This window comes from Pseudomonas sp. RC2C2 (genome assembly GCF_018390435.1).
Classification (GTDB): domain Bacteria; phylum Pseudomonadota; class Gammaproteobacteria; order Pseudomonadales; family Pseudomonadaceae; genus Aquipseudomonas; species Aquipseudomonas donghuensis.
This window is the reverse complement of sequence record NZ_JAHBAX010000001.1, coordinates 1,303,098-1,359,804: the sequence shown is the minus strand read 5'-3', so window position 1 is coordinate 1,359,804 and position 56,707 is coordinate 1,303,098. Positions and strand designations below refer to the sequence as shown.

General features: G+C 64.0%; 49 protein-coding genes and 2 pseudogenes. 27 read left to right on the top strand and 24 right to left on the bottom strand.

Annotated features, from left to right (window positions below):
* The first annotated feature begins 21 nt into the window (after positions 1–21).
* Complete coding sequence (locus KHO53_RS06225) at positions 22–789, top strand: AraC family transcriptional regulator (RefSeq protein ID WP_159389155.1); 768 nt, start codon at positions 22–24, stop codon at positions 787–789.
* A gap of 20 nt (positions 790–809) precedes the next feature.
* Here KHO53_RS06225 and KHO53_RS06220 read toward each other — a convergent pair whose 3' ends face one another.
* Positions 810–1,589: a TatD family hydrolase gene (locus KHO53_RS06220; RefSeq protein ID WP_213570102.1), complete on the bottom strand. Its 780-nt coding sequence runs from the start codon at positions 1,587–1,589 to the stop codon at positions 810–812.
* A gap of 2 nt (positions 1,590–1,591) precedes the next feature.
* Complete coding sequence (gene cra, locus KHO53_RS06215) at positions 1,592–2,587, bottom strand: catabolite repressor/activator (protein WP_036996873.1); 996 nt, start codon at positions 2,585–2,587, stop codon at positions 1,592–1,594.
* 450 nt (positions 2,588–3,037) lie between these two features.
* Between cra and ptsP the strand changes: the two genes are divergently transcribed.
* The 3 genes from ptsP to KHO53_RS06200 are packed head-to-tail and all read left to right on the top strand — an operon-like array spanning position 3,038 to position 8,576.
* Positions 3,038–5,896 carry a phosphoenolpyruvate--protein phosphotransferase gene (gene ptsP, locus KHO53_RS06210; RefSeq protein WP_213570101.1) on the top strand — a complete coding sequence of 953 codons (2,859 nt, stop codon included), beginning with the start codon at positions 3,038–3,040 and terminating at the stop codon, positions 5,894–5,896.
* Positions 5,896–6,843 carry a 1-phosphofructokinase gene (gene pfkB, locus KHO53_RS06205; RefSeq protein WP_213570100.1) on the top strand — a complete coding sequence of 316 codons (948 nt, stop codon included), beginning with the start codon at positions 5,896–5,898 and terminating at the stop codon, positions 6,841–6,843. Before ptsP ends, pfkB begins: the two co-directional genes overlap by 1 nt.
* Entirely contained in the window at positions 6,840–8,576 is a 1,737-nt protein-coding gene (locus KHO53_RS06200; RefSeq protein ID WP_036996866.1) for a PTS fructose-like transporter subunit IIB, read from the top strand. The genes pfkB and KHO53_RS06200 overlap by 4 nt, the downstream gene beginning before the upstream one ends.
* Here KHO53_RS06200 and KHO53_RS06195 read toward each other — a convergent pair whose 3' ends face one another.
* Positions 8,577–8,807, bottom strand: a complete 231-nt coding sequence (locus tag KHO53_RS06195; RefSeq protein WP_010220643.1) for a DUF3820 family protein — start codon at positions 8,805–8,807, stop codon at positions 8,577–8,579.
* 204 nt (positions 8,808–9,011) lie between these two features.
* Here KHO53_RS06195 and KHO53_RS06190 point away from each other — a divergent pair, with 204 nt between their 5' ends.
* Entirely contained in the window at positions 9,012–9,488 is a 477-nt protein-coding gene (locus KHO53_RS06190; protein WP_010220644.1) for a PA2169 family four-helix-bundle protein, read from the top strand.
* Here KHO53_RS06190 and KHO53_RS06185 read toward each other — a convergent pair.
* From KHO53_RS06185 to KHO53_RS06175, 4 genes and pseudogenes are all read right to left on the bottom strand, one after another.
* Complete coding sequence (locus KHO53_RS06185; protein WP_213570615.1) at positions 9,485–10,978, bottom strand: sensor domain-containing diguanylate cyclase; 1,494 nt, start codon at positions 10,976–10,978, stop codon at positions 9,485–9,487. The two genes, KHO53_RS06190 and KHO53_RS06185, sit on opposite strands and share 4 nt — an antisense overlap.
* Before the next feature lie 264 nt (positions 10,979–11,242).
* A pseudogene (locus KHO53_RS25930) lies at positions 11,243–11,344 on the bottom strand (IS110 family transposase); the annotation flags it as partial.
* A gap of 87 nt (positions 11,345–11,431) precedes the next feature.
* Positions 11,432–12,763: an OprD family porin gene (locus KHO53_RS06180; RefSeq protein ID WP_036996865.1), complete on the bottom strand. Its 1,332-nt coding sequence runs from the start codon at positions 12,761–12,763 to the stop codon at positions 11,432–11,434.
* A gap of 206 nt (positions 12,764–12,969) precedes the next feature.
* Entirely contained in the window at positions 12,970–13,185 is a 216-nt protein-coding gene (locus tag KHO53_RS06175; RefSeq protein WP_010220647.1) for a hypothetical protein, read from the bottom strand.
* A 263-nt stretch (positions 13,186–13,448) separates the two neighbouring features.
* Here KHO53_RS06175 and KHO53_RS25925 point away from each other — a divergent pair.
* Both KHO53_RS25925 and KHO53_RS06170 read left to right on the top strand, forming a co-directional pair.
* A pseudogene (locus KHO53_RS25925) lies at positions 13,449–13,730 on the top strand (PAS domain-containing protein); the annotation flags it as partial.
* A 255-nt stretch (positions 13,731–13,985) separates the two neighbouring features.
* Positions 13,986–15,032 carry a methyl-accepting chemotaxis protein gene (locus KHO53_RS06170; protein WP_502937690.1) on the top strand — a complete coding sequence of 349 codons (1,047 nt, stop codon included), beginning with the start codon at positions 13,986–13,988 and terminating at the stop codon, positions 15,030–15,032.
* 6 nt (positions 15,033–15,038) lie between these two features.
* Here KHO53_RS06170 and KHO53_RS06165 read toward each other — a convergent pair whose 3' ends face one another.
* From KHO53_RS06165 to norR, 4 genes are all read right to left on the bottom strand, one after another.
* Complete coding sequence (locus KHO53_RS06165) at positions 15,039–15,773, bottom strand: YkgJ family cysteine cluster protein (protein WP_502937689.1); 735 nt, start codon at positions 15,771–15,773, stop codon at positions 15,039–15,041.
* A gap of 11 nt (positions 15,774–15,784) precedes the next feature.
* Positions 15,785–16,096, bottom strand: a complete 312-nt coding sequence (locus KHO53_RS06160) for a hypothetical protein (protein WP_010220650.1) — start codon at positions 16,094–16,096, stop codon at positions 15,785–15,787.
* An 81-nt stretch (positions 16,097–16,177) separates the two neighbouring features.
* Positions 16,178–17,077 (bottom strand): chemotaxis protein, encoded by a 900-nt coding sequence (locus tag KHO53_RS06155; protein ID WP_010220652.1) that lies wholly within the window; start codon positions 17,075–17,077, stop codon positions 16,178–16,180.
* Positions 17,078–17,157: 80 nt separating this feature from the next.
* Complete coding sequence (gene norR / locus KHO53_RS06150) at positions 17,158–18,711, bottom strand: nitric oxide reductase transcriptional regulator NorR (protein WP_213570097.1); 1,554 nt, start codon at positions 18,709–18,711, stop codon at positions 17,158–17,160.
* 153 nt (positions 18,712–18,864) lie between these two features.
* On the opposite strand from norR, the gene hmpA reads away from it, so the two are divergent.
* Both hmpA and KHO53_RS06140 read left to right on the top strand, forming a co-directional pair.
* A complete protein-coding gene (gene hmpA / locus KHO53_RS06145) occupies positions 18,865–20,046 on the top strand; it encodes an NO-inducible flavohemoprotein (protein ID WP_036996862.1) in 1,182 nt (393 codons plus the stop codon).
* A gap of 171 nt (positions 20,047–20,217) precedes the next feature.
* Positions 20,218–20,685: a phosphate-starvation-inducible protein PsiE gene (locus KHO53_RS06140; RefSeq protein WP_010220656.1), complete on the top strand. Its 468-nt coding sequence runs from the start codon at positions 20,218–20,220 to the stop codon at positions 20,683–20,685.
* 115 nt (positions 20,686–20,800) lie between these two features.
* On the opposite strand, the gene KHO53_RS06135 is transcribed toward KHO53_RS06140, so the two are convergent.
* From KHO53_RS06135 to KHO53_RS06120, 4 genes are all read right to left on the bottom strand, one after another.
* On the bottom strand, positions 20,801–21,205 hold the full coding sequence (locus KHO53_RS06135) for an HPF/RaiA family ribosome-associated protein (RefSeq protein ID WP_010220657.1): 405 nt from the start codon (positions 21,203–21,205) through the stop codon (positions 20,801–20,803).
* 178 nt (positions 21,206–21,383) lie between these two features.
* Positions 21,384–23,723 (bottom strand): TonB-dependent Fe(3+) dicitrate receptor FecA, encoded by a 2,340-nt coding sequence (fecA, locus tag KHO53_RS06130; protein WP_213570096.1) that lies wholly within the window; start codon positions 23,721–23,723, stop codon positions 21,384–21,386.
* A gap of 92 nt (positions 23,724–23,815) precedes the next feature.
* The gene (locus KHO53_RS06125; RefSeq protein ID WP_036996857.1) at positions 23,816–24,748 is read right to left on the bottom strand and encodes a DUF4880 domain-containing protein; all 933 of its coding nucleotides are present in this window, start codon (positions 24,746–24,748) and stop codon (positions 23,816–23,818) included.
* The gene (locus KHO53_RS06120; protein WP_010220662.1) at positions 24,745–25,239 is read right to left on the bottom strand and encodes a sigma-70 family RNA polymerase sigma factor; all 495 of its coding nucleotides are present in this window, start codon (positions 25,237–25,239) and stop codon (positions 24,745–24,747) included. The genes KHO53_RS06125 and KHO53_RS06120 overlap by 4 nt, the downstream gene beginning before the upstream one ends.
* A gap of 219 nt (positions 25,240–25,458) precedes the next feature.
* Here KHO53_RS06120 and KHO53_RS06115 point away from each other — a divergent pair, with 219 nt between their 5' ends.
* From KHO53_RS06115 to KHO53_RS06085, 7 genes are all read left to right on the top strand, one after another.
* The gene (locus KHO53_RS06115) at positions 25,459–27,426 is read left to right on the top strand and encodes a ligand-gated channel protein (protein WP_349628466.1); all 1,968 of its coding nucleotides are present in this window, start codon (positions 25,459–25,461) and stop codon (positions 27,424–27,426) included.
* Between the two features lie 75 nt (positions 27,427–27,501).
* Positions 27,502–27,807: a DUF3649 domain-containing protein gene (locus KHO53_RS06110; protein WP_100782513.1), complete on the top strand. Its 306-nt coding sequence runs from the start codon at positions 27,502–27,504 to the stop codon at positions 27,805–27,807.
* Positions 27,804–29,387 (top strand): PepSY-associated TM helix domain-containing protein, encoded by a 1,584-nt coding sequence (locus tag KHO53_RS06105; RefSeq protein WP_213570094.1) that lies wholly within the window; start codon positions 27,804–27,806, stop codon positions 29,385–29,387. Before KHO53_RS06110 ends, KHO53_RS06105 begins: the two co-directional genes overlap by 4 nt.
* Positions 29,387–29,713 carry a DUF3325 domain-containing protein gene (locus tag KHO53_RS06100; RefSeq protein ID WP_100782515.1) on the top strand — a complete coding sequence of 109 codons (327 nt, stop codon included), beginning with the start codon at positions 29,387–29,389 and terminating at the stop codon, positions 29,711–29,713. The genes KHO53_RS06105 and KHO53_RS06100 overlap by 1 nt, the downstream gene beginning before the upstream one ends.
* 1 nt (position 29,714) lies before the next feature.
* Positions 29,715–30,299, top strand: coding sequence for an RNA polymerase sigma factor (locus tag KHO53_RS06095; protein WP_010220669.1), 585 nt, complete (start codon positions 29,715–29,717; stop codon positions 30,297–30,299).
* Positions 30,296–31,270, top strand: coding sequence for a FecR family protein (locus KHO53_RS06090; protein ID WP_010220670.1), 975 nt, complete (start codon positions 30,296–30,298; stop codon positions 31,268–31,270). The genes KHO53_RS06095 and KHO53_RS06090 overlap by 4 nt, the downstream gene beginning before the upstream one ends.
* A gap of 104 nt (positions 31,271–31,374) precedes the next feature.
* A complete protein-coding gene (locus tag KHO53_RS06085) occupies positions 31,375–33,777 on the top strand; it encodes a TonB-dependent siderophore receptor (RefSeq protein WP_213570093.1) in 2,403 nt (800 codons plus the stop codon).
* Here KHO53_RS06085 and KHO53_RS06080 read toward each other — a convergent pair.
* The gene (locus KHO53_RS06080) at positions 33,774–34,649 is read right to left on the bottom strand and encodes an AraC family transcriptional regulator (protein WP_213570092.1); all 876 of its coding nucleotides are present in this window, start codon (positions 34,647–34,649) and stop codon (positions 33,774–33,776) included. The two genes, KHO53_RS06085 and KHO53_RS06080, sit on opposite strands and share 4 nt — an antisense overlap.
* Before the next feature lie 137 nt (positions 34,650–34,786).
* On the opposite strand from KHO53_RS06080, the gene KHO53_RS06075 reads away from it, so the two are divergent.
* Both KHO53_RS06075 and KHO53_RS06070 read left to right on the top strand, forming a co-directional pair.
* Positions 34,787–35,689, top strand: coding sequence for a DMT family transporter (locus KHO53_RS06075; RefSeq protein WP_036996843.1), 903 nt, complete (start codon positions 34,787–34,789; stop codon positions 35,687–35,689).
* Positions 35,690–35,852: 163 nt separating this feature from the next.
* Positions 35,853–36,233 (top strand): hypothetical protein, encoded by a 381-nt coding sequence (locus KHO53_RS06070; protein WP_010220674.1) that lies wholly within the window; start codon positions 35,853–35,855, stop codon positions 36,231–36,233.
* A gap of 13 nt (positions 36,234–36,246) precedes the next feature.
* Here KHO53_RS06070 and KHO53_RS06065 read toward each other — a convergent pair whose 3' ends face one another.
* Both KHO53_RS06065 and KHO53_RS06060 read right to left on the bottom strand, forming a co-directional pair.
* Positions 36,247–37,218, bottom strand: a complete 972-nt coding sequence (locus tag KHO53_RS06065; RefSeq protein ID WP_010220675.1) for a 2-hydroxyacid dehydrogenase — start codon at positions 37,216–37,218, stop codon at positions 36,247–36,249.
* Positions 37,219–37,291: 73 nt separating this feature from the next.
* Entirely contained in the window at positions 37,292–38,239 is a 948-nt protein-coding gene (locus tag KHO53_RS06060) for a LysR family transcriptional regulator (RefSeq protein ID WP_010220676.1), read from the bottom strand.
* Positions 38,240–38,425: 186 nt separating this feature from the next.
* Here KHO53_RS06060 and KHO53_RS06055 point away from each other — a divergent pair, with 186 nt between their 5' ends.
* Genes KHO53_RS06055 through KHO53_RS06040 form a run of 4 tightly spaced genes read left to right on the top strand, consistent with a single transcriptional unit; the run spans position 38,426 to position 43,203 of the window.
* Positions 38,426–39,952 carry an efflux transporter outer membrane subunit gene (locus KHO53_RS06055; protein ID WP_213570091.1) on the top strand — a complete coding sequence of 509 codons (1,527 nt, stop codon included), beginning with the start codon at positions 38,426–38,428 and terminating at the stop codon, positions 39,950–39,952.
* Positions 39,949–42,135: an FUSC family protein gene (locus KHO53_RS06050; protein ID WP_213570090.1), complete on the top strand. Its 2,187-nt coding sequence runs from the start codon at positions 39,949–39,951 to the stop codon at positions 42,133–42,135. The genes KHO53_RS06055 and KHO53_RS06050 overlap by 4 nt, the downstream gene beginning before the upstream one ends.
* Positions 42,125–42,325, top strand: coding sequence for a DUF1656 domain-containing protein (locus tag KHO53_RS06045; protein ID WP_010220679.1), 201 nt, complete (start codon positions 42,125–42,127; stop codon positions 42,323–42,325). The genes KHO53_RS06050 and KHO53_RS06045 overlap by 11 nt, the downstream gene beginning before the upstream one ends.
* A gap of 11 nt (positions 42,326–42,336) precedes the next feature.
* The gene (locus KHO53_RS06040; protein ID WP_010220680.1) at positions 42,337–43,203 is read left to right on the top strand and encodes an efflux RND transporter periplasmic adaptor subunit; all 867 of its coding nucleotides are present in this window, start codon (positions 42,337–42,339) and stop codon (positions 43,201–43,203) included.
* An 826-nt stretch (positions 43,204–44,029) separates the two neighbouring features.
* Here the strand turns inward: KHO53_RS06040 and KHO53_RS06035 are convergent.
* Both KHO53_RS06035 and KHO53_RS06030 read right to left on the bottom strand, forming a co-directional pair.
* A complete protein-coding gene (locus KHO53_RS06035; protein WP_010220681.1) occupies positions 44,030–44,806 on the bottom strand; it encodes an enoyl-CoA hydratase in 777 nt (258 codons plus the stop codon).
* 27 nt (positions 44,807–44,833) lie between these two features.
* On the bottom strand, positions 44,834–45,286 hold the full coding sequence (locus KHO53_RS06030) for a universal stress protein (RefSeq protein ID WP_010220682.1): 453 nt from the start codon (positions 45,284–45,286) through the stop codon (positions 44,834–44,836).
* 171 nt (positions 45,287–45,457) lie between these two features.
* On the opposite strand from KHO53_RS06030, the gene KHO53_RS06025 reads away from it, so the two are divergent.
* The 5 genes from KHO53_RS06025 to KHO53_RS06005 all read left to right on the top strand — a co-directional run bounded on the left by KHO53_RS06025 (position 45,458) and on the right by KHO53_RS06005 (position 51,594).
* Positions 45,458–46,363, top strand: coding sequence for a LysR family transcriptional regulator (locus KHO53_RS06025; protein ID WP_010220683.1), 906 nt, complete (start codon positions 45,458–45,460; stop codon positions 46,361–46,363).
* 208 nt (positions 46,364–46,571) lie between these two features.
* A complete protein-coding gene (locus tag KHO53_RS06020) occupies positions 46,572–48,131 on the top strand; it encodes an MFS transporter (protein WP_010220684.1) in 1,560 nt (519 codons plus the stop codon).
* A gap of 26 nt (positions 48,132–48,157) precedes the next feature.
* Positions 48,158–49,234, top strand: coding sequence for an HlyD family secretion protein (locus KHO53_RS06015; protein ID WP_026001173.1), 1,077 nt, complete (start codon positions 48,158–48,160; stop codon positions 49,232–49,234).
* Complete coding sequence (locus KHO53_RS06010; protein WP_036996834.1) at positions 49,231–50,697, top strand: efflux transporter outer membrane subunit; 1,467 nt, start codon at positions 49,231–49,233, stop codon at positions 50,695–50,697. Before KHO53_RS06015 ends, KHO53_RS06010 begins: the two co-directional genes overlap by 4 nt.
* A gap of 102 nt (positions 50,698–50,799) precedes the next feature.
* Positions 50,800–51,594, top strand: a complete 795-nt coding sequence (locus KHO53_RS06005; protein ID WP_010220688.1) for an SDR family NAD(P)-dependent oxidoreductase — start codon at positions 50,800–50,802, stop codon at positions 51,592–51,594.
* Positions 51,595–51,636: 42 nt separating this feature from the next.
* Here KHO53_RS06005 and KHO53_RS06000 read toward each other — a convergent pair whose 3' ends face one another.
* From KHO53_RS06000 to KHO53_RS05985, 4 genes are all read right to left on the bottom strand, one after another.
* The gene (locus KHO53_RS06000; RefSeq protein ID WP_100782525.1) at positions 51,637–53,328 is read right to left on the bottom strand and encodes an alpha-keto acid decarboxylase family protein; all 1,692 of its coding nucleotides are present in this window, start codon (positions 53,326–53,328) and stop codon (positions 51,637–51,639) included.
* Positions 53,329–53,376: 48 nt separating this feature from the next.
* Positions 53,377–54,690: a phenylacetate--CoA ligase PaaK gene (gene paaK, locus KHO53_RS05995; protein WP_010220690.1), complete on the bottom strand. Its 1,314-nt coding sequence runs from the start codon at positions 54,688–54,690 to the stop codon at positions 53,377–53,379.
* Between the two features lie 189 nt (positions 54,691–54,879).
* Entirely contained in the window at positions 54,880–56,022 is a 1,143-nt protein-coding gene (locus tag KHO53_RS05990; RefSeq protein WP_010220691.1) for an acyl-CoA dehydrogenase family protein, read from the bottom strand.
* Between the two features lie 72 nt (positions 56,023–56,094).
* Positions 56,095–56,508: an acyl-CoA thioesterase gene (locus KHO53_RS05985; RefSeq protein WP_010220692.1), complete on the bottom strand. Its 414-nt coding sequence runs from the start codon at positions 56,506–56,508 to the stop codon at positions 56,095–56,097.
* Positions 56,509–56,707 lie beyond the last annotated feature (199 nt).

Genomic DNA, 56,707 nt, shown 5'->3' with positions numbered 1-56,707 from the left:
GCAAGTCGTTAGATTCGGGCCATGATTGCTATCGACCCGTCTGAACACATTCCCCGCGATGCGGTGGTGACCGCCGTTGATTATGCCGATGGCCATCACTTCGCCCTGCATACCCATCAGCGCGGGCAGTTCGCCTATGCGGCCTGTGGGGTGATCACCGTGTTCACGCTCCAGGGCAACTGGGTGGTGCCGCCGCAACGGGCCATCTGGGTGCCGGCGCAGGTGCCCCATGAGATGGTCATGAGCGGGCCGGTGACCATGCTCAACACGTACATCAGCAATGAGGCCGCAGCTCGGCTTGGCCTGCCGGGGTTGTGTCAGGTGTTCGATGTGTCGGTGTTTTTGCGTCAGTTGCTGATCCAGGCGGCGCAGGTGCCGGCGCTGTATGCGCAAGAACAGCGCGACGGTCATTTGATGGCGTTGCTGCTGCACGAAATCGCCAGCATGGCGCCGTTGTCGCTGAATGCGCCGCTGCCGGATGATCCGCGCCTGGCCCAGGCGTGCCAGCGGCTGTTGCAACAACCGTCGCTTGAAGTGAGCATCGATGACATGGCCCGGCAGGTGGGCAGGAGCCGGCGCACGTTCACTAGGCTGTTTCGCCAGCAGACCGGTATCAGCTTTGTCGAATGGCGCCAGCAGGCGTGCCTGTTGGCGGCGGTGGTGCGCCTGGGCAATGGCGAGTCGGTTACCCGGGTGGCGATGGACCTGGGCTATAGCAGCCCGAGCGCGTTCACCAGTGTTTTTCGTAAAGCCTTGGGGGCGGCGCCGAGTCGGTATTTCAGCAAGTAAGGGTGAGGCGTGCGGCAGGGTTATTCCCAGCCAAACAACTCACAAGCATTGCCCGTACTCGCCTCAGCCAACCGCTCAACCTCGATCCCCATGATCGCGGCCAGCGCCTGGGCAATCTGCGGCAGATGCTCCGGGCTGTTGCGCACGCCCGGGAACATCACCGGCGCCATGTCCGGCGCGTCGGTCTCCAGCACCACGCTGTCCAGCGGCAACTGCGGCAGCATCTTGTGCAAGCGCAGCGCCTGCGGCCAGGTCGCGGCGCCACCGAGGCCGAGCTTGAAGCCGAGCTTGTGATACTCGCGCGCCTCTTCGACGCTGCCGGCAAAGGCATGGATGATGCCGCCACGCTTGAGCTTGTAGCGCTTGAGCGTGGCGATCACCACGGCATGGCTGCGGCGCACGTGCAGCAGGGCAGGCAGGTTGCAGTCGACGGCCAGTTGCAGCTGGGCTTCGAACAGCGCCTGTTGGCGCTCGCGGTCGAGTTCGGGCAGGTAGTAATCCAGGCCGAATTCGCCGACCGCGCACAGCTGGCGCTCACCCTGCAGGCGGGTCAGCCAGTCGCCCAGTGCGGTCAGGTGTTCGGGGCGGTGCTGGTCGAGGTAGACCGGGTGCAGGCCGAACGCCGCGTACAGCTGCGCGTCGCTGCGCACCAGGTCCCAGACCCGCTGCCAGTTGCTTTGATACACCCCCAGCACCACCATGCGCTCGACCCCGCCGGCCCGGGCATTGGCCAGCAGGGCCGGGCGGTCGGGGTCGAAATCTGGAAAGTCCAGATGGGTGTGGGTGTCGATCAGGCGCATGTTCAGGCCGTGAAGATTCGCTGTTTGAAGGTTCGACCGATGGCGTGCACGCCGGGTTCGTACTGTTTTTGTTCAACAGCGGCGAGGGCCAGCTTGAGCGCGGTTTCGGCGATCAGGCCGTGTTGCTGGGCCATGGCGTTGACCGGCAGCGGCAAGAAGTCCAGCAACTGGTTGTCGCCGAAGGTGCCCAACTGCAGGCTGCGCGAGTCGGCCGGGCGTGCTTGCAGCACGTCGAACACGCCTTGCAGCAGCACGTAGGAGGTGGTCACCAGGGCGTCGGGCAGGCGGCCGAGTTCTTCGATCAGTTGGTTCATCAGGCGCTGGCCGCACTCGCGGCTGAAGGCTTCGCCTTGCAGGCGGCTGATCTTGCCGCTGAAGCCTTCCAGGGCCTGATCGAAACCGCCGGCGCGGGCCTGGCTGACGCTCAGCTCCGGGCGGGCGCCGATCAGGGCGATGTGCGCGGGCTGGGTGGCCAGCAGGCTGCGGGTCAGTTGCTGGCTGGCGTTGCGGTCGTCGCTGACGATCGAGCAGAAGTGCGCCGGGTCGAGGCTGCGGTCAATGGCGATGATCGGCAGGCCCTTGGCTTGCAGTTCGCGGTAGCTGTCGTCTTCCGGCGGCAGGCAGCTGGCGACGAACAGGGCGTCGCAACGGCGGGCGCGGAACAGTTGCTGGAGCTGGCGCTCGCTCTCGGGCTGGTCGTCGCTGCTGGCGATCAGCAGTTGGTAGCCCTGGGCCCGGGCGCGTTGCTCCAGTTGCTTGGCGATGCGCGCGTAGCTGGGGTTTTCCAGGTCGGGGAGGATGAACCCCAGGGTGCGCGTGTGCCGGCTGCGCAAACCTGCGGCCTGGGGGTTGGGGGTGAAGCCATGGGCTTCGACCACCGCCCGCACCCGCTCGACAGTGCTGTTGCTGATGCGTTGCTGTTCGGCCTTGCCATTGATGACGTAACTGGCGGTGGTCACGGACACACCGGCCAGACGCGCGATATCGCTGAGTTTCACCGCATTTTCCTTGTTATTACCGAGACTGGCTGCAGAGCCTGACCGGGTATTGTCGCCGATCCTACGCGGGTGGCGCAGACGACCATTGTCGCAATTGTCCGACAATATGGGCAATGTTGTTCACATCGGTGTGAGCAACTGTCATTGGCAGGTAGCCAGCATATCAGGCGGTGCCTGGGTTGCGACCGCTTCGCGCTCGATCGCCGGCAAGGCCAGCTCCCACAGAGTTGGCGCAGTACCTGTGGGAGCGGTGCAGCTCCAGCAATACGACAAGCAGGGCTTCATTGATCGCACATTATCGAGTAACGTGCTCGTAAATTTAGATTAAACGTTTCAGCAGGCGATTTTCTGCCGATCCAAGCGCCTGGACGGGGTCATTGCAACTGGCCCTCAGCTGAACAATTCACAACAATACCTCAGCACCCACCTGGTGCTGCAAAGGAGAAGGTCATGCTCGAGCTCACCGTGGAGCAGATATCCATGGGCCAGTCGGCTGTGGATAAGTCGGCGGCACTGCACCTGTTGGCCGAGCGCCTGGTCAGTGATGGCCTGGTCGCCGACGGCTATCTGGCCGGGCTGCAGGCCCGTGAAGCGCAAGGCTCGACCTTCCTCGGCCAAGGTATTGCCATCCCCCATGGCACCCCCGAAACCCGCGAGCTGGTGCATGCCACCGGCGTGCGCCTGCTGCAGTTCCCCGAAGGGGTGGACTGGGGCGATGGCCAGATCGTCTACCTGGCCATCGGCATCGCCGCGCGCTCCGATGAACACCTGCGCCTGCTGCAACTGCTGACCCGCGCCCTGGGCGAGACCGACCTTGCCGAAGCCCTGCGCCGCGCCAGCTCCGCCGAAGCCTTGCTCAAGTTGCTGCAAGGCGCGCCGCAAGAGCTGGCCCTGGATGCGCAGATGATCGGCCTGGGCGTGCCCGCCGAAGATTTTGATGAGCTGGTGTGGCGCGCCGCGCGCTTGCTGACCCGTGCTGAGTGTGTCGGCTCAGGCTTTGCCGGGGTGTTGCAGCAGGTCGACCCGCTGCCGCTGGGCGAGGGCCTATGGTGGCTGCACAGCGAGCAGGCGGTGCGCCAGCCGGGCCTGGCTTTCGTTACCCCGCAACAAGCGCTGCGCCACAACGGCCAACCGGTGCATGGCCTGTTCTGCCTGGCCAGCCTCGGTGCTGCGCATCAGGCCTTGCTTGAGCGCCTGTGCACGCTGTTGATCGAAGGCCGCGGCCAGGAGCTGTGCCGCGCCACCAACAGCCGCACGGTGCTCGAAGTGCTGGGCGGCGAGTTGCCCGCCGACTGGCCGAGCGCGCGTATCGGCCTGGCCAACGCCCACGGCCTGCATGCGCGCCCGGCCAAGGAGCTGGCGCAACTGGCGAAAAATTTTGCAGGCGAGATTCGCCTGCGCCTGGTCGACAGCGGCCAGCCGGCGGTGTCGGCCAAGAGCCTGAGCAAGCTGCTCAGCCTCGGCGCACGGCGTGGGCAGATTCTGGAAATCATCGCTGAACCCAGCATTGCCAACGATGCCTTGCCTGCGCTGCTGGCCGCGATTGAAGCGGGCCTGGGCGAAGAGGTCGAGGCGCTGGCGCCGGTCGTCGAGGCGGTCATCGACGTGATGGCTGAGCCTGAACTTGTCGCGCCCGCAGCGGGCGCGCTGATCCAGGGCGTTGCTGCGGCACCGGGCATTGCCAGCGGCCCGGCGCATATCCAGGTGCTGCGCGAGTTCGACTACCCGCTGCGCGGTGAGTCGCTGCCGATTGAACGGCAACGCCTGCAGCAAGCGCTGGCCAATGTTAACCACGAAATCGAAGCGCTGACCCAGCGCAGCCCGGCCAAGGCCATCCGCGAGATTTTCATCACCCATCAGGAGATGCTCGCCGACCCGGACCTCACTGACGAAGTCGACCAGCGCCTGCGCCAGGGCGAAAGCGCGGCGGCGGCGTGGATGGCGGTGATCGATGCCGCCGCGCGCCAACAGGAAGCCTTGCATGATGCGCTGCTCGCCGAGCGCGCCGCCGACCTGCGCGATATCGGTCGGCGGGTATTGGCCCAACTGTGTGGCGAAGCCGACGTGCCGGCGCCGGAGCAGCCTTATGTGCTGGTGATGGAGGAGGTCGGCCCGTCGGATGTGGCGCGACTCGACCCGCAACGGGTGGCCGGGATTCTTACCGCCCGTGGCGGCGCCACCGCCCACAGCGCGATCGTCGCCCGCGCCCTGGGTATCCCTGCCGTCGTTGGCGCTGGCGATGCCGTGCTGCTGATTGCCCCGGGCACACCGCTGCTGCTCGATGGCCAACGCGGCCGCCTGGCGGTGGCACCCGCGGCTGAAGAGCTCGAACGTGCCCTGGCCGAACGCGACCGCCGCGAGCAACGCCTGCACGCAGCCAAGGCCCGGCGCCTGGAGCCGGCGATCACCCGCGACGGCCATGCCATTGAGGTGTTCGCCAATATCGGTGAAAGCGCCGGGATCGAAGCGGTGGTTGATCAAGGCGCCGAAGGCGTCGGCCTGCTGCGCACCGAACTGATTTTCATGGCCCACCAGCAAGCCCCCGACGAAGCCGTGCAAGAGGCCGAGTACCGCCGCGTGCTCGATGGCCTCGACGGTCGGCCGCTGGTGGTGCGCACCCTCGATGTCGGTGGCGACAAGCCGTTGCCCTACTGGCCGATCGCCAAGGAAGAAAACCCTTTCCTCGGCGTGCGCGGCATTCGCCTGACCCTGCAACGCCCGCACGTGATGGAAAGCCAGCTGCGCGCCTTGCTGCGCGCCGCCGGCGACCGGCCGCTGCGGATCATGTTCCCGATGGTCGGCCAGCTCGAAGAGTGGCGCCAGGCCCGGGCCATGGTCGAGCGCCTGCGCGAGGAAATCGCTGTCAGCGACCTGCAACTGGGGATCATGATCGAGGTGCCGTCGGCCGCCTTGCTGGCGCCGGTACTGGCCCAGGAAGTGGACTTCTTCAGCATCGGCACCAACGACCTGACCCAGTACACCCTGGCCATCGACCGCGGCCACCCGAGCCTCTCGGCGCAAGCGGACGGCCTGCACCCGGCGGTGCTGCAACTGATCGACATCACCGTGCGCGCCGCCCATGCCCATGGCAAGTGGGTCGGGGTGTGCGGCGAGCTGGCCGCCGACCCGCAGGCGGTGGCGCTGTTGCTCGGCCTTGGCGTCGATGAGCTGAGCGTTGCGGCGCGCAGCATTGCCGAGGTCAAAGCCGAAGTACGTGAACTGAATTTTGAACATGCCCAGCAGCTCGCGCGCCAAGCGTTGCTGCAGGGCAGTGCCGGCGCAGTGCGGGCACTGGTGGAGACCCGTTGATGGCCAAGATACTGACCCTGACCCTGAACCCGGCGCTGGACCTTACCGTCAGCCTCGACAGCCTGCATGCAGGTCAGGTCAACCGCAGCCAGGCGCAGCACAGCCACGCCGCTGGCAAGGGCCTGAACGTCGCCCAGGTGCTGGCCGACCTCGGCCATAGCGTGACCGTGGGCGGCTTTCTCGGCCGCGACAACCTGGCGCCGTTCGAGGCCCTGATCGCCCGCCGTGGCTTTGCCGATTGCTTCGTGCGGGTGGCAGGCGAGACCCGTTGCAACATTAAACTGGTCGAAGCCAGCGGCCAGGTCACCGATATCAACGGCCCCGGCCCGCAGGTCGATGAGCAAGCGCGCCTGGAACTGCTGACCCGCCTTGAGCAGATCGCCCCCGGCCACGCTGCGGTGGTGGTCGCAGGCAGCCTGCCGCGTGGCATCAGCCCGCAGTGGCTGCAGATGCTTCTGGCCCGGCTCAAGGCCATGGGCCTGAAAGTGGCCCTGGACAGCAGCGGCGAAGCCTTGCGTGCCGGGCTTGCCTGCGCACCGTGGCTGGTCAAGCCGAACACCGACGAGCTGGGCGAAGTGCTCGGCAGTGCTGTGCATGACTTTGCCCAGCAGCAACAAGCGGCGACCCGCCTGATCGGCCAGGGCGTCGAGCATGTGGTGGTGTCCCAGGGCGAGCAGGGGGTCAACTGGTTCCGCCAGGGCAGTGCCCTCGGCGCCGTGCCGCCCAAGGTCAAGGTAGCCAGTACCGTCGGTGCCGGTGACTCGCTGCTGGCGGGCATGGTCCATGGCCTGCTGAGCGCCGATAGCCCTGCGAAAACCCTGCGCCGGGCTACGGCGATTGCCGCCCAGGCGGTGACCCAGATCGGCTTCGGTATTAACGACCGGGCACAACTGGCGCAGCTGGAAAGCCAGGTGCAGCTGACAGAACAACAAGAGGGTTGCAGATGAACATTGCCATCGTCACCGCCTGCCCCAATGGCCAGGTCTCCAGTGTGCTCAGTGCGCGCCTGCTGGAAGCGGCAGCGCTGCGCCAGGGCTGGAGCACCAGCGTCGAAGTGCACGACCCGCAGCAAGCCGAGCGCCAGCTGTCTGACGCCGCGATTGCCGCTGCCGACTGGGTGCTGGTGATCAACACCGGCCCACTGGACCTTCGCCGTTTTGCCGGCAAGCGGCTGTACCAGAGCACCCCGGCGCAAGCGCTGGCGGATGTGGAAAACTTTTTGCGTGAAGCGGCCGACAAGGCTGTGGTCTATCAGCCCGAAGCCGAGCAGGTGGCAGCCCCTGTCGAGCGCAGCGCCAAAGTCGTCGCGGTCACCGCGTGCCCGACTGGCGTCGCCCATACCTTCATGGCCGCCGAAGCGTTGCAGCAGGCGGCGCAGCAGCTGGGCTACCAGCTCAGCGTCGAAACCCAGGGTTCGGTGGGGGCGCGCAATCCGTTGTCGGCAACGGCCATTGCCGAAGCCGATGTGGTGCTGCTGGCTGCCGACATCGAGGTGCCCACCGCGCGCTTTGCCGGCAAGCGCATTTATCGCTGCGGCACCGGCGTGGCTCTCAAGCAGGCCCAGGCCACGCTGAAAAAAGCCCTCGCTGAAGGCCGGGAAGAATCTGCCGCGCAAGGTGCCAGCGCCGCCCCGGCCCGCAGCGAGAAAACCGGGGTGTACAAGCACTTGCTCACCGGTGTGTCGTTCATGCTGCCGATGGTGGTGGCCGGTGGCTTGCTGATCGCGCTGTCGTTCGTCTTCGGTATCGAGGCCTACAAGGAGCCCGGCACCTTGCCGGCCGCATTGATGCAGATCGGCGGCGAGGCGGCCTTCAAACTGATGGTGCCGTTGCTGGCCGGTTACATTGCCTATTCGATTGCCGACCGTCCGGGGCTGGCGCCGGGGATGATTGGCGGCCTGTTGGCCAGCACCCTGGGGGCGGGTTTTATCGGCGGTATCGTCGCCGGATTCCTGGCCGGTTACAGCGCCAAGGCCATCAGCCGCTGGGCACGCTTGCCCAGCAGCCTTGAAGCACTCAAGCCGATCCTGATCATCCCGCTGCTGGCCAGCCTGTTCACTGGCCTGGTGATGATTTACGTGGTCGGCAAACCAGTGGCTGGCATGCTCGAAGGCCTGACCCATTTTCTCGACAGCATGGGCACCACCAACGCGATTCTGCTCGGGGTGTTGCTCGGCGGGATGATGTGCGTCGATTTGGGCGGGCCGATCAACAAGGCGGCCTATGCGTTTTCTGTCGGCCTGCTGGCCTCGCAGAGTTACGCGCCGATGGCCGCGACCATGGCCGCCGGTATGGTGCCGCCGATTGGCCTGGGCATCGCCAGCTTCATTGCCCGGCGCAAGTTCGCCCAGAGCGAGCGCGAAGCCGGCAAGGCGGCGCTGGTGCTGGGCTTGTGCTTTATCTCCGAGGGGGCGATTCCGTTTGCCGCCAAGGACCCGCTGCGGGTGATCCCGGCCAGTGTCGTCGGCGGCGCGCTGACCGGCGCCTTGTCGATGTATTTCGGCTGCAAGCTGATGGCGCCCCATGGCGGCCTGTTCGTCATGCTGATCCCCAATGCGATCAACCATGCCTTGCTGTATGTGCTGGCGATCGTCGCCGGTAGCCTGCTGACGGCGCTGGTGTATGCAGTGCTCAAGCGCGGCGAAGGGGTGGAGCTGGCGGTGCAGCCGGCCAAGGCCTGATCAGTTGCGCGGGCGCGGGTGCTTCTTGCGCAGGGGCACCAGCAGGTCGCTCAGGCCGTTATGATCGACCTCATGCATCAGGGCCAGCAGGCCGCCCAGCTCGCCCTTGGGAAAGCCCTGGCGGGCGAACCAGTTGAGGTAGTGTCCCGGCAGGTCGGCAATCAGCCGGCCCTGGTATTTGCCGTAGGGCATTTCACGGGTGACCAGCAGGACGAGGGCTTCCGGGTTCATGGCAAGGGTATTCTTGGGATGGATGGGCGCCAACATACATGCAATCTGCATGAAGGCCAAAGGACAGTTCATGCAGAACGCGTGAAAGTCATAAGTTCATTTAATTTCAAGCTATTGAAAATTAAAGATATTTTCTAAGCTCTCAGGCTGGCACGAACCCTGCTCCGATCTATTGCATCTTCCCTCATGCAAAGGAGCAATGTCATGACTACTCCCAACAAAGAAGTCGTCTCGGTTCTCAACGAACTGATCGAATTCAGCAAGGATGGCGAAAAGGGTTTCAAAACCTCTGCCGAGGATGTGAAGAATCCGGAGCTGAAAAGCTATTTCATCCAGCGTTCTGGTGAGTGCGGTAGCGCCGCTGTGGAACTGCAGCAGCAAGTGCGTATCCTCGGTGGCGACCCGGAAACCTCGACCAGCGTCAGCGGTGACCTGCACCGTGGCTGGGTCAACCTGAAGTCGATGCTCACCGGCAAGGATGAAGAAGCGGTGCTCAACGAAGTCGAGCGCGGCGAGGACCATGCTCTCAAAGCCTACAAGGACGCCCTGGAAACACTGGCCCGCCTCAACACCCTGCCAAGCAGCGAGGTCTATGCCCTGGTTGAACGTCAGTACCATGGCGTGCAGCGCAACCATGACCAGGTCAAGGCCCTGCGCAACCAGGCGCGCGCCAAGTCTTAAGCGGCTACTTCGACCCGGTTGCGACCGTTGCCCTTGGCACGGTAAAGCGCCTCATCGGCATCGCCCAGCAAGGTCGCAAGCTCTTGCTGGGCGCCTGGCGTGTGGCAACCGATGCCAATGCTGACGGTGACCGGTGCGGTGTCATCGGCAAATGGCGGCAGCGCCTCGACAGCGGCACGAATGCGCTCAGCCAGGAGCCGGGCACCGGGCAGTTCGGTCTCCGGCAACACCACCAGAAACTCCTCCCCACCGTAGCGTGCGGCCAGGTCGGCCGGGCGGCGGATGCTGCTGGCGATGGCGCTGGCCACCTGGCGCAAGGCGGCATCCCCACCCGGGTGCCCGTGGCGCTCGTTGAAGGCCTTGAAGTGATCGACGTCGATCATCAACACCGCCAGCGGCCGGGCATTGCGCAGGCTGCGCGCCCATTCCTGGCGCAGCACCTGGTCCAGGCGCCGGCGGTTGGCCAGGCCCGTCAGGCTGTCGGTGGCGGCGAGGGCGGCCAGGCCTTGTTCGGCGCTGTGCCGGCGACGCAGTTCGCGGCCCAGCAGCAAGGTCAGCCAGAGAATACCGATGCACAGCACGCCGGTGGCCACGCTGACCAGCACCGCTGTGCGCCGCCACGACTGGAACACCTCGTCGGCGGAGTGCGCAACGATAACGATCAGCGGCAGGTCGCCGACCCGGGCGAAGGTGAACAGGCGTTGTTTGCCGGTGCGCGTGGAGACCCCGGCAAAGGTGCCGCTGACATCCGCGCGCATGCGCTGAAAGTTCGGCCGGTCGCTGTAATTCTGGCCGATGCGCGGCTCGTCGGGCGTAGCCGGGTGACGCACCAACAGCACGCCGTTGGTGTTCATCAGGTTGATACTGCTGTCGCTGCCGATGTCCAGGCGCTGGAACAGCGTGCTGAAGTACGACAGGCGCAAGGCCCCGGCAGCGACCCCGAGAAATTCCCCGTGGGGCCCGGAGATACGCCGGCTGAAGCTGATGCACCAGTCCAGGTCGCCCAGCCGCGCTTTGAACGGCTGGCCAATCAGCAACCCCAGGTTGGGGTTGTCGCGGTGTTGCTGGAAGTCCTTGCTGTTGGCGAAATTGGCCTGGCGCGGGATGGCGCTGGTGGAGTCGGCGACCACATCACCCTTGGCGTCGAGCCAGAGGATATCGCCGCGCACCGGTGCGGTAACGGCTTGGTTGAACAGAATCTGTTGGCGCAGCTCGGTGGGCACCGCGAGCAGTTCCGGGCGCTGTATGGCCCAGATCAGGCTTTGCAGGGAGAGGTCATAGAGTTCGACATTGCGCACGATGTCGCTTTCGATCAGTTGCACGATATTGCTGGCCGAGCGCGCGGCGGCCTGTTCGGCGCTGCTGCGTTCGCGCATCAACAGGAAGGTGACGATGGCGACGATGGCGAGCACTGCAAGGCAACTGCCCAGATTGAGGATCAGCTCCGGATGAGACTTGTACAGGGCGGATCGCTGGGATCGGGTGGGCAACGTCATGGTCACTAATGCCGAAGACCGTCTAGAAAGTGCGGTGTTACTGCGCGGCGGCCGTATTCTAGGGGGGCAGGGATTGTCGGACAAGGATTTAATCGTGTCTTCTGACGAGTAGATGCAACTGTTTGCGGTGGGAGCAACTGTCGGTCATCTGGTTAACTGTGGGAGCCGGTCTTGCCGGCGATGGGGGGCGTAGCACCCCCGGCCCGGCTATGCCGGGCATCGCCAGCAAGGCTGGCTCCCACAGGGACTCAACCGCCTTCAAGCCGGCTGTTCTCGCCAGGGTGTTCCGCTTTTGAGCATGGCATTCAATCGCACGATCAATACCCGCATGCACGCAACCACCGCCACTTTCGCGCACTCGTAGCCGCCCGTGGCTTCAAGCAAAACCTCTAGGCACCTCGGATTAGCAACTTGTCATTCACCGCTCCCACTACCGGGTTGGGGCGATCAGAAAATGTTCAGCGGGTAGTCAACGATCACCCGGTACTCGTCGACATCGCTGTCGATATGCGAGTAGCCCTGGGTGCCACGGTGCGAGGCCCAGCGCAGCAGCACCGAGAGATCCTTGAGCTGGCCTTCCTGGAACACGTACTGCAGGTCGACGTCACGTTCCCAGTGCTGGGCGTTCTCGCCATCGGCGTTGTACCAGTGGCCGTAGCCGACGCTGTTGGGGTCGACCTTGCTCATGTCCAGCTCACCGCGCGAGTAGGACACAATCGAGGTCAGCCCCGGGATGCCGGCCCCGGCGAAGTCATAGGCGTACTTGAGCTTCCACGAACGCTCGTTGGGGCCGTTGAAGTCCGAGTAGATCTGCGAGTTGTCCAGGAAGATGCTGTCACCCTGGTTGATGTAGTCGAACGGGGTGTTGCCGTTGACCCGCTGGTACACCGCGGTAAGGCTGTTGTAGCCGACGTTGACGGTGAAGTGCAGGCTGTAGGTGTTGTTGTCGATGTGCCCGAGCAGCGCCTGGCCGGTGTCCTGGGTGTGATAGAAGTGCAGGCCCGGGTTGAGGCTGACCAGCTCGTTGAGCTGCCAGGTGTAGTCGACATCGAAGTAGTACTGGTTCCAGATGTCCTTGAGCTCGGCGGCATACAGGCTCGAGGTCAGGTTCGGCACGCCGCTCCAGGCCACGCCGGCCCAGTTCAGGTGACGGCTGTCGCGCTCGTCCTGCAGCTTGCCGTAGAAGGTGTCGATACGCCGGTGGCCGCTCTGGTTGTAGGGCTTGGTGAAGCTGGCTTGACCGGCTTCGAGCATCACCCCGTCAAAGCTGTTGTTGGTGATGCTGACGCCGCGGAAGGTCTGCGGCAGCATGCGCGACTCGCCACCGGCGATCACCGGGTTGGTGAGGAACAGGTCGCCGGCCTTGAGCACGGTGTCAAACGCCTTGAGCTTGAGCGCAGCACCGGCGGTGGAGAACGAATCATGGGCCTTGCCCGGTTCGCCATCACCCTTGGTGTTGATCGGCAGGATGCTGGAACCGGAGGTGCCGCCTCCGCCGTCGAGTTTCAGCCCGAGCATGGCGTGGGCATCGAGGCCGAAACCGACCGTGCCCGGGGTGTAGCCCGATTCGAACTTGCCGAGAAAACCCTGACCCCATTCGCGGTTGTCACGCACACCCGGCAGCAGCTGGTTGCGGTTCAGGTAGTAGTTGCGTGCGTGCACGTTGAGACTCGACCCTTCGATAAAACCTTCGGCCTTTTCCTCGTCGGCCTGGGCAGTGAAGGGCATCGTTGCAGCCAATGCAACGAACAGCGGGGTGAAGCGTAAAGCAGTGTTCACCGGTGTGGACTCCTTGGGGTGAATGTACGGCAGTTTTTATTGTACGAAAGACGTTCTTGTCATGAACAAACGAGCCAGCGCGCTGGCACTTTTCGACACACGAAAAAAAAGCCGCTGATCGGCAGCGGCTTTGAAAGACAACCGCACAGGCATTCAAGTCACCTGTGCAGCCATCGAGGGAGTCGAAGGGGTGAATCGGGGCCCGATCAGCTCTCGGACGCGTCATCCGCATCAGCCTTTGCAGCGGTCTGTTCCAGGCCCTGGGCCTGCTCGGACTGGTGCTTGGCGATGACCTCCTGAAGAACCGTGGCACGCTCGGCGTTACGGGCAACAAAAGCCTGGGATTCTTCAGCCATGGCCAGTGGCGACAGCAACAGGGAGGACAGGACGAATACGCTGGCAACACCCATACTGTTGGACATTTGCAACAACCTTCTTGCTTGGCAAGTGTGAAGTAGGTCTGAGTAAATTAGTCGGAAATGGCTGAAAGAAACAGTTACTTTTGGGATAAGCACTGTTGCGTCAAAGGTAATAGTCATTGAATTTGCGTTGGCTTCAATCGCGGGCTACCCCGTGACCGGTAGTGGCCAAGTGCCAATATCCTGCGCTGGATCAAGGTTGGGCAAAAAATTGCCACTAAAGTCGTACGCCCTGCCGATTCTCCCGACAATAACGAGTGCCTCCGATGAAGAGCAATTTGCCTGTGACCGGTCGCAATGTGGATTATCCCGGTGACGCCAATATCCTTTCCACCACTGACCTGACCAGCCAGATCACTTACGCCAATGACGACTTCATCAAGGTCAGTGGTTTTACCCGCGAAGAGCTGATAGGCAGCGCCCACCATATCGTCCGCCACCCGGACATGCCGCCCCAGGCCTTCGCACAAATGTGGCAGACACTGAAAAGTGGCCAGTCGTGGATGGGGCTGGTGAAGAACCGTTGCAAGAACGGTGATCACTATTGGGTCAGCGCGTTCGTCACGCCCATCTCCAGCAATGGCCAGGCCGTGGAGTATCAGTCGGTGCGGACCAAGCCCAGTGCCGAGCAGGTCGAGGCCGCCGAGCGCTGCTACGCGAGGATGTGCAGCGGTCCGCTGCGCTGGTGGCAGCGTTTGCCGGTGGTTGGTTTGGCCTGGCAACTGTGGGGCGGGGTGACCCTGGCGCTGGCGGCGGTGTTTGCTTTCAGCCGGCTGCTGTTGCCGGCCCTGCCATGGCAAGGTGTGCTGGAGTTGATCCTGGCCAGTGGCCTGGCGGCCTTGATGATCTTCATCGCCTTGCGCCCGCTCGAGCGCTTGCGCGTCCAGGCCCAGGCCATCGCCGACAACCCCTTGAGCCAGCAGCTGTACACCGGTCGGCGCGACGGCATTGGCCAGATCGACTTTGCCCTGCGCATGCTCAAGGGCCAGTTGGGCGCGGTGGTCGGCCGTATCGGCGACACCTCGCGGCGCCTGGCCGGGCATACCGGTAGCCTGGCTCAATCGCTGCAAAGCAGTCACAGCAACAGCCTGGAACAACAGAGCGAAGCCGATCAGGTGGCCATTGCGATCAACCAGATGGCCGCCAGCGTCGCCCAGGTCGCCAGCAGTGCCCAGCAAGCCTCCCAGGCCGCCGACCAGGCCGAGGGCGAAACCCAGGCCGGGCATCAACTGGTCGACCTCAACCGCAGCGCCATCCAGAACCTGGCCAATTCGCTGAGCTCGGCCACTGAAGTTATCCACAATCTGGAAAGCCACAGCAGCGAGATCACCGGGGTGCTGGAGGTGATTCGCGGCATCGCCGAGCAGACCAACCTGTTGGCCCTCAATGCCGCCATCGAAGCGGCCCGGGCCGGTGATCAGGGCCGCGGTTTTGCCGTGGTCGCCGACGAGGTACGCGGCCTGGCCCAGCGCACCGCGCAGTCGACCCACGAAATCCAGCGGATGATCAGCGCCTTGCAAAATGGCGCGCGTGAAGCGGTGCAGGTCATGCAGCAGAGCAGCGAACATGCCGGGCACAGTGTCGAGCAGGCCCAGCGCGCCGCCAGTGCCCTGGACGGCATCAGCCTGCGGGTCAACCAGATCAGCGAAATGAGCCTGCAGATCGCCGCGGCGGTAGAGCAGCAGAGCCAGGTCAGCGAGAACATCAACCGCAACATCATCAGCATCCGCCAGGCCAGTGAAGCCACGGTGCAGGTCGGCCAGCAGAGCCACCTGAGCGCCACCGACGTGGCCGGGCTGGCGCAGGACCTGCGCCGGCTGGCGGATGAATTCTGGCGGCGTTGTCAGTAGGGCGGTTCAGAACCCGATGAAGCTGTAGTAGGTGCCGGGTTCGCTGCGAGTCTTCGCACCGCACGCCTCAAGCTCGGCACTCAAGGCCGGATCGATCACATGCAGCGTCCATGCTGCCACGGGCTGATCGAGCGGCGGTTGCTCAAGGGCCTGGGCCAGCGCCGCGGTGTCGGGCAGGTAAGCGGTAAAGCCATTGCCCTTGAGCGCGCTGACATCAATGCCCAGCGCCTGGCAGATGGCGAGCTTGGCGCGGATATCGTCGCGATCGGCCTGGCGCGAACGCTCGATCAGTTCAGCCAGGCGCTTATCCACCAACTGATGGCCGTGAATCAGCGCCGGGCCGCTTTGCCAGGCTTCGCTCGGGCAGTCCTTGGCCTCGGGGCGCAGCGGGATGTGCGGATTGATTTCCATCGGGTAGATACGGCACACCAGCGGGCGGATCTCGTAGATGCCGCAGCGGTTGTCGTCGTCGAGGTTGCGGCAGCGGCCGGGGTTGAAGGCGGCAAAGGTGATGGTCACCCAGGCCTGGCTGCTGCCGCAGGGCACCGGCCAGGAGCGGCGCGTGGCGTGCTCGCGCTGTTCTGCCGGCAGGCCCAGGCCATTGGCCAGGAAGGCTTCGGCCAGGACGATGACCTGGCCGCCGGTACCCGCCCACTGTCGGGCCTCGCTCAGGGTCAGGGGGACATGATGGCCGGTGCAGCACTTGCCACAGCCGGTGCAGTCGAAACGGATATCGGTAATGGGCGCGCTGTTCACGGTTGGCCAGGCGTCCATTCGGTGACGAAGGCAGCCTTGCGCTTTTTATCGAACAGGCACAGTTCGGTGCCCTTGCGGTTGTTCATGTGCTTTTGCGGGTAGCGGCCTTCGAGCAGCAGGGCGCTGTAGCCCACACGGTCGTCGAACTCGGCGGCCTTGCCCAGGGCCTTGACCTGTTTGAGCTGGCTGGCGCCGATGCAGCTTTTCAGCACCTGCTGTTGATGATCGCTCCAGGCCTGGCTGCTGGATGCCTGGGCGCCAGCGCTGAACACAGCGCAGCCGAGCAGGGTGAAGAGGAGGGCTTTCATCGGCGGGATACTCGCAAAAACGTGCGCACAATTGTGCCTGAGCCTCAGGCACATTCAAGCGCAACGCTTCGCGGCTATGTATCAGCGTTCTTCGAAGGCCACGGTGCGGGCGGCGACGATCAGGCAGTCGGTCAGGTCTGGCGAGGAGAACTTGGTCAGTACCGCGTTGGCCCCGGCATCCTTGGCTTTATCGCTGTTCATGGCGCTGTCCAGCGAGGTGTGCAACAGCACGTAGAGGTGCTGGAAATCCGGGGTTTCGCGCAGGGTGCGGGTGAAGGCGTAGCCGTCCATCTCCGACATCTCGATGTCCGACACCACCACGTTGATCTCGCGCTCGGTGCCTTGCAGTTCGAGCAAGGTGTTGATCGCGTCCTTGGCGCTGCGCGCGGTGTGGCATTCGATACCGAGGTTGCGCAGGGTATGCACCGACTGCTGCAGGGCCACCTGGCTGTCATCGACCACCAGGATGTTGGTGGCGGCCAGCACTGCGGCGTCTTCAGCGCTGAGCTCGGAAGTCACCACCTCGTGCGTCGGCGGGGCGATGCCGTGGATGACCTTCTCGATATCCAGCACTTGCACCAGGGTGTTGTCGACCCGGGTCACGCCGGTGATGAACGACTTGCTCCCCGACCCATAGGGTGGCGGCTTGATGTCGGTGCTCAGGCAATGGACGATCTTGCTCACCGCCTGCACATGCAACCCCTGCTTGGAGCGGCTGATGTCGGTGACGATCAGGCAGCCGCCGTCCGGGTCTTCCAGCGGCCGTTCGCCGATGGCCCGGGACAGGTCGATGACCGACAGCGAGTTGCCCCGCAAGGTGGCCACGCCTTTGACGTGGGGGTGCGACTCCGGCAGCTTGGTCAGCGGCGGGCAGGGGATGATTTCACTGACCTTGAGCAGGTTGATCGCCATCAGCTTGCCGCTGCGCAGGGTAAACAGCAGCAGCGACAGCGAATCCGCGCGGGCATTTTGCGACGCCATAGGCACCTTCAGGGCAGAGTAATAGGGGGAGATGCCAGGTTATCGACCCGGCGGCCCGTGGCTTTAATCACTCGGTGAAATCAGCGTAGACCCAAGCGCCGTGCCAGGCGACTGAGATTGGCCCGATCCAGGCCAAGTTCGCGGGCAGTGCTGGCCCAGTTGTGCTGGTGGCGCTCCAGGCACGCCTGGATCAGCTGGCGCTGGTAGTCATCCAGGGCCTGGCGCAGATCGCCGCCGGGCAGCGGTGCCTCGGCCAATGCATTGGTGTCGATGGGGGCAGGGGCCGACTCAACCGGGCGCAGGTCCAGGTCGGCGGCATCCAGGGTGAGGATTTTCGGTCGCAGGCCATGCTGCCCCAGGGCCTTGAGCGCCGAACGGCCGATCAGGTGTTCCAGCTCGCGCACGTTGCCCGGCCAGTTGTAGGCAATCAGCGCGGCTTGGGCTTCGGGGCTCAGGCGCAGGCTGCCCAGGCCCATGCGCGAGCGGTTCTGCTCGAGAAAATAGCCACTGAGCAGCAGCACATCGCGCCCGCGTTCGCGCAGCGGTGGCACCAGCAGCGGGTATACGCTCAGGCGGTGGTAAAAGTCGGCGCGGTAGCGTCCGGCGCGCACTTCTTCGGCCAGGTCGCGGTTGCTGGCGGCGATCAGGCGCACATCGACGCGGTGCTCCTGGTCCGAGCCCAGGCGCTGTAGCTGGCCGCTCTGCAGCACGCGCAAGAGCTTGGCCTGCACGCTCAGCGACAATTCGCCGACTTCATCGAGAAACAACGTGCCGCCATTGGCCAGTTCAAACTTGCCGCGCCGCTCGCCCACCGCGCCGGTAAAGGCGCCACGGACATGGCCGAACAGCTCGCTCTCGACCAGGGTGTCGGGCAGCGCCGCGCAGTTGAGGCTGATCATCGGCTGCTGGGCGCGGCTTGAGGCTTGATGGATAGCCTGGGCCACCAACTCTTTGCCCACCCCGGTTTCGCCGGTGATCAATACCGTCAGGTCGCTACTGCCGACCAGGCGGATTTCTTCCAGCAGGCGTTTGAGCGCCTTGCTCTGGCCGATCAGTTCCTTGTGCTGCTGGCCGCTGGCTTGGCGGTAAACCTCGGCGCGCTGGTGTTCGTCTTCGGCGCGCAGGGCCAGGTGTTCGATGCGTTCGGCGACATTGACCGTGGCCGCCGCCAGGCTGGCAAAGGCCTGCAGGGCATCGAGTTCGACCTGCTGGAACTGTTCCGGGTTCAGCGCATCGAGGGTGATCAGGCCCCAGGGCCGTTCATCGACAAACAGCGGGCAGCCCATGCAGTCGTGCACCTCCAGGTGCTGATGCAGGCCCTCGACCAAGCCGTCGTAGGGGTCGGGCAGTTTGCTGTCGCTGGCAAAGCGGGTCGGCTCGCTGTGGCTGAGGATGGCCGCAAAGCGCGGATGCTCATCGACCTTGAAGCGCCGCCCGAGGGTATCGGTGCTCAAGCCGTCCACGGCCAGTGGTACCAGCCATTCGCCGTCCAGGCGCAACAGCGCGGCAGCGTCGCAGGGCAGCAGGCTGCGCATGGCTTCGAGCAGGCGCCGGTAGCGTTCGCGCTCGGGCAGTTCGCGGGACAGGTCGCTGACCAGCGGGAGCAAGGCGGTGAGCAGGGATTTTGCGGTCATAAAGACTCCTGTGGGTCAATATGACTATATCGCAGTCGTTGTCTTTATGACTCTTTATTTTGTAAGTTGTTGATTTATATAGATTTAATAGTTGGCACGAAAGCTGTAATAACCAAGGCATTCATCAAGAAGCCACAGGCTCAGGAGTCATCCATGCTCAATGCCCAGGATCGTGCAATCGTCAAAGCCACCGTACCCCTGCTGGAAAGCGGCGGAGAAGCGCTGACCACCCATTTCTACAAGCTGATGCTCAGCGAGTACCCCGAGGTGCGTCCGCTGTTCAACCAGGCGCACCAGGCCAGCGGCGACCAGCCCCGGGCCCTGGCCAACGGCGTGCTGATGTATGCACGGCACATCGACCAGCTCGAACAACTGGGCGGCCTGGTCGGCCAGATCATCAACAAGCATGTGGCCTTGCAGATCCTTCCGGAACATTACCCGATCGTCGGTAGCTGCCTGCTGCGCGCCATCGAAGAAGTGCTCGGCAAGGAGATTGCCACCCCCGAAGTGATCGCAGCCTGGGGCGCGGCCTATCAGCAACTGGCCGATATCCTCATCGGCGCTGAAGGCGATATCTATGCGCAAAAAGCCGCGGCCCCGGGTGGCTGGCGTGGTGCGCGCGAGTTCAAGCTGGTCGAGCGGGTCGAGGAGAGCAGCGAGATCGTCTCCTTCTATTTCGCCCCGGTCGATGGCGGTGCGATTTTGCAGGCTGAGCCTGGCCAGTACATCGGCCTGCAACTGTTCATCGACGGCCAGGAGCAGCGCCGCAACTACTCGCTGTCGGCCCTGAGCACTGCCGGCCAGTACCGCATCAGTGTCAAGCGCGAAGCCGGCGGCAAGGTCTCCAACTACCTGCACGAGCAGTTGGCCGTGGGCGCCACCATCAACCTGTTCCCGCCATCGGGCGAGTTCACCTTGAGCGCCAGTGAAAAACCGCTTGTGCTGATCAGTGGCGGCGTCGGCATCACCCCGACCTTGCCGATGCTCGAGGCGGCGCTGGACAGCGGGCGCCTGGTGCACTTCATTCACTGCGCGCGCAACGGCGCGGTGCACGCTTTCCGCGGCTGGGTCGATGAACTGGCGGCGCGCCACCCGCAGGTCAAGCGCTTCTACTGCTATGCCGAAGACGATGGCGTCAGCCAGCCGGCGGACGCCGTGGGCCTGCTCAGCGCCGATCAACTGGGCGCATGGTTGCCGCAAGAGCGTGATGTGGACGCCTACTTTCTTGGCCCGAAAGCCTTCATGGCTACCATCAAGCGCCACCTCAAGGGCCTGGGGGTGCCGGAGCAGCAGAGCCGCTACGAATTCTTCGGCCCGGCGTCGGCGCTGGAGTAAACACGATTCGGTAACCGCGAACTGCAAGGATAAGGGCACAGCCAGTGATGGCTGTGCCTTGCGGCAATCGGTCGCCTTCTCAAGCAGGGGGCTTGGCCTTTTTACTGCATGCAGACCAAGCGTCATGCGCCTGGCGCATCATCCTTCCAGCCGTATCAAGGAAACCGTATCGTGAGCATCAATTGGGCTGACAAACTGCGCAAGCGCCTGCATGGCTCGGCCGACTCGCTGGGCAACCTGTGCGTCGAGGCGTTCCACTACCTGGCCCTGTTCGGCATCGGTGGCATCACCGCCTACGCGGCCGTGGCCACCTTCATCGAGATGCTCGGCAAGGGCGTCAGCGTCGACGACATCCTGCTGTTGTTCATCTACCTCGAGCTCGGCGCCATGGTGGGGATCTACTTCAAGACCAACCACATGCCGATCCGCTTCCTGCTGTATGTGGCGATCACTGCGCTGACCCGCCTGCTGATTGGCGACGTGTCGCACCACAAAGCGCCGGACGCCGGCCTGCTGTACGTGTGCGGCGGCATCCTGCTGCTGGCGTTCTCGATCCTGGTGGTGCGCTACGCCTCGTACCGCTATCCGTCGACCAAGGCTATCGATGCCAGTGGCAAGGAGATCGAGGAAGCGAAGTAGCGGGCACTGGGGGAGCGGGCCTGGCCCCGCGATCGGGCGCGTAGCGGTCGCAATCCAGGCAAAAAAAGGCGAGCCCCATGGGGCTCGCCTTTTTACCGTCTGCGTTGCTGATTATTCAGTTGAAGCTAGCTTGCTCGTTCTCCAGAAACTCTTCCTGCAACAGCCCGTCATTCTGGGCACCGCTGTCGCTTTGCTGGGTGACCGCGCGTTTGCTGCGCAGCTTGCCGTAGAAGTGCTCCAGGGCGTGGTTGAGCTTGATCGCGGCTCCGTCGACAGCCTGGTCGAGGGATGCGGCTTTGTGGCTTACGGAAATCGGTTGATGGCCTTTTGGGCGTGCCTCCATCTGGCAGCGTTTGTCATGCGGACCTGGCTTGTCGCCATTCTCGTCGCGCAGGTGGACCTCGACGCGGGTGAGGTCTTCTTCGAAACGTTCGAGCGTGCTTTCTACCGTGCTGCGGACCCACTCTTCCAGCCGGATGTTGCCTTGAATATGGTTGTCGCTATTGACTTGGATTTGCATAGTTCAATCCCTTATTCAGCTAGCTCGCAAGAGAATCGATGGGGCCTTTGCGGCCTGTGAGAACCATCGCCTCTTGACTACAAGGTCAGGCACTTGGCCGAACAATTCAAGCCCTTTTGAAATAAAAATATCTTGTAGCAAAAAGCCCGGCGGCGGCCAGGCTTTTGCATGCGCTGGATCAGAACGCGACGGAGGTCTGCAGGTATATCGTACGAGGTTCACCCACGTACTTGCCCTTGTTGTTGTCGTCGAACGAGCGGGTGTAGTACTGGTGATTGAAGATGTTCTTCACCCCCACGGCAACGTTGAGGTTCGCCAGTTGCGGGCCGAAATCATAGGCTGCGCGGCTGCTGAACAGCATGTAGCCGGGGATGCGCCCGGTGCTGCCGTCGGCGCTTTCGGCCGCGGTGTTGGCGTTGTCGGCAAACTGGTCGCTCTGGTAGGTGCTGTCGAGGTTGAGCTTCCACTGGCCCTCGCTGTAGCCGATGCCCAGGGTGCCTTTGTGGCGGGATGAGAAGGGCACGCGATTGCCCTTGTTCGGCCCGTCTTCACGGATTTTCGCGTCGACAAAGGCATAGGTTGCGTACACGTCGAAACCCGCCAGTGCCGGGTTCAGGCCTTCGAGGGCGTACTTGACGCTGGTCTCGATGCCCTGGTGGCGGGTTTCGCCGCGGGCGATCACCGAATCGTTGGTCTGGTTGCTTTCGTACTGGTTGTCGAAATTGATCAGGAATGCGCCGATTTCAGCCTGCAGGTTGCCGTTGTCGTAGCGGGTACCCAGTTCCCAGGTGCGGGCTTTTTCCGGTTTGACTTCGCCGCTGCTGACCCGGTTGGGCATCTGGCTGTACTGCACGCTGCCGAACGAGCCTTCGGTGTTGGCGTACAGGTTCCAGCTGTCCGTCAGGTGGTACATGACGTTGAGCGCCGGCAGGGCGGTGTTGTAGTCGCCCTGGTAGCGCTGACCGTTGAGCTTGTTGGACTGCTCGGAGTCGATCATCTCGTAGCGGATGCCCGGGGTGATGGTCCACTGGCCGATGTCGATGCGGTCGTCGAGGAAAATCGCGTGGGCTTCGGTGCTGCCACGGGTGTCGCGGTCGTTGCGGCTGGCGGTGGTCGGCAGCTGGTTGGCGGCGATCGGTTCGCGGTAGCGCAGCTCATGGCCGGCTTCGTTGATGTAGCGGTAGCCAACGCCGACTTCGTGCCAGCTCTCGCCGAGGGCAAAGCCCTGGGAGAAGCGCGTTTCGATGCCGCGTACCCAGTATTCGCGCGGCGACAGCGAGACGAAGCTGCCCTGGTCCAGGTAACCGCTGCGCAGGGTCTTGGTGAAGAAGCTGTTGACGCTGAACTGACGGGCGTCTTCCTTGTAGTCATAGCCGAAGTTGAACATCGTCCGCCGACCCCAGAACTTGTCCTTCAGGCGGGTCGACTGGTACGGGTCGGCATCGTAGTCGGCAACGCTAAGGCCGCCGGGCATCTGCGCTTCGCCTTCGTAGTACTGGGCCATGGCGTGCAGGCTGTTGGCCTCATCGAGCTGGTATTTGCCCTTGAGGATCAGGTCGTCGATCTGTGTGTCGCTGTGCTCGCGCCAGTCGCCGCCGCGGCTGCCGGAGTAGAGCAGGGCGCCGCCCAGGCCGTTGGCGTTGGTGCCGCCAGCGAGCAGGTTGGCGCTGGTCTTGAAACCGTCATGGCTGGAGGACGGGCTGGTCTGGGTCTGGAAGCCGGCTTTCACCGTCGGCTCGTCGGGGATCGCCCGGGTCACGAAGTTGACGATGCCGCCGACGTTCTGCGGGCCATAGCGTACCGCGCCGCCGCCGCGCACCACGTCCACCGCGTCCATGTTGCCCATGCTGATCGGGGCGAACGACAGCTGTGGCTGGCCGTAGGGGGCGAAAGGCACCGGGATGCCGTCCATCAGCACCGTCGAGCGCGAGGCCAGGCGTGGGTTCAGCCCGCGAATGCCGAAGTTCAGCGCCATGTCGTGGCTGCCGGTGCCGTTGTTTTCCGGGGCGTTGACGCCGGGGATACGGTTGAGCACTTCGCGCGCGGTGGTGGCGCCGCTGCGTTCGAAGTCCTCGCGGCGGATCACGTCGCGGGCGCCGGCATGTTCGAAGACGTTGTCCTGCTGCGCCGCGCCCAGCCAGTCGCCGACCACGGTGGAGGCGCCGAGCTCGACCGGCGCATGGGTTGCCGCGAGCGGTTGCAGGCTGAAGGCGTTGTCACCCTCGGCACGCGCTTGCAGGCCGCTGCCTTGCAGCAGCGCATCGAGGCCTTGCTGCGGGCTGTACTGGCCCTGCAGGCCGGGGCTCTGCACGCCGCTGGTAAGGTGCGAGCCGAACGAGATCAGTACACCGCTTTCGCGGCCAAACTGGTTCAGGGCGTTTTCCAGGCTGGTGGGGGCGATCTGGTAGGTGCGCGCCGGGGCCTCTGCTGCCTGGGCGGCAACGGCGGTGAAACTCAGGCTGGCACCCAGCAGCAGGGTGCGCAGGGCCTGGGCAAGTGGGCTCGGTCGAAGGGGCATGCAGGAGGTCCTTGAGAAGGTCGAAGCAAAGGGGTCTGCCTTCTCTGTCACGCGAGAATTGAAAACGGCTCAGGTCCGTTGAAAAAAATGTTTCAGGCCCGCGCTTCGACCGTCACCCAGTAGCGGGTAAAGCGTCTGACGCGCACCGGTAATGCCACTTCCAGCATGTCGAGAATGCGTTCGCTGTCGGCCAGTGGATAACTGCCGGAGATCAGCAGGTTAGCGACCTCTGGCGCGCAATTGAGCTGACCGCGCCGGTAGCGGCCCAGCTCGTCGAGAAACGCCCCCAGGGGCATGTGCGCAGCCACCAGCATACCGTCGACCCAGGCCCCGGCATTGTTGTCCAGCGCCTGAGTGGCCTGCCATTGCGGGCCGTTGAAGCGCGCTTGCTGGCCGCCGGGCAATACCTGCCCGGCCAGGCTGGCGCTGCCTGCAAACACCGCCAGCTGGCTGTACCCGGCAAACTGTCGCAGGTTGTAGCGGCCGCTGCTCAGGTGCAGCAGGCCGTGCGCGCTGAGCAGTTGCAACGGTCGGCTGTCGCCGGCCACCGTCAGTTGCAGCTCACCGTCCAACAGGCGTACCAGGCGCTGGCTGGCGTCGAAACGCACATCGGCGGCGCTGCGGGTGTTGAGCTGCAGCAGGCTGCCGTCGTCCAGGGCCAGGCGCCGGCGTTCGCCGACCGGGCTGCGGTAATCGGCCAGCAGTGTCGGCAGCGGGTTGTGCGAGTGCAAGGCCAGGCCACTGGCACTGCCGACACCGAGGATCAGCAGGGTTTTCAGCGCCCGTCGGCGGCTGGCCGAACGTGGCGCCTGCAAGGCGGCGTGGGCCAGGGGCGAGGACAGGCCGCGCAAGCGCTGGTTGACCCGCTGGATGTGCTCCCAGGCGCGCTGGTGGTTGTCGTCGGCCTGCAACCATTGCTGCAGGGCCTGTTGCTGACGTGCATCGAGGGCACCGCCCTGCAACTCGATCAGCCAGTGCACGGCCTGTTCGGCCACCTGCGGGGAAAACGCCTGATGGCCGTTCACAGGGCGAAGTAACAGCGCATGGCCGCCTTGCTCAGGTAGCGCTTGACTGTGGCCAGGGAGATGCCCAGTTGCGCAGCGATCTCGCTGTAGCCCAAGCCATCGACCTGGGCCATCAGGAAGGCGCGCTTGACCGCCAATGGCAGGCCGTCGAGCAGGCGGTCGAGCTCCAGCAGGGTCTCGAAAATGATTGCCCGGTGTTCTTCCGACGGCGCCAGTGCTTCGGGCAACTGCGCCAGCGCCTGGAGGTAGGCGCGCTCCAGGTCCTGACGGCGGTAGTGATTGCACAGCACGCGCTTGGCCACGGTGGTGAGGAACGCCCGCGGCTCGTTGAGCAGTGGCGTTTCGCGGGCCTGGAGCAGGCGCATGAAGGTGTCCTGGGCCAGGTCCGCAGCGCTGTCGGGGCAGCCCAGACGCCGGCGCAACCAGCCGGTCAGCCAGTTGTGATGGTCGAGGTAGAGGCCTTCGAGCGAGGAAGAGGGAGCGCTGGGCACCGTGAACACTCCGGCGCCGGGATGCGCAACAGAATAAGAATTGTTCGCATTGTAGTGAAAAGTGCCACTACTCGGCAATCGGCGCCTGACTGACGGGCGTAGCAGAGGATCGGGAAAATGTAAAAAACGTAAATACGCTTTACTCTCATTTGAGAATAAATAGCATTCGCTCCCTTGATGAATTTACGCAACCTTTACATTTCTCAGGGAGAGGTCCTCGTGTCCCCGACTTTCAGCAAATCCTGCCTCGCGCTCACCCTCTGCTCGCTGTACAGCGCCCACGCCAGCGCCCAGACCCAGTCACTGGAGCTGGACAACATGGTGGTGACCGCGTCGGGTTTCTCCCAGCAGATCAAGGATGCGCCGGCATCGATTTCGGTGATTACCCGCGAGCAGATCGAGAACAAGTCCTACCGTGACGTCACCGATGCCCTGCGCGATGTGCCGGGCGTGGTGGTCACCGGTGGCGCCAGCTCCAGCGACATCAGCATTCGCGGCATGGCCTCCAAGTACACCCTGATGCTGGTCGACGGCAAACGCCAGGACTCGCGCGCGACCCGCCCGAACAGCGATGGTGCCGGTATCGAGCAGGGCTGGATGCCGCCGCTGGAAGCCATCGAGCGTATCGAAGTGGTGCGCGGGCCGATGTCGTCGCTGTACGGCTCCGATGCCATGGGCGGGGTGATCAACATCATCACCCGCAAGGTCACCCCGCAGTGGTATGGCGGCATCCGCACTGAAGCGACCTTCCAGGACCGCTCCGACTCGGGCAACTACAACAGCACCAACGCCTTTATCTCCGGGCCGCTGGTCGACAACCTGGTCGGCCTGCAGCTGTACGGCCAGCGTTCGCGCCGCGACGAAGACCATATCGTCAACGGCTTCAACGAGCAGAGCACCGACAGTGCCACGGCCAAGCTGTCGTTCACCCCGGATGAACACAACGACATCACCCTGGAAGCGGGCAAGTCCGAGCAAGAGCGCAACGCACACAAAGGCCGTTCGGCGAGCCGATCCGCCAGCCGCAACGACTACGACCGCACCAACTTCTCCATCACCCACTCCGGGCGCTGGGACAGCCTCACCAGCGAAAGCTACCTGCAGCGCGAGAAAATCGAGAACCCCGGCCGGCGCATGGAACTGGAAAACACCGTGCTCAATTCGCAGGTGTCGTTCTTCAGCGATTCGCACATCACCACCCTAGGCGGCCAGTACAAGTACGAAGACCTCAGCGACGAGGGCAACCAACTGGCCTCGGCGGCCAGCGTCAACCAACTGACCCGCTGGTCGTGGGCACTGTTTGCCGAAGACGAATGGCGCCTGACCGAAGCCTTCGCCCTGACCGGCGGCCTGCGCATGGACCGCGATGAAAACTACGGCACCCACTGGTCGCCACGCCTGTACGGGGTCTATCACCCGACCGAGCAATGGACCATCAAGGGTGGCGTATCCAGCGGTTATCGCTCGCCGGACATCCGCGCCGCCGTGGATGACTGGGGCCAGATCACCGGTGGCGGTGGCGACCCGGCAATCATCGTCGGCAACTCCAGCCTCAAGCCGGAAAAGAGCCTGAGCCAGGAAATCGGTTTCATCTGGGACAACCTTGAAGGTTTCTCCACCGGCCTGACCCTGTTCAACACCGACTTCAAGGACAAGATCACCGAGACCCGCCGCTGCACCGACAGCACCGGCAATGCCTCGGGCCAGTGCCAGATCGGCGGCACCTCGTACAAGTTCATCAGTGACCGGGTCAACGTCGATGAAGCGCAGATGCGCGGTATTGAAGCGACCCTGGACTGGGACATCACCCAGAGTGTGTCGCTGGCCACCAACTACACCTTCACCACGTCCGAGCAGAAGAGCGGCCCGCAGAAGGGCAAGGCCTTGAACCAGATGCCACGGCACATGTTCAACGCCACCCTCGACTGGCAGGCTACAGACCAGCTGGGGACCTGGGCACGCCTGAACTATCGCGGCAAAACCTCGGATTACCTGGGCCGTACCACCATGTCCGACGGCACGCCGTCGTACACCTTCGTCGACCTCGGCGGCACCTATCGGGTGACCAAGAACGTCAAGCTGCTGGCCGGTGTGTACAACGTCTTCAACAAGGAAGTGGACTACGAAAACTACCAGACCGTACTGGATGGCCGCCGTTACACCGTGGGCGTCGATCTGTCGTTCTGATCCGTCTGGCCGGCGGCTTTGATTATGAGAATATAAATCATTATTATTGTGCGCTTCTCGTAATGGACGGATGCCATGAAAAGCAAAGCCGCCGGGCTGCCCCTCAGTTACCGCCTGGCCGTGACCTCCCGCAGCCTGGCTGCCGTGTTCGGTGGCTATCTGCTGGCGGCCATGGCCAGCGTCTGCATCACCCTGTTGCTGCCGGTGCCGCGTGCCGAGGCGGTGATCAGCGGCATGATGCTGTCCTTCCTGTTCTACCTGGTGGCCTTCCTCTGGTGCTTCGCCTGTCGTAGCGCCTGGCAGGCCTGGCTGGGTGTCCTGGTGCCAAGCCTGGTGCTGGCAATGATCAGCGGCCTGGCCTATTGGATGAAAAGCGCATGAAAGAGGGCTTTCGCCAGGCCATGGCCTGGCTGCACACCTGGACCGGGCTGATCTTCGGCTGGTTGCTGTTTGCGATTTTCCTGACCGGGACAATGTCCTATTTCAAGGAAGAAATCAGTCACTGGACGCAGCCGGAAGTGCCCAGCCGAGCGCTGGACCCGGCGGCGAGCCTGGACCTGGCCCAGCGCTACCTGCAGGAGCATGCGCCGACGGCCGGCAGCTGGTTCATCCAGTTGCCCAACGCCCGCGAACCGGCATTGAGCGTGGGCTGGCCCAAGCCTGGAGGCGGGCGCCGCGATTTCACCTCGAAAACCCTCGACCCTGCCACCGGCAGCGAACTGCAGGCGCGCGAGACCCGTGGCGGCGAGTTCTTCTATCGCTTCCACTTCCAGCTGCAGATGCCTCACCCCTGGGGCCGCTGGCTGTCGACCTTTGCCGCGTTCATCATGCTTCTGGGCCTGGTGACCGGAATCATTACCCACAAGAAGATCTTCAAGGAGTTCTTCACCTTCCGTCCGGGCAAGGGCCAGCGTTCCTGGCTCGACGGGCATAACGCCATTGGCGTGCTGGTGCTGCCGTTTCACCTGATGATCAGCTACAGCAGCCTGGTGATCTTCATGGCTATGGTCATGCCGGCCAGCATCATTGCCAGCTATGGCGACAATACCCGTGGCTTTTTCAGTGACCTGTTCGGTGCGCCCGACGAGGTCAAAGTGGCGGGTACACCGGCGCCGCTGCTGCCGTTGCCGCAGCTGTACGCCAAGGTTCAGGCACAAGCGCCGGGGGCCAACCTGTCGTGGGTCGAGGTGCAGAACCCCGGTGACCAGAACGCCCGGGTACGCTTCGTGCGCCATGCCGGCGACCGCATCGCTCACCAGCGTGGCGGTGGCTGGCTGTTCGATGGGGTCAACGGCACCCTTCAGGGCGGCAGCCAGATCGATGCCACACCGATGCTGATTTCCGGCGGCATGTACGGCTTGCACATGGGGGTTTTCGCCGGCCCATGGTTACGCTGGTTGTACTTCTTCTTCGGCCTGGCCGGCACGGCGGTGATCGGCACCGGCCTGGTGATGTGGCTGGGCAAGCGCCAGCTCAAGCATGCCAAGAGCGGCACCCAGCCGTTCGAGTTGCGCCTGGTCGAGGTGCTGAACATCGCCAGCATGAGCGGCCTGCTGATCGGCGTGGCGGCGTTCTTCTGGGCGAACCGCCTGTTGCCGATTGGCCTGGAGGGCCGTGCCGACTGGGAGATCAACTGTTTCTTCCTGCTCTGGGCGCTGTCGTTGCTGCACGCCATGCTGCGCCCGGGGCGCCGTGCCTGGGCCGAGCAACTGGGCCTGGGGGCCTTGCTGTGGGCGGCTTTGCCGCTGCTCAACGGCCTGACCACGGGGCAGGGCTTGAACCATTCGATCGCCGTCGGCGATTGGGCCATGGCCGGTTTCGACCTGAGCGCATTGGCCAGCGGGCTGTTCCTGGCCTGGGCCGCCACCAAAATGTGGCGGGCGCCGGTAGTGGCGGCCAAGCGTGCGCCGCGTGAGGCCAAGAGCGCACCCGGTACGTTGATCGAAAGCGAGGTGAACTGATGCTGGCCATTGCCCTGTTTGGTTTTGCCGGCTTTGCCGCCCTGTGCCTGGCCATGGAAAAGCACTACAAGGACCTGCTCGGGCACAAGCCCGCTCATGCGCGGCTCATGGCCCTGCGCATCGCCGGCTGGGTACTGCTGGCTCTGGCGCTGCTACTGGCCGTGCGCCACAGCGGCTGGGCCATGGGCCTGGTCGAGCTGTTCGCGGTGCTGATGGCCGGGGTCACCCTCTGGGTGTTCCTCTTGCCTTACCAGCCGCGCCTGTTGCTGGGCCTGGCAACGGCCAGCGTGGTGCTGGCGCCGTTGACTGCGATGGCATCACTGTAAAGTGGTGAACGAGCCGCTCGATCTGCCCGCCGACGGTGCATGTGACGCCGACGGGGCGAGCGGTCGCGCGCGCTTTGTGCAGGTGTTCCTTGCCCAGCGGGCGCAGATGGAAGCTCTGGTCAGCCGCCGTATCGGTTGCCGGGCCACGGCTTCGGACCTGATCCAGGAGTTGTTTTTGCGCTTCTGGCGGCGCCCGCAGGTCAAGGTCGAGGCACTCGATACCTATCTGCTGCGCTGTGCCGGCAACATCGCCATTGATCACCTGCGCAGCGAAGGCGCGCGAGAGCGGGTCACCGACAGCCTGCAGTTGGAAGTCGCCGACGATCATGTCAGTGAACCGCAAGCGGCCCTGGAGGCAAACAGCGACTTGCAGCGCATTGAAGCGGCGCTGCGGGAGCTGCCCGAGCGTACCCGGCAGATCTTTCTGCTCAACCGCATCCACGGGTGCAAGTACGCCGAGATCGCCAAGGCCATGGGCCTGTCCCAGAGCGCCGTGGAAAAACACATGATGCGCGCTCTGGAGGCGTGCAAGGCAAGTGTTGCGCTGCCGTCAGCCAGCCCGCGCAAGCCAGGGAAAGCACCATGACCGAGATCACCGCCGAGCACGAACAGGCCGCACTGGGCTGGCTGAGCCGGATCAACGAACAGCCGCAATTGGCCGAGCGTGCCGAGTTCAAGCGCTGGCTGCTGGCCAACCCGGCGCATGCCCGGGCCTATGCCCAGGCCCAGGCGTTGTGGCGCCTGAGCGAAGCACCGGCCAGCCTGCTGGCCGCCGAAGAGGACCAGGCCCTGCAAGGTTACCTGCGCGCCATGCAGCAACCGGCGCCGGGGCGCACCTGGCGCCGTGTTGCCAGCTGCGCTGCAGCCGCCTGCCTGGTGCTGGCGCTGGGAACGGCGGCAGGCTGGCATCCGGGGTACTGGCTGGACGACCTGCAGGCGGATTACGTTACAGCCGCGGGGCAGGTTGAGGAGGTGGTGCTGGCCGACAATTCGCACATGACCCTGGATGCCGGCAGTGCGGTATCGGTGGATTTCACGCACGGGGTGCGACAGGTGACGATCCGCCGGGGCGCGGCGTTCTTTCATGTCACGCATACCGGTGAGCCCTTTGTGGTCGACGCGGCAAACGGCCAGACCCAGGTGCTCGGTACCCGGTTCGAGGTCCGCAAGCACAGCGGCGGGGCCCGGGTCACCGTGCTCGATGGCCGGGTCGCGGTGACGGCGGCCCCCGGGCGTTTGCAGCAACAGCTGAGCGGCGGCCAGCAGGTCGCCTATCGCGACGGCACCGCCAGCGCCGTCGAAGCGGTGGACAGCGAATCACGCCTGGCCTGGCGCCAGGGCTGGCTCAATTACTACCAGGTGCCGCTGAGCACGGTGATCGACGACTTGGCCCGCTACTACCCGGGGCGCATCATCCTGCTCGACAGCGAGCTGGGCAAACGCAAGGTCAGCGCCAGCTTCCCGGCCAGCCAGCCACTGGCGGCGCTGGATTCGCTCGGTGCGGTGCTCGGCTTCAAGCGCAATACCCTGCTGGAGCGGGTCACGCTGATCCGCTGAAAAATATTTTTAGAAAGTGCTGAGGTAACCTCGTGCGACAACCGTGTAGTGAGTGAAAGTGCGATTCATTCGCATAAACATCACTCCTTCACAGGTCATCGGTCATGAAGTTCACACCCTCGCCAGCGCGTCGCTTTTCACGTTGGCTCAGTGTCGCGGCGCTGGCTGCGGGTAGCGCATTGCCCTTGGGTGTCGCCGCCGCGCAGCAGGTCTACAGCTTTTCCCAAGCGAGCAAGCCGCTGGTGCAGGCGCTCAATGACTTCAGCCGGCTGACCGGGCAAAGTGTGATCTACACCGCCGACCTGCCATCGATCAATGCTCCGGCCCTCAACGCCAGCCTCAGCGCCGAGCAGGCTTTGCAGCAACTGCTAGGCAATTCCGGCTTCGCCGTTCGCCGCGTCGATGTCCGCACCCTGACCCTCGAACCGCTCGATGCCGGCACTGCGCTCAAGCTCGAGGCGACCACGGTGAACTCGCAGGCCGATGCCGACTACAGCTATCAGCCGCCGCAAAGCAGCTCGGTGATGCGCAGCCAGGCATCGCTCATGCAGACGCCCCAGGCCATTAACGTGGTACCGGCCCAGGTGCTCAAGGACCAGGCCCCGCGCAACCTCGACGATGCCCTGGCCAATGTCAGCGGCGTGACCCAGGGCAACAACTTCGGCGGCACCCAGGACACGGTGATGAAGCGCGGCTTTGGCGACAACCGCGACGGCTCGATCATGCGCGATGGCATGCCTATCGTGCAGGGTCGCAGCCTCAATGCCACCACTGAGCGGGTCGAAGTGCTCAAGGGCCCGGCCTCATTGTTGTACGGTATCCAGGACCCGGGCGGGGTGATCAACGTGGTCAGCAAGCGGCCGCAACTGCAACGCTACAACGCCCTGAACCTGCGCGGCTCTACTTATGGCAGCGGCAAGAACGGCAGCGGCGGCGGCCTGGACAGCACCGGCGCGCTGGGCGAGAGCAACTTCGCCTACCGCCTGGTGCTCGACCATGAAGATGAAGACTACTGGCGCAACTTCGGCACCCACCGCGAATCGCTGGTGGCGCCATCGCTGGCCTGGTACGGCGAAGACACCCAGGTGCTGCTGGCCTACGAGCACCGCGAGTTTCTCTATCCGTTCGACCGTGGCACCGCCATCGACCCGCGCACCAACCACCCGCTGGATATCCCCAGCACCCGGCGCCTGGACGAGCCGTTCAATGACATGCAAGGGCGCTCGGACCTCTATCGGCTGGAGGTCGATCATCAGCTTGCGGATGACTGGAAAGCCCACTTTGGCTTCAGTTACAACCGTGAAACCTACGACGCCAGCCAGGTGCGGGTGACCGGCGTCAACGCCTCGCGCGGCACCCTGACCCGCAGCATGGACGGCACCCACGGCGCACTCAGCAGCGACCGTTTCGCCACCTTGAGCCTTGAGGGCACGGTGCAACTGGCGGGGATGCAGCACGACCTGCTGTTCGGCCTGGATAACGAATACCGCAAGGTCTACCGCGCCGACCTGATCCGCCAGAGCAGCCTGAGCACCTTCAGTTACCTGAACCCGGTGTATGGCCGCGAAGTCGAAGGCACCAGCGTGCGTGACAGCGACAGCGCGCAGACCGACAAGCTGCGCAGCGACTCGCTGTTCTTCCAGGATTCGATCCACCTCGATGAGCACTGGATCCTGGTCGCCGGCGCGCGCTACCAGATGTACGACCAGCTCGCCGGGCGCGGGCGGCCGTTCAAGGCCAACACCAACAGCAATGGCCAGGCCTGGGTGCCGCGGCTGGGCCTGGTGTACAAGGTCGACGAGCAGCTGTCGTTCTATGGCAGCTACACCGAATCGTTCAAGCCCAATTCCAGCGTCGCCCCACTGAGCGGCGGCCTGGTGCTGGACTCGGGCGTGGAACCTGAACAGGGCAAATCCTGGGAACTGGGTGCCAAGCTCGACGTGCCGGGGGCGCTGACCGGCACCCTGGCGCTGTTCGACATCCGCAAGCGCAACGTGCTGGTGGCCAACTTCGACTCGGCAACCGGCGACACCCTCTACAGCAATGCGGGCGAGGTGCGCTCACGGGGCGTCGAGCTGGACCTGAGCGGGCAGTTGAGCGAGCGCTGGAGCCTGATCGGCAACTATGCCTTCACCGATGCCGACGTCACCCAGGACCCCACGCTCGAAGGCAATCGCCTGCAGAACGTAGCGCGCCACAGCGGTTCGCTGTCGGCGGTGTATGACGCGGGCAGCCTGTTCGGCGGCGATCGCCTGCGCCTGGGCGCCGGTGCGCGCTATGTCGGTGAGCGGGCGGGTAACGCCGAGAATGATTTCGAGCTGCCGGGCTACACCGTCGCCGATGCCTTCGCCAGCTACGAAACCCGCCTGGACGAGCACAAGGTGCGCTTGCAGTTGAACGTCAAGAACCTGTTCGACCGCACCTATTACAGCTCGGCGGTGAACCGTTACTTTGTCTCGGTGGGCGATGCGCGTCAGGTCAGCCTGTCCAGCACCCTCGAGTTCTAAGCGCTGAAGGCGGCCCGGTAAGCACCGGGCGTCGCGCCCAGGGCCTGGCGGAAGCGGTTGCTGAAATGGCTGGCGCTGGCAAAGCCGCACAGCAGGGCCACTTCGCCCAGCGGCAGTTGGCCATGGCGCAGCAGTTGTCGCGCCTTGGCCAGGCGCCGGGCCAGCAGGTACTGGTGCGGCGGCAGGCCGAAGCTTTCGCGAAACATCCGCGCGAAGTGGTACTCGGAGAGGTTGCACAGCGCCGCCAGCTCGCCAAGGCTCAGGGGTTGATCGAGGTGGCCTTCGACATACTCGCGCAGTTGCCGGCGCTGGTGCGCGGCCAGCCCGCCTTTAAGACGCAGGCCCTGGCGCAGGCCAACCTGGCTGAGCAGGGCATGGTCGAGAATCTCGTGGGCCAGGCTGCTGGTCAGCAGGCGCTCGCCCGGTTCGTCCCAGTCCAGGGCGATCAGCTGGCGAAAGCGCCGGGCCTGCTCGGGGTCGTCGAGAAAGGTCGCCTCCTGCAGTTGCAGTTCACGGGGTTCGCGGTCCAGCAGGCTGACGCAACCGAGGGCGAATTGCTCCTGGCTGATGTACAGGTGTGCCAGGCGGATCGAGCCGTTGACCACCCAATGCGAGGCCGATCCTGCCGGCATGATGCACAGCTTGTCGGGTGCGCCGGTGTGGCCGGGGCGGTCACGGCGAAAGGTGCCGGTGCCGTCGGCGATGTAACACGACAGGGTGTGATGGCTGGGGGCCTCGTAGTCGCGGGCGTCGTGACGGTTGTTCCACAGGGCTGCTGCCAGGCCGTCCCCCAGGTGCGCGCTGTGTTCCAGGCGGGCATGGGGTGAGTCGTGCATGGCTTTGAAGACTTGCAGCTGGTCCAACGGCGTCATGGTCCTTACCTCTGTGGGCCATCGTACTCCGCCAGGCCGGGGCTGACAGCTGTTGCCTGTGCAAAAGCGCAAGAATGTGCAAGTGCCGGCTGGGGTTGCAGTTGCACACTGGTGGCCTGGAATCGAGGAGTGCCGCCATGAACCTGTCGTTATACCTGCTCACTGTGCTGATCTGGGGCACCACCTGGATTGCCCTGAAGCTGCAATTGGGGGAGGTCGCCATTGCGGTGTCGATCGTCTACCGCTTTGCCCTGGCGGCGCTGGTGCTGTTTGTCATCCTGCTGCTCAGCCGCCGCCTGCAACCGATGAATCGCCGCGGCCACCTGATCTGCCTGGCCCAGGGCCTGTGCCTGTTCTGCGTCAACTTCATGTGCTTTCTGACCGCCAGCCAGTGGATTCCCAGTGGCCTGATCGCCGTGGTGTTCTCCACCGCCACCTTGTGGAACGCGCTGAATGCGCGGGTATTCTTTGGCCAGAAGGTTGCCGCCAATGTGCTTGCCGGTGGCGCCCTCGGCCTGGCCGGGCTGGGCCTGCTGTTCTGGCCGGAGCTGTCCGGGCATGCCGCCAGCCGCGAAACCATTATCGGCCTGGGCCTGGCGCTGCTGGGCACCCTGTGTTTTTCGGCCGGCAACATGCTCTCCAGCCTGCAACAAAAGGCCGGCCTGCGGCCGCTGACCACCAATGCCTGGGGCATGCTTTATGGCGCGAGCATGCTCGGGCTGTACTGCCTGGTCAGCGGCATTGCGTTTGCCATGGAATGGAACACGCGCTACATCGGCTCACTGTTGTACCTGGTGATCCCGGGCTCGGTGATCGGTTTTACCGCCTACCTGACCCTGGTCGGACGCATGGGGCCGGAGCGGGCCGCTTACTGCACGGTGTTGTTCCCGCTGGTGGCGTTGAACGTCTCGGCGTTCTACGAGGGGTATCAATGGACGGCGCCGGCGTTGGCAGGCCTGGTGCTGGTGATGCTGGGTAACGTGCTGGTGTTTCGCAAGCCCCGGCCCAAGGTGGTCGAGCCGGTCGTGGCCTTGAGGTAGCAATCGCGGGTCAAGCCCGCTCCCACAAGTTGGGATTAATCTGTGGGAGCGGGCTTGACCCGCGATGAGGCCGACGCAGTACCTGATAAAAATGCCAGGTTTCAGGGACGTTCCAAGGGCGTAACTTGCGCTCAACACATCCGCAGCGTTCGAGGCAACGGTCATGGAAGTGATGATGGGCAAGTCCGATAAACCGGTGGTCGCGCCGCCCACTCTCAAAGATGCGGCCTGGACTGTCAGCCTTTCCCAAGTGGGCGAGGAGGGGCTGACGCTCAGTGGTTATTCCTTGCCAGGCTTGCAGGGCTCTCAAGGAGCAACCTTGCTCCTAGGCTGGATTGGTTTTCCACCGGGAGGGGATCCGGAAACCTACTCGGACTCGCATGCAATCGAGCGTTGGGAAGACTATCGCGGGCACGAGTTCGTGCTGCCCAGGCGCTATTTGCAAAGCGCACTGGGCGGCACTGGTGTGCTGTTTTTCGATCTCTCGGTGCTCAGCCTGCCGTCGCAGATTTCACCACTGATAACGGTAAGGGTGGTTGATTAGGTACTCGTACCGCCTACTTCCACACCTGCGGATTGACCAGATCCCGCGGCCGCTCACCCAGCAAGGCGCTGCGCAGGTTATCAATCGCGCGATTGGCCATGGCCTCGCGGGTTTCAGCGGTAGCCGAACCTACATGCGGCAAGGTCAGGGCGTTTTTCAGCTGGAACAACGGCGAGGCTGCCAGTGGTTCCTTCTCGTACACATCCAGCCCGGCGCCGCGAAGGGTGCCGGCCTGCAGGGCCTCGATCAGCGCCGCCTCATCCACCACCGGCCCACGGGACACGTTGATCAGGAAGGCACTGGGCTTCATCAGCTGCAGTTCACGGGTGCTGATCAGGTGCTTGGTCTGCGCCCCCAGTGGCACCACCAGGCAGACGAAGTCAGCTTCAGCCAGCAGCTCATCGAGGCTGCGGTATTGCGCGCCCAGTTCCTGTTCCAGGGCCGGCTTGCGGCTGTTGCCGCTGTAGAGGATCGGCATGTTGAAACCGAAGCGCCCACGCCGGGCAATGGCCGCGCCGATATTGCCGAGGCCGACGATACCCAGGGTCTTGCCATGCACGTCGCTGCCAAACTGCGCCGGGCCCACGGTGGCCTGCCATTGCCCGGCCTTGGTCCAGGCATCCAGCTCGGCCACCCGCCGCGCCGCGCCGATCAGCAGGGCAAAGCCGAGGTCGGCGGTGCTCTCGGTGAGCACGTCAGGGGTGTTGGTCAGGGCGATGCCGCGCTGGTTGAAGTAGGCCAGGTCATAGTTGTCGTAGCCCACCGAGACGCTGGCGACCACTTCCAGCTTGCTGGCGTTTGCCAGTTGCGCCTGGCCGAGCTTGCGGCCGACGCCGATCAGGCCATGCGCCTCGGGCAAGGCGTCGTTGAACTGGGCACTGATGTCGCCGAGCTTGGGGTTGGGCACGATTACGTTGAAGTCTTGCTGCAGGCGTTCGACCATCGCCGGGGTGATGCGGCTGAAGGCAAGGACGGTCTTTTTCATCGGCGAAATCTCTGCGGGCGGTGGAGAATGGGTAGCACGCTATCATTCTCCACCACCCCTGTGCAGCAAGATTTCAGGTGGCGATGCGCAGTTCGTGGGTTTTCAGGTCCGCTTCGTGGGCGGCGAGAATTTCCGGCAGAGAATTGCGCAGGTACTCGACCCAGGTCTTGATCTTGGCATCCAGGTACTGGCGCGACGGGTAGATCGCGTACAGGTTGAGCTCCTGCAGGCGGTACTCGGGCATCACCCGCACCAGTGAGCCATCACGCAGGCCCTCGATCGCCGAATAGATCGGCAGCACACCAACGCCCATGCCACTGCGGATCGCGGTTTTCATCGCGTCGGCGGAGTTCACCTGGAACGGCGCCTGGGTGATGTTGACCACCTCCTGGCCTTCGGGGCCGTCGAACAGCCATTTCTCCAGCGGGATCACCGGGCTGACCATGCGCAGGCAGGCGTGGTTGAGCAGGTCGCTGGGCTTGTGGGCGATGCCGTGGCGTTTCACGTAGTCGGGCGAGGCGCAGACGATGCTGTAGGTGATGCCCAGGCGCTGGGAGACAAAGCCCGAGTCCGGTAGCTCGCTGGCCAGCACGATGGACACGTCGTAGCCTTCGTCGAGCAGGTCCGGCACGCGGTTGGCCATGGTCAGGTCGAAGGTCACGTCCGGGTGGGTTTCGCGGTAGCGGGCGATGGCATCGATGACGAAGTGCTGGCCGACCCCGGTCATCGAATGCACCTTCAGTTGCCCGGCCGGGCGCGCATGGGCGTCGCTGGCCTCGGCTTCGGCTTCTTCGACGTAGGTGAGGATCTGTTCGCAGCGCATCAGGTAACGCTTGCCGGCCTCGGTCAGGGCGATGCGCCGGGTGGTGCGGTTGAGCAGGCGGGTTTGCAGATGGGCTTCAAGATTGGAGACCGCCCGCGACACGTTGGCGGTGGTCGTATCCAGTTGCACGGCCGCGGCAGTGAAGCTGCCGACTTGCGCGACGCAACTAAAAGCACGCATGTTTTGCAGGGTGTCCATGGGTCGCTCTCAAAGTAGACGACAAATTGTGACATGAAGTAACCGAGGCGGTCTTCAGACTAAAGCCGGATTATCACTGTTTTCGTAACAAAGATTCGCAGTAATGCACGCTTATCGCCAGTGCGGCGGCCCCCTAGAATTGCGTCTCCAAGCGTCATCCACCTTCTATGTCGGGAATTCGCAGCTGTGCCGCGTCGCATCATCAGAGCGCTCAATGCGCTCAGTGCCTGTGCCTTTAGCTTGACCTTGAGCGGCTGTATCGGAACCTGGGGCATTGCCCCGCAAAGCAAGACGCTGCAAGCCAATACCCTGACCACCGACGCGGCGATCCGTGAAGCCGCCCTCGACGCCCATTGGCCCGACCAGCAATGGTGGCGGGCCTACGGCGACCCGCAACTCGATCGCTGGATCGCCCTGGCCGTGCAAGACAGCCCGACCCTGGCCATGGCCGTCGCCCGTGTGCGTGAAGCCAAGGCCATGGCCGGGGTGGTCGAGTCGGCAGAAAAACTGCAGGTCAACGGCCAGTCGACGCTCAAGCGCCACAACTGGCCGCAAGACCAGTTCTATGGCCCCGGCGCGTTGTCCGGGGCCAACACCTGGGACAACAATGCATCGCTTGGCTTGAGCTACGCCCTGGACCTCTGGGGCCGCGAGCGCAATGCCAGCGAGCAGGCCGTGGACATGGCCCACATGAGCGTGGCCCAGGCGCGTCAGGCCCGGCTCGAGCTGCAGAACAACATCGTCAAGGCCTACATCCAGCTGTCGCTGCACTTTGCCCAGCGCGATATCGTCAAGGCCGAGCTTGAGCAACAGGAGCAGATCCTGGCCCTGGCCGAGCGGCGTCTGGCCGGTGGCATCGGCACGCACTTTGAAGTCAGCCAGGCGCAGACGCCACTGCCGGAAACCCACCGCCAGCTCGATGCCCTCAATGAGGAAATCGCCCTGGCCCGTAACCAGCTGGCAGCCTTGGCCGGTAAAGGTCCAGGCGAGGGCGCGCAGCTGCAGCGTCCACGACTGGCGCTGGGCACTGCGCTGAAATTGCCCTCGGCCTTGCCCGCCGAACTGGTCGGCCAGCGCCCGGACGTGGTCGCCAGCCGCTGGCAGGTCGCAGCCCAGGCCCGTGGTATCGATGTCGCCCATGCCGGCTTCTTCCCCAACGTCGACCTGGTTGCTGGCCTCGGTTTCATGGCCACCGGCGGCGGGCCGCTGGAGTTTCTGACCGGGCGCAAGTTCAACTACAACGTCGGCCCGGCGATCAGCCTGCCGGTGTTCGACGGCGGTCGCTTGCGCTCGCAACTGGGGGTTGCCGCGGCTGGTTATGATATCGCCGTGGCGCGCTACAACCAGACCGTGGTCGAGGCGCTCAAGGGTGTTTCCGATCAGTTGATCCGTCGTGAGTCGATGCACGAGCAGCAACACTTTGCCGCCGAATCGGTGGCCTCGGCGCAAAAGACCTACGACATCGCCATGATCGCCTTCCAGCGCGGCCTGACCGATTACCTCAATGTGCTCAACGCGCAGACGATGCTGTTCCGCCAGCAGCAGATCCAGCAGCAGGTCCAGGCCGCACGCCTGAGTGCCCATGCCGAACTGGTCACGGCCCTGGGCGGCGGCCTGGGCGCGGGCAACGATGTGCCCGGCGAAGACCGTCAGCAGGCGCCGAAAACCCCGGTAACCCTGGCAGTCTTCGACAAGCCGGGCCATGCCGAATGAGCGCACTGACCCTGCCGTTTCGCTGGCTGGCCACCCTGGAGTGGCGTCGCGGGTTCTTTGAATGGGTGCGCACCGACGGGGTCACCTGGGTGTACATCTTCAAGGTCCTCAGCGCCGCCTTCCTGACCCTGTGGCTGGCCATGCGCCTGGAGTTGCCGCAGCCGCGCACGGCGATGATCACTGTGTTCATCGTCATGCAACCGCAGAGCGGCCATGTGTTCGCCAAGAGCTTCTACCGGCTGCTGGGCACCCTGGCCGGCTCGTCGATGATGGTCGCGCTGATCGCCTTGTTTCCGCAGAACACCGAGCTGTTCCTGCCGAGCCTGGCGATCTGGGTCGGCCTGTGTTCGGCCGGCGCCATGCGCTACCGCACCTTCCGCGCCTACGGCTTCGTGCTCGCCGGTTACACCGCGGCGATGGTCGGCCTGCCGGCCCTGCAGCATCCCGACGGCGCGTTCATGGCCGCGGTGTGGCGGGTGCTGGAAATCTCCCTGGGGATTCTGGTTTCGACCCTGGTCAGCGCCGCGATTTTGCCGCAGTCGGCCAGCGCCTCGATGCGCAACGCCCTGTACCAACGCTTCGGCGTGTTTGCCGGCTTCGTTGCCGAGGGCCTGCGCGGCGACAGCCAGCGCGACCGCTTTGAAAGCAGCAACGTGCGCTTTATCGCCGAGGCCGTGGGCCTGGAAAGCCTGCGCAGTGTCACCGCCTTCGAAGACCCGCACATGCGCCGGCGCAACGGGCGCCTGGGGCGGATGAACAGCGAATTCATGGCCATCACCACGCGCTTCAACGCCTTGCACCAGTTGCTGGAGCGCTTGCGTTTGCGTGGGCCGCTGCAGATCGTCACCGCCATCGAGCCGGGGCTCACCGCCCTGGCCGAGCTGCTCGACGCCTATGCCGGTCGTGGTCTCACCGAGGGTGATGCGGCGCGCCTGGCCGAACAGCTGGCGGTCTACAAGGAAGGCTTGCCGGAGCGCGTGCGCACCCTGCGTGCAGCGTATGTCGAGAGCGGCCCGAGCGATGCCGACCTGCTGGACTTCCACACTGCCTACGAACTGCTGTACCGCTTCGTCGACGACATGCACAGCTACGCCCAGACCCACGCTTCGCTGACCGAGCACAACCATGCCCGCGAGCAGTGGGATGAGCCCTATGTGGCGCAGACCAACTGGATGGCCTCGCTGGCCGCCGGTGTGCGCGCCGCGTTCATCCTGCTGGTGCTGGGCAGCTTCTGGATACTCACCGCCTGGCCGAGCGGGGCGATGATGACGCTGATCGCCGCGGCCACCGTCGGCCTCTCGGCGGCCACGCCAAACCCCAAGCGCATGTCGTTCCAGATGGCCTGCGGGACCTTGTTCGGCGCCTTTGTCGGCTTCTTCGAAACCTTCTTCGTGTTCCCCTGGATCGACGGTTTCCCGCTGTTATGCCTGGTGCTGGCGCCGGTGTTCGTGTTCGGCGCGTTCCTCGCCTCGCGACCGGCCTATGCCGGTTACGGGCTGGGCCTGCTGATCTTTTTTGCCACCGGTTCCGTGCCGGACAACCTGACCATCTACAACCCTTACAACTTCATCAACGACTACATCGCCATGGTCATCGGTATGCTGGTCTGCGCCGCTGCCGGGGCAATCATCCTGCCGCCCAACAGCCGCTGGTTGTGGAGCCGCCTGGAGCAGGATTTGCGTGCCCAGGTGCTGTATGCGATCACCGGGCGCCTGCGCGGCTTGGGTTCGAGCTTCGAAAGCCGCACCCGCGACCTGCTGCACCAGGCCTATGGCCTGGCGGTCGGCCAGCCGCGGGTGCAGAGCAAGTTGCTGCGCTGGATGTTCGTGGTGCTTGAGGTCGGTCATGCGATCATCGAACTGCGCAAGGAGCAGGCGATTTTGCCGGTGCACCCGTGCTACGCCGAATCGCAGCCCTGGCGCCAGGCCATCCGGGTCATGGGCCGCGCCCTGGCGCGCCTGTTCATGCAGCCGAGCGCGAGCAACCACGAGCGTGCGCTGGTGGCGGTGGACCATGCCATCAGCCGGGTGCAGGCCACCGACGAGCCGTTCGCCCGCCACTTCGACACCTCGGCCCTGCGCCGGGTGCAGAGCTACTTGCATTTCATCCGTACTTCACTGCTCGACCCTCAGTCGCCGCTGGCCGAACTGGCCCCGGCCAAAGGACTGCCCCATGCCTCGTGAAATCGCTTTCCATGGCGTCTACATGCCGACCATGACCTTGATGTTCCTGTTCGCCGCCGGCCTTGCCTGGGGCCTGGACCGGTTTATCGCCAGTCATGACGGCTACCGCTTCTTCTGGCACCCGGCGCTGCTGCGCCTGTGCCTGTTTATCTGCCTGTTCGGATCCATCGCCCTGACTCTCTACCGTTGAGACCCCTGTTGATGAAAAAGTTTTTCAGCCTGATCGCCACCTTGCTCGTGCTGGCCGCTGCCGTGGTGATCGGTCGCCAGCTCTGGGTGCATTACATGAACACGCCCTGGACCCGCGACGGGCGCGTGCGTGCCGACATCATCAACGTCGCTGCCGACGTGCCGGGCTACGTGGTCGATGTGCCGGTGCGCGACAACCAGTTGGTGAAGAAGGGCGATGTGCTGCTGCAGATTGACCCCGAGCACTACCAAGTGGCGGTCCGCCAGGCCCAGGCGCTGGTCGCCTCGCGCAAGGCCACCTGGGAAATGCGCAAGGTCAACGCCCATCGCCGCGCCGACATGGACAACCTGGTGATCTCGCGGGAGAACCGTGACGACGCCAGCAACATCGCCAACTCGGCGCTGGCCGATTACCAGCAGGCCCAGGCGCAATTGGCGGCGGCCGAGCTGGACCTCAAGCGGACCAAGATCCTCGCCACGGTCGATGGCTATGTCACCAACCTCAACGTCCATCGTGGTGACTACGCGCGCACCGGCGAGCCGAAGATGGCGGTGGTCGACAAGGATTCGTTCTGGGTTTATGGCTTCTTCGAAGAGACCAAGCTGCCGCACGTGCGGGTGGGCGACCAGGCCGAGTTGCAGATGATGAGCGGCGAGCGGCTCAAAGGGCATGTAGAGAGTATCTCGCGCGGTATCTATGACCGCGACAACCCGGAAAGCCGCGAGCTGATCGCTGACGTCAATCCGACCTTCAACTGGGTGCGCCTGGCCCAGCGGGTGCCGGTGCGGATTCATATCGATGAAGTGCCCGAGGGCTTTTTGCTGGCGGCGGGTACCACCTGTACGGTGGTGGTCAAGCCCGGCAAGGCGCAGGGTTGAGTTGATCGCGGGGCAAGCCCGCTTCTACAGGATCTAGGGGCGGGCCAATCGAAATTTTGGGGACTATGATCCTAGGGGTGGGGTGGGATGTTCAGATTGCGAGCTTATCCATTCGTTGTGGCGCTGCGGCTGGCCCCTTCCGCCTTTACGGCGTCCTACTTTTCTCTTGGGAAAAGTAGGCAAAACCGCTCGCTCCCGCATACGGCCCTACGCTGCGCTTCGGGTTCCTTCGCTTCGGTGCCTTCCAGGGGCATCGCGGCCTACGACTTGCTACGCCAAGTCTACGTCTCGCGACTTCGGCTTGGGCCGAAGGGTGCTACGCACCAGCCCCCTCCAGACACCTACGCTCAGCCTCCTGAAGTCGCGAAGTTACGGGCAGCGCCTGCACGGGCGTATCTGCGAAAGCGGATTATGGCGTAGCCAAACTGACCCCGAAGCGAGGACCGACCTGCTTCATCTTGATGCTGATCTTGATCTTCATGCACGTAATTCCAGGCGCCGCCAAAAGCGACTTCAGGAGGCTGAGCGAAGGTGCCTGTAGGGGCAGTGCGCAGCACCTTCGGCGTTAGCCGAAGACGCGAGACGTAGACTTGGCGTAGCAAGTCGTAGGCCGCGATGCCCCGGAGGGCGCCGTAGCGAAGGGACCCGAAGCGCAGCGTAGGGCCGTATGCAGGAGCAAGCGGTTTTGCCTACTTTTCCCAAGAGAAAAGTAGGCCGCCGTAAGGGCGGAAGGGGCCGGCCGCGGCGCCACAGCGAATGGATAAGCTCGCAGCCAGAACAACCCAAGGATCCCTAGCCCCCCAGGATTCCGTGAAGAACCAATTTCTTAGCGATGCATGAACTGCGGCGCGCGTTTCTCGGCAAACGCCGCCATGCCTTCCTTCTGGTCCTCGATGGCGAAGGTGGAGTGGAACAAACGCCGCTCCTGGCGCACGCCTTCGCTCAGGGTGGTCTCGAAGGCGCGGTTGACCGCTTCCTTGGCCATCATGCTGACCGGGCCAGAGTAGCTGGCAATCCGCGCCGCAGCCTGCAGGGCTTCGTCGAGCAGGGCCTGATCGCTGACTCGGCGGCTGACCAGCCCGCAGCGCTCGGCTTCTTCGGCATCCATGGTGCGGCCGGTGAGGACCATGTCCATGGTCTTGGCCTTGCCGATCGAGCGGGCCAGGCGCTGGCTGCCACCGGCGCCGGGGATGGTGCCGATCTTGATTTCCGGCTGGCCGAAGCGGGCGCTGTCGGCAGCGATGATCATGTCGCACATCAGCGCCAGTTCGCAGCCACCACCCAGTGCGTAACCGGCCACTGCGGCGATGCTGGGCTTGCGAAAGCTCGCCAGGCGCTCCCAGTCCACGGTCACGAAATCGCTGGTGTAGACATCCATGTAGCTGCGATCACGCATCGCCTTGATGTCAGCGCCGGCGGCAAACACGGTGTCGCCACCGGTCAGTACCAGGGCGCGGACGCTACGGTCCTGCTCAAGGTGGTCAAGCACACCGGCCAGCTCCGCGGCCAGTTCGCAGCACAACGAGTTGAGCACCTCGGGACGGTTGAGGCGGATCAGGGCAACAGCGCCGATCTGTTCCAGTTGCAGGTAGTCGAGTTTCATCCGTGCGATCTCGGTAAAGGGGAAGGGTCAGACGTGGCGGGCATCGACCAGCACCGGGCAGCCGGCCTTGTCGATGACCTTGCTGCTGATCGAAGGGTCGAGCATGCGGTCCAGGCGCGACAGGTGGCGATGGCCCATGACGATCAGGTCGCTTTCCAGGCGCTTGGCCTCGGCGACGATGGTCGATACCGGGTCACCGTTGACCAGGTTGCCTTCGGTCTGGAAGCCGCGGGTGCGCAGGTAGTCCACGGCTTGCTGCATGGTCATGTCGGCCATTTGCTGTTCATGGCTGGCGGCCGGGTATTCACTTTGGTCGAAGGCGCTGATGCGTCTGTTCTCCTCGGCCAGGGCGTAGGCCACGTCGACCGCCAGCAGCACATGCAACTGATGGCGCGCGGGTTCGCAGAAGCGGCTGACGGTTTCGAGGATGCCGCGGCTGCGCGCAGAGCCATCAATGGCGATCAGTACCGAGCTGTACATGGTGACGGGACCCATTCTGAATACAAAGAGCAGGCATTCTTGAAAAAGCGTGCGGCCGGGTAAATGGTGCGCGGTGCAATGACTAGTTGCGCAGAATGCAAGGGCTGGAAAACCTGCAGAAACTGGTAAGATTGCAGCGGATTCACTGAAATACATGAATGGATGCTTACCATGCACTTTCCGGATATGAACTTGCTGGTTGCGCTGGATGCGCTGCTCGATGAAGGCAGTGTGGTCGGTGCGGCTCGTCGCATGAACCTCAGCCCGGCGGCCATGAGCCGCACCCTGACGCGAATTCGCCATGCCGTCGGCGACCCGATTCTGGTCCGCGCCGGCCGCGGCCTGGTACCGACCCCCAAGGCCATGGCCCTGCGCACCCAGGTGCGCAGCGTGGTCGAACAGGCCGGGCAGGTGTTCAGCTCCAGTGACGAGGTTGACCTGCTGACCCTGGAGCGCTCGTTCAACCTGCGCGCCAACGATGTGTTTATCGCGCCGTTCGCGGCCCCCTTGCTGGAAACCATGCGCCAGCAGGCGCCGCGTACCGTGCTGCGTTTTGTCCCGGAAGGCGAGGGCGGTGACGAGGACGACAGCCTGCGCGATGGGCGCCTGGACCTGTACATCAGCGCCACGCGCAACCTCGGCCCGGAAATCAAGGTGCAAAGCCTGTTTGCCACCACCTTCGTGGGCCTGGCGCGGGTCGATCACCCGATCTTCAACGATGAGATCACCCCGGAGCGCTTCGCCGCCTTCGAACAGATCAGCGTCTCACGCCGCGGTCGCGCCACCGGGCCAATCGACTCAGCGCTGGCGGGGATGGGCCTGAGCCGGCGGGTGGCGTTGATTACCCCGAGTTTTCACTCGGCGATGTTCTCCCTGCCCGAGTCCGACCTGCTGCTGCCCCTGCCCCAACACGTGCTGCTCAGTGTTGCCCGTCTGGGCCTGCCGCTACGTTCGTTCCGCATCCCCATGGCGCTGGAATCGGTGACCATCATGCAGGCCTGGCACCCGCGCTATGACAACGATCCTGCCCATCGCTGGCTGCGCCAGACGCTCAAGGAGTGTTGCAGTAAAGCCTGAGTGTTAACGTCAAGATTGATGCTTTTGAGCGCTTATATATACCTGATCGTATAGTTGCGTCTCATGCAGCATAAAGCTGCGAATATGTCAGTTTTCGTCAGTAATCGGCCTCCATAGACTTGCCGGGTACCTCAATTACCCGGAGTTCTGAAGCCATGCGCCTGTACCTGTTTTACCGTGCCCCTGCGCCCGTTCCCGGGGGCAGGCCATGAGTTCGTTGGAGGCCCTGGCCACCCCGGGTGCGGCCGTCGTCGCCGCACCGGCACCTGCCCCGGCCAAGCCTGCGGCACCGGCGGCATTCGGCCCGCGCATCGTCATCGGCCTGCTCGGTGTGCTGCTGGCGGTACTCTGCGCCGGCCTCAACGAGATGGTCACGAAAATGGCCCTGGCCGATATTCGTGGTGGCATGCACATCGGGTCTGACGAAGGTTCATGGCTGGTCGCCTTGTACTCGGCGACCTCGGTCTCGGCCATGGCTTTCGCGCCCTGGTGCTCGGTGACCTTCTCCCTGCGGCGTTTCACCCTCTGCGCGATTGGCGCCTTCGCCCTGCTCGGTTTGCTCTGCCCGTTCGCGCCCAACCAGGAAACCCTGATGCTGCTGCGCACCCTGCAGGGCTTTGCCGGCGGGGCCTTGCCGCCGATGCTGATGAGCGTGGCGCTGCGTTTCCTGCCCCCTGGCATCAAACTCTATGGCCTGGCCGGCTACGCCTTGACGGCCACCTTCGGGCCGAGCCTGGGGCTGCCGCTGGCGGGCTTGTGGACCGAGTACGTCGGTTGGCAGTGGGCGTTCTGGCAGATCATCCTGCCGTCGTTGCTGGCCATGGCTTGCGTGGCCTGGGGGTTGCCGCAAGACCCGCTGCGCCTGGAGCGCTTCAAGCAGTTTGACTGGCGCGGGTTGCTGCTGGGCCTGCCGGCCATTTGCTCGATTGTCATCGGCCTGAGCCAGGGCGATCGCATGGGCTGGTTCAACTCGCCGTTGATCTGCTGGTTGCTGGGCGGCGGCCTGGCACTGCTGGTGCTGTTCATGATCAACGAATGGTCGCACCCGCTGCCGTTCTTCAAATTGCAGATGCTCAGCAACCGCAACCTCACCCATGCCCTGGTCACCCTCGGCGGGGTGCTGGTAGTGCTTTCGGCGGTGATCATCATTCCGTCCAGCTTCCTCGCCCAGATCCAGGGCTACCGGCCGGTGCAGACGGGCCCGGTGATGTTGCTGGTGGCGTTGCCGCAGTTGCTGGCCCTGCCGCTGACCGCAGCGCTGTGCAACATCCGCGCGGTGGACTGCCGCTGGGTTCTGGCCATTGGCCTGGGCATGCTGGCGGTGTCGTGCTTTGGCGGCACGATGATTACCTCGCAGTGGATTCGCGACAACTTCTACGTGCTGCAACTGTTCCAGATCTTCGGTCAGCCGATGGCGGTGATCCCGCTGCTGATGCTCGCCACTGGCGGCATGACCCCGCAAGACGGCCCGTTCGCTTCGGCCTGGTTCAACACCGTCAAGGGCCTGGCCTCGGTGGTCGCCGCCGGGGTGCTGGAGGCGCTGACCACGGTACGCCGGCATTTTCACTCGAACATGCTGGTGGACAACCTGGGCAATTCACCCCTGGCCGATGCCAGTGCACCGGGCCTGGCCAAGCGTATCCATGAACAGGCCGTGGTGCTGACCTCGGCCGACCTCTACCTGTGCATGGCGCTGCTGGCGCTGGCGTTGATCCTGCTGATTCCTTTTGTGCCCACCCGGATCTATCCACCCCGTGCGGTGGCATAGCGTTCCTGCTGAGAGAGATAGTCGTAATGACCCTAAGTAAAAACCATAAATTGGCCTTGATTGCAGCGGCGGTGCTCATCGTCGGCGGCATAGCCTTTACTGCCTTGCCCTCGATCTTCGGTTCGGGCGGCGTGCAATCGACCAACGATGCCTATGTCTCGGCCGACTACACCGTGGTCGCGCCGAAAGTCTCGGGTTTTATCACCCGGGTGCTGGTCGAGGATAACCAGCGGGTCAAGGCCGGGCAGACCCTGGCACTGATCGATGACCGCGATTTTCAGGCGGCCCTGGCGGCGGCCGAAGCGCAGTTGCTGATGTCCAAGGCCCAGGCGCAGAACGCCAGGGCGACCCTGGAGCGTCAGGCATCGCTGATTTCCCAGGCGCAGGCAACGGTGGCAGCCGACGAAGCGGAACTTGCCTTCGCCAACCATGAACTGACCCGCCACAGCCGCCTGGCCGAGCAGGGCGCGGGCACCGTGCAGAACGCCCAGCAGGCGCGCAGCCGGGTCGACCAGGCGCGCGCGCGCCTGGCCAACTCCAGCGCGGCGCTGGCGGCGGCGCGCAAGCAGATCGATATCCTCACCGCCCAGGTCGATGCTGCCCAGGGTGGCCTCAAGCATGCCGAGGCGGCGCTGGAGCGCGCCCGCCTGGACCTGTCCTACACCACGATCGTCGCGCCCATCGACGGCATGGTCGGCGAGCGTGCGGTGCGCGTGGGGGCTTACGTCAACCCGGGGGCGCGGATGCTCTCGGTGGTGCCGCTGGAGCGTGCCTATGTGATCGGCAACTTCCAGGAAACCCAATTGACCCACGTGCTGCCTGGGCAAATCGTCGAGGTGAGCGTTGATACCTTTGCCGGTGAACGCCTGCGCGGTCGCGTGCAAAGTGTCGCCCCGGCCACCGGCCTGACCTTCGCGGCGGTCAAGCCGGACAACGCCACCGGTAACTTCACCAAGGTGGTGCAGCGTATTCCGGTGAAGATCGTCTTCGATGCCGACCAGCCGTTGCTGGAGCGTTTGCGGGTCGGCATGTCGGTCGTGGCCAGGATCGACACCCAGAGCAAGGCCAAGGCCGAGGCGGGTAACGAGGTCAGTGTTCGATGAGACTTGCATACACGGCTTCGCCCCTCGTGCTTGGCGCTACGCTGACCTTGAGCGCCTGCACCGTCGGCCCGGACTTCGAGGCGCCGAAAAGCACCGCGCCCTCGGCATGGCCTGCGCTGCAGGAAAAACCGGCCCCCAGCCAGCCGCAGAGCGCGCCCCTGGAGGCGCGCTGGTGGGAAACCTTCGACGACCGCCAGCTGTCGGCGTTGATCCAGCGCGCGGTGGAGCGCAACCTCGATCTGCAGATTGCCACCTCGCGGCTGATGCAAAGCCGTGCGGTGCGCATGAGCATCGCGTCCGACAAGTACCCGGCGGTGGACCTCGATGGCGGCTACAGCCGCACTCGCAACAGTGCCGAAGGCCTCGCTGACCCGTCCGGCAAGGGCGGCAAGTCAGCCTTCAACCTCTGGCAGGGGGATTTCACCGCGTCCTGGGAACTGGACCTGTGGGGCCGCGTGCGCCGTGAGGTGGAGGCCGCGGACGCCAGCGTCGAAGTGGCCGAAAACGATCGCCAGGGTGTGCTCTTGTCGTTGCTGGCCGAAACCGCCCGTGACTACATCCAGTTGCGCGCAGTGCAGAACACCCTGGCGGTGGTACGCGAGAACCTGGATGTCTCCCGGCATAGCCTGCGCCTGTCGCAGATGCGTTTGAACGATGGCGTGGCGACCAACCTCGATGTCGCCCAGGCCGCCGCCCAGGTGGCCTCGATCGAGGCGCGGCTACCGACTCTGGAAGAGCGCCAGGCGCAGCTGATCAACGCCCTGAGCCTGCTGGTTGCCGAGCCGCCGCGCAGCCTGCAGAACGAACTGCTCACGCCGGTCGAGTTACCGCGCACGGTACAACGCTTTGCCATGGGCGTGCCGTCTGAACTGGCCGAGCGTCGCCCGGACATCCGCCAGGCCCAGGCGCAGTTGCACGCCGCCACGGCCAGCATCGGCGTGGCCAAGGCCAACTTCTACCCGAGCATTCGCTTGTCCGGCAGCGCCGGCTTTCAGTCGCTGCAGCTCTCGGACTTCGGTAACTGGAGTTCCCGCCGCTTTGCGATCGGCCCGCAATTGAGCTTGCCGATTTTTGAAGGCGGGCGCCTCAAGGGCGTGCTCAAGCTGCGCGAGGCGCAACAGCAGGAAGCGGCGTTGCAGTACCAGCAGGTGGTGTTGCGTGCCTGGCACGAGATCGATGATGTGCTTCGCTTGTACAACGCCAGTCAATTGCGTCGCGACCTGCTCGATGAAGCGGTGCGCCAGAGCCGGGTGGCCCTGGAAACCGCGCAGCGCCAGTACGTGGAGGGCGCGGTGGACTTTCTCAACGTCTTGACCGTGCAGGGCACGCTGCTGGCCAACCAGGAGCAGTGGGTAGAAAGCAGTGCCGCGACCTCGCTGGCGATGGTCGGGTTGTACAAATCCCTGGGCGGTGGCTGGCAATCTTTTGCGCCTTCGCTCCAGGCCGCTGCCGAACTCGACTGATGGCAGCGGTCAAACAGCCATGAAGCCGTGGCCAACAGCCTTCAACGCTGTTGGCGGCGTGCTGTTTGTGGGCTCTCATTTCATCCATATAAGGACGCAGGTATGAATATTTCCTTGCACGGCAAACGTGCGATCGTCAGCGGCTCCACGGCCGGTATCGGCTTTGCCATTGCCTTCGGGCTGGCAGAGGCAGGCGCTGAAGTAGTGATCAACGGGCGCAGCAAGGCACGGGTGACCCGCGCCATCGAACAGATCCAGCGCAAGCTGCCGGGCGCGCGGGTAACCGGCGTGACGGCTGACCTGGGGACTGCCGAAGGGGCCGAGACGTTGTTTGCCAAAGTACCGGATACCGACATTCTGGTGAACAACCTGGGGATCTTCGAACCCAAGGGCTTCTTTGACATCACTGACGACGACTGGCGGCGCTTCTTTGAAGTCAACGTGATGAGCGCAGTGCGCCTGTCGCGTCACTACGCCCCGGCCATGGCCGAGCGTGAGTGGGGGCGGGTGTTGTTCCTGTCGAGCGAATCGGCGTTGCAGATCCCGACCGAGATGGTTCACTACGGCACCACCAAGACGGCCTTGCTGGCGATATCCCGCGGCCTGGCGGAAACCCTGGCCGGGACCGGCGTAACCGTCAACGCGGTACTGCCGGGGCCGACTCGCTCCGAAGGCGTCGGTGGTTTCTTCAGCCAGATGGCCGAAGAGCAGGGTGTGCCCGCCGAGGAGCTGGAAGCCAGCTTCATCGCCGAGCATCGTTCCAGTTCGATCATCAAACGCTTGGCGACGGTCGAGGAGGTTGCCAGCCTGGTGGTCTACCTGGCGTCGCGTCAGGCCAGCGCCACGACGGGTGCGGCAATGCGTGTGGATGGCGGGGTGGTTCGCTCGATTGCCTGATCACCTGCGGCCTGGGCGACGGTGGTCGCCCAGGCGCGGGTTTCAGCTGGCGATTGCTGGCTGGCTGAGCGGTTGCAGGCCGTAGTCGAACTCGGCAAACAGACGGGCAAAGCGCTTGAGCGACTCCGGTGCGTCCATGCGTTCCATCACCACTTCAATGAACACCAGGGTGTCAGCGCCTTCGGCCTCGACCAGCGCGGCCTCCAGCTGGTCTTCGGTGTGCACGGTGAAATGCCGTGAGCGATCGCGGGTATCGAGCACCTGTGGCAGTTGCGCATAGCGCCACGGGTTGATGTCGTTGTAGCTGGAATTCTCGCCGAGGATCAGCCGCTCGATGGTGTAGCCATCGTTGTTGATCAGGAAGATCACCGGCTTGAGTTGGTGGGCGAGGATGGTCGACAGCTCCTGCACGGTCATCTGCAACGAACCGTCGCCAATGAACAGCATTTGCCGCCGCTCGGGCTGTGCCAGCAGGCTGCCGAGCAGGGCCGGCAGGGTGTAGCCGATCGAGCCCCAGATCGGCTGGGTGATGTAGGTCACGCCGCTGGGCATGCGCAGGCCATTGAGCCCCGCCGATGACGTGCCGCTTTCGGCAATGATCAGTTCGTCGCCCTTGATCAGGTGGGCCATGCGCTGCCAGAAGCGCAACTGGCTGAGCGGTTGCTCGGGCAAGGCGCGCACCGCTGGCGGGGCGCTGAACGGTGGTATCTGCCGCGGCGTGGCCCGTAGCGTTGGTGGTTGCTGAACGAGCTTTTCCAGCACCTGGCGCATGCTCACCGCGTTGTAGTGCACTTTGCCCAGCGAGGCGGCGTAAGGCTGCAACTGGATCAGGGCGCCATCCTTGAACTTCTGCGAGAACAACGCGGTGCTGGTGTCGGTGAAGCGGGCGCCGATACTGATCACGCAGTCCGCCTGCTCGATGGCTTCACGCACGCTTGGCGCCGAGCCCGCACCGGCATAGGTACCGAGAAACAGCGGGTGCGATTCCGGCAGCATGGCCTTGGCTGGCGGCAGGTTGGCAAAGGGCAGCTCAAGGCGCTCGATCAGCTCGAGTACCTGCGCGGTCAGACCAAAACGTTCGACGTCGATGTCCACCAGCAACACCGGGTTGCTGGCACTGGCCAGACGCTGGTGCAGTTGCGTGACCACGTTGAGCAACTGGCCCGGCTCGCTGCGGGTTTCGCTCAACTGCAGCGGCGTTTGGGGCACTTCGATGTGCAGGCAGGCCAGATCCGACGGCAGTTGCAGGTAGACCGGCCGGCGCTCGCGGAAACAGGTCTGCAGCACCCGGTCGATTTCCTGGGCGGCGTTTTCCACGGTGATGCGTGCCTGGGCCACGGTGAACTGGCGCAGGGTGACCATGATGTTGTCGTAGTTGCCGTCGCACAGGGTGTGGTGCATCAGGGCGCGGTCGATAATCGCGTGCAAGGGCGGCATGCCGGAAATCATGATGACCGGGACCCGCTCGGCATAGGCGCCGGCAATGCCGTTGAGGGCGCTCAGGTCGCCCACCCCGTAGGTCGTCAGTACCGCGCCAAAGCCCTGGGTGCGGGCGTAGCCGTCGGCGGCATAGGCGGCGTTGAGTTCGTTGCAGTTACCGATGAAGCGCAGTTGCGGCAGGGCTTCGACCTGTTCGAGCAGGGTCAGGTTGTAGTCGCCGGGCACGCCGAACAGATGGCGGATGCCGAATTCCTGCAGGCGACGCAGGAGAAAATCGCCAATGGTCATATCCATGATGGGGTCAACCTCGTGAGTCCTTTGAGGGGGGCGGGCAGCAGGCTTTTAGCGTTTGCCGCGCAGATCGATGACTTTTCCGGCCTTGCCTTCAGAGCGCTTGAGGGTGTTGCACGGCTGCAGGACGATGCGCGTGCTGATGCCCACATGCACCTTGATCTGGTGGCTGAGGTGCTGGCAGGCGGCAAGCTGTTCCTCGGTGCTCAGGCGGCTGTGCTCAGGGCGCATTTCGACCTGGACGGTCAGCGAGTCGAGGTTGCCCTCGCGGCTGACGTGCAGCTCATGCACGGGGCTGAAGATGAACAGGTTCAGCAGCTGTTCCTCGATCTGGCTGGGGAACACATTGACCCCGCGAATGATCAGCATGTCGTCGCTGCGGCCGGTAATCTTGTCCAGCCGGCGCATGGCCCGGCCATTCCCTGGCAGCAGGCGGGTGAGGTCACGGGTGCGGTAGCGCACCATCGGCAGCGCTTCCTTACTCAGGGTGGTCAGTACCAGCTCGCCGAACTGGCCGTCGGGCAGCACTTCGCCGGTTTGCGGGTCGATGATTTCCGGGTAGAAATGGTCTTCCCAGAGGGTCGGCCCATCCTTGGTGTCCAGGTGTTCCATGGCCACGCCCGGGCCCATGACTTCCGACAGGCCATAGATGTCCAGGGCCTGGATTCCCAGGCGTTGCTCCAGCTCGGTGCGCATCTGCTGGCCCCAGGGCTCGGCACCGAAGATCCCGACCCGCAGCGACAGCTCATGAGGGTTGATGCCCTGGCGCTCGATTTCCTCGGCGATGTTGAGCATGTAGGAGGGGGTGACCATGATGATGTCTGGCTGGAAGTCCTTGAGCAGTTGCACCTGGCGTGCGGTCTGGCCGCCTGACATCGGGATCACCGTGCAGCCGAGTTTCTCGGCGCCGTAGTGGGCCCCCAGGCCCCCGGTAAACAGGCCGTAGCCATAGGCGATGTGGATTCGGTCGCCGCGCTTGCCGCCAGCGGCACGGATCGAACGGGCCACCAACGAGGACCAGACGTCGATGTCGTTGCGGGTGTAGCCGACCACGGTCGGTTTGCCGGTGGTGCCGCTGGAGGCATGCAGGCGTGACACCTGGTCCATGGGCACGGCGAACAGGCCGAAGGGGTAATGCTCGCGCAGTTCGGCCTTGCTGGTCAGCGGGAAGCGGGACAGGTCTTCCAGGCTCTCCAGGTCATAGGGGTGCACGTCCCGGGCATGGAACTGCTCGCGGTACCAGGGCACGTTGTTGTAAGCGTGCGCCAGGCTCTGACGCAGGCGCAGCAACTGATGCGCGCGCAGTTCATCGAGGCTGGCATGTTCGAAGCGGTCGTCGACGGGCTGGGCAAAGGCAGCAGGCATCTGGGCGACGGGGGTTCTGTGCAGGGGTATCGATTTGGTTGGCATCCGATCTGCTCTCTTCATGGATGGACGGAATAAAAGGCAGGCAGAATCCCGCCGCCGTGCCACGCCTGGCAGGACCGTACGGGCCTGGCCGGCGTGGTGGCAGGGGTTGCGAAAAAAGGCTTGCGGGCTGCTGGCTCGACCGCTTCAGGCGGCCTGTGTCAGGCGTAGCAGCTGGTTGAAGATGTTTTTCTGGTGCATTTCTTCGGTGCCGCCGACGCTGGCGAACCCCAACGCATCCTTGACCAGGTTGGCGATGTCGCCTTCGTGGTAACCCAGGCTGCCATACAGCTTGAGCAGGCTGATGGCGCTGTTGATGAAGTCCTGGGCCGCGCCGAGCTTGGCGATCGAGCAGCTCATCAACGCCTGTGGATGGTCGTTGAGCAGCTGATCCAGCGCGGCATAAACCATCCAGCGGTTGCGCTCCATGCCCATGGCCAGGTCCACCAGGCGCTTCTGCACATACTGGTGGTTGTCGATAGCGCTGTTGAAGCTTTCGCGCTGCGCCGCGTACTGCATGGCCTCGGTCAGGAACGGAGTCGGCAGGTTGGCGGCCACCAGGCCGTAGTACAGGCGCCCCAGGGAAATGATCTTGATCAGCTGCTGCAGCCCGCGACCAGGCTGACCGAGCACCTGGGACGCCGGGATGGCCAGGTTGTCGAAATACAGCGGGCCGGTGGGCAGGTGCTTGTTGCCCAGCTTGTCGTCAGGCTCGCCGCGGGTCAGGCCCGGGGTGTCCTTGTCGATCATGACCAGGGCAATGTTGGCTTTGGCGTCAGTGTCCAGCTTGGTCACGATCAGCATGAAATCGGCCACTGGTGCGTGGGCGATATTGAACTTGCTGCCGTTCAGGCGATATCCGTCGGCGACCGGCGTCAGCAGGCTGTGGATGCTGCGCACATCGGTACCGGTACCGGGTTCGGCAATGCCGGTGGCACTCAGTGCACCGTTGAGGATCGCGGTCAGGTAGCGGTCTTTCTGCTCGTCGCTGCCGTACAGCATCAGCGCGCGAACCATGCCGGCCTGAGCGATCACCGAGAGCAACAGCTCCGGCGTGCGGATCGAAGAGGCCAGGCCTTCGAGGGCGGCGGTAAAGCCCCACCAGTCCTCGCCCAGGCCGCCATGGCTGGCCGGAATCACCAATTGCCACAGGCCGGCGTCGCACAGGCGTTGCCAACCGTAATGATCGAAACCGGGCGCTGCGGTTTTGCGGGCGGTGGCCAGCTCGGCACCGATTTCCCGATATTTCACCAGCAACTCATGTTGCTGCGGAGTCCAGGAGAGTTTCATTGCTAGGTTACCTTTGCAGTCTGTTCGCCGGCCGCAAGGCGCCCGGCGAAACCGTCATCCTTGAGCAGCTGCTCAGCCTTCCTGGAACGCCAGGACCTGATCCTTGAATGCTTGCGGTACAGGGATGGTGGACTGTTTGTCGTAGTCGAACATGACGTGGTAGGACTTGGCCTTGGCGACCACTTCCTTGCTGTCGTCCTGACGGCGCATGGTGTGCTCGATTTCAAAGCTCTTGGTGCCGAACTTCACGACTTCGCTGGTGACCACCAGGGTTTCGCCATACATGGCTTGCTTGATGTAGTCGCACTCACTGCGAACCATGATGTGCGGCAGCTTTTCGCTCTTTGGCAGTTTCAGCAGATCGTGCATGTAGCAGAGGTAGGCGTGCTGCATGTAGTCATAATAAATCGGGCTGCTGACATGACCCATCGAGTCGGTGTCGCGGTATTTGATTTCAATGACGGTGTCAAAACCCTTGTTGCTCATCGTGAACGTCCTTTTATTGATTTGTGGGGCTGAAGATTGCAAGAAAGTTGAAACATCGTTGAGCGGGTAGTTGTCACTTTTAACAACGTTTCAATTTGTTTCTTATCCTAGGCAAGTTGCCGTGCTATGGCTACTCGCATTCAAATAACCGAGTGCGGCGCTGCGTGATTGCTCAGGTTGAGCTCAGGAAATACGCGGG

Coding starts and splice junctions, on each gene's coding strand:
- KHO53_RS06225 (WP_159389155.1), top strand. CDS start 22: ATGATTGCTATCGACCCGTCTGAACACATTCCCCGCGATGCGGTGGTG.
- KHO53_RS06220 (WP_213570102.1), bottom strand. CDS start 1,589: ATGCGCCTGATCGACACCCACACCCATCTGGACTTTCCAGATTTCGAC.
- ptsP (WP_213570101.1), top strand. CDS start 3,038: ATGCTCGAGCTCACCGTGGAGCAGATATCCATGGGCCAGTCGGCTGTG.
- pfkB (WP_213570100.1), top strand. CDS start 5,896: ATGGCCAAGATACTGACCCTGACCCTGAACCCGGCGCTGGACCTTACC.
- KHO53_RS06200 (WP_036996866.1), top strand. CDS start 6,840: ATGAACATTGCCATCGTCACCGCCTGCCCCAATGGCCAGGTCTCCAGT.
- KHO53_RS06195 (WP_010220643.1), bottom strand. CDS start 8,807: ATGAACCCGGAAGCCCTCGTCCTGCTGGTCACCCGTGAAATGCCCTAC.
- KHO53_RS06190 (WP_010220644.1), top strand. CDS start 9,012: ATGACTACTCCCAACAAAGAAGTCGTCTCGGTTCTCAACGAACTGATC.
- KHO53_RS06175 (WP_010220647.1), bottom strand. CDS start 13,185: ATGTCCAACAGTATGGGTGTTGCCAGCGTATTCGTCCTGTCCTCCCTG.
- KHO53_RS06160 (WP_010220650.1), bottom strand. CDS start 16,096: ATGAAAGCCCTCCTCTTCACCCTGCTCGGCTGCGCTGTGTTCAGCGCT.
- KHO53_RS06155 (WP_010220652.1), bottom strand. CDS start 17,077: ATGGCGTCGCAAAATGCCCGCGCGGATTCGCTGTCGCTGCTGCTGTTT.
- norR (WP_213570097.1), bottom strand. CDS start 18,711: ATGACCGCAAAATCCCTGCTCACCGCCTTGCTCCCGCTGGTCAGCGAC.
- hmpA (WP_036996862.1), top strand. CDS start 18,865: ATGCTCAATGCCCAGGATCGTGCAATCGTCAAAGCCACCGTACCCCTG.
- KHO53_RS06135 (WP_010220657.1), bottom strand. CDS start 21,205: ATGCAAATCCAAGTCAATAGCGACAACCATATTCAAGGCAACATCCGG.
- fecA (WP_213570096.1), bottom strand. CDS start 23,723: ATGCCCCTTCGACCGAGCCCACTTGCCCAGGCCCTGCGCACCCTGCTG.
- KHO53_RS06110 (WP_100782513.1), top strand. CDS start 27,502: ATGAAAAGCAAAGCCGCCGGGCTGCCCCTCAGTTACCGCCTGGCCGTG.
- KHO53_RS06105 (WP_213570094.1), top strand. CDS start 27,804: ATGAAAGAGGGCTTTCGCCAGGCCATGGCCTGGCTGCACACCTGGACC.
- KHO53_RS06100 (WP_100782515.1), top strand. CDS start 29,387: ATGCTGGCCATTGCCCTGTTTGGTTTTGCCGGCTTTGCCGCCCTGTGC.
- KHO53_RS06090 (WP_010220670.1), top strand. CDS start 30,296: ATGACCGAGATCACCGCCGAGCACGAACAGGCCGCACTGGGCTGGCTG.
- KHO53_RS06085 (WP_213570093.1), top strand. CDS start 31,375: ATGAAGTTCACACCCTCGCCAGCGCGTCGCTTTTCACGTTGGCTCAGT.
- KHO53_RS06080 (WP_213570092.1), bottom strand. CDS start 34,649: ATGACGCCGTTGGACCAGCTGCAAGTCTTCAAAGCCATGCACGACTCA.
- KHO53_RS06075 (WP_036996843.1), top strand. CDS start 34,787: ATGAACCTGTCGTTATACCTGCTCACTGTGCTGATCTGGGGCACCACC.
- KHO53_RS06070 (WP_010220674.1), top strand. CDS start 35,853: ATGGAAGTGATGATGGGCAAGTCCGATAAACCGGTGGTCGCGCCGCCC.
- KHO53_RS06065 (WP_010220675.1), bottom strand. CDS start 37,218: ATGAAAAAGACCGTCCTTGCCTTCAGCCGCATCACCCCGGCGATGGTC.
- KHO53_RS06060 (WP_010220676.1), bottom strand. CDS start 38,239: ATGGACACCCTGCAAAACATGCGTGCTTTTAGTTGCGTCGCGCAAGTC.
- KHO53_RS06050 (WP_213570090.1), top strand. CDS start 39,949: ATGAGCGCACTGACCCTGCCGTTTCGCTGGCTGGCCACCCTGGAGTGG.
- KHO53_RS06045 (WP_010220679.1), top strand. CDS start 42,125: ATGCCTCGTGAAATCGCTTTCCATGGCGTCTACATGCCGACCATGACC.
- KHO53_RS06040 (WP_010220680.1), top strand. CDS start 42,337: ATGAAAAAGTTTTTCAGCCTGATCGCCACCTTGCTCGTGCTGGCCGCT.
- KHO53_RS06035 (WP_010220681.1), bottom strand. CDS start 44,806: ATGAAACTCGACTACCTGCAACTGGAACAGATCGGCGCTGTTGCCCTG.
- KHO53_RS06030 (WP_010220682.1), bottom strand. CDS start 45,286: ATGTACAGCTCGGTACTGATCGCCATTGATGGCTCTGCGCGCAGCCGC.
- KHO53_RS06025 (WP_010220683.1), top strand. CDS start 45,458: ATGCACTTTCCGGATATGAACTTGCTGGTTGCGCTGGATGCGCTGCTC.
- KHO53_RS06020 (WP_010220684.1), top strand. CDS start 46,572: ATGAGTTCGTTGGAGGCCCTGGCCACCCCGGGTGCGGCCGTCGTCGCC.
- KHO53_RS06015 (WP_026001173.1), top strand. CDS start 48,158: ATGACCCTAAGTAAAAACCATAAATTGGCCTTGATTGCAGCGGCGGTG.
- KHO53_RS06010 (WP_036996834.1), top strand. CDS start 49,231: ATGAGACTTGCATACACGGCTTCGCCCCTCGTGCTTGGCGCTACGCTG.
- KHO53_RS06005 (WP_010220688.1), top strand. CDS start 50,800: ATGAATATTTCCTTGCACGGCAAACGTGCGATCGTCAGCGGCTCCACG.
- KHO53_RS06000 (WP_100782525.1), bottom strand. CDS start 53,328: ATGGATATGACCATTGGCGATTTTCTCCTGCGTCGCCTGCAGGAATTC.
- paaK (WP_010220690.1), bottom strand. CDS start 54,690: ATGCCTGCTGCCTTTGCCCAGCCCGTCGACGACCGCTTCGAACATGCC.
- KHO53_RS05990 (WP_010220691.1), bottom strand. CDS start 56,022: ATGAAACTCTCCTGGACTCCGCAGCAACATGAGTTGCTGGTGAAATAT.
- KHO53_RS05985 (WP_010220692.1), bottom strand. CDS start 56,508: ATGAGCAACAAGGGTTTTGACACCGTCATTGAAATCAAATACCGCGAC.